The following is a 57,671-nucleotide window of genomic DNA, read 5'->3' as shown; positions in this document are numbered from 1 at the left end:
GTCGAAGCCCTCAACCCCCACCGCACCCTCACCCGCCACCCCCTCTTCCAGACGATGGTGGCCTACGAGGGCGGCGGTCCCGACCACAGCAGGCTGCTCGGGACGGACGCGGCGGAGTTCCCGGTGCGGGCCGGGGCGGCCAAGTTCGACCTGGAGATCCTGTTCCGGCGGGTGCCGGGCGCGGACGGGCCGACGCTGACCTGCGGGGTGCGGTACGCGACGGACCTGTTCGAGCGGGCGGGCGCCGAGCGCCTGATGGACCGTCTGGTGCGGCTGCTGGAGCGGGTGGTGGCGTCTCCGGACGTCCCGCTCGCGGAGTTGGACCTGCTGACCGCCGACGAGCGGGAGCGGGTGCTGCACGGCTGGAACGCCACCACGCACCCGGTCGACGGCCCGGCCACCCTCGCCGCCCTCGTCACCGAAGGCGCCCACGACCTGGACGCGACCGCCCTCGTCTTCGAGGGCGAACACCTCACCCGAGGCGCCTTCGAGGACCGCGTCAACCGCCTCGCCCACCTCCTCATAGGGCGCGGTGTGGGCCCGGAGAGCGTCGTCGCCGTCGCCCTCCCCCGCTCCCTCGACCTGCTGGTGTCGATCCACGCGGTGGTCCGCGCGGGCGCCGCCTACCTCCCGCTGGACACCACCCTCCCGACGGACCGGCTGCGTTACATGACCGGCGTCGCGGCCCCGGTCGTGGTCCTCACGCACGCCGACTCCGCGTCGCTGGCGGGCGAGATCGGCGGCGAGCGCATCGTCCTGGACGAGCCGTCCGTGGCCGGGGAGTTGGCCGCGCTGCCGTCCGCTCCGGTCACCGACGCCGACCGTACGGCGCCGCTGCTGCCGTCGCATCCGGCGTACGTCCTGTTCACCTCGGGCTCCACCGGCCGCCCCAAGGGCGTCCTGATCGAGCACGCGGCGATCGTCAACCGCCTGCGGTGGATGCAGGACACCTACACCCTCACCCCCGACGACCGGGTCCTCCAGAAGACGCCCGTCACGTTCGACGTGTCCGTCTGGGAGCTGTTCTGGCCGCTCGCGACGGGCACACCGCTCGTCGTCGCCCGGCCCGACGGCCACAAGGACCCCCGCTACCTCGCGGACCTGGTCCGCGAACAGGCCGTGAGCGTCTGCCACTTCGTGCCGTCGATGCTGGCCGCGTTCCTCGCGGACACCGACCTCACCACCTGCCCGACCCTGCGGCTGGTCGTGTGCAGCGGCGAGGCGCTCCCCACCGACCTGAGCACCCGCTTCCACACCTCGGCCGGACACGCCCCCGGCGTGGAACGCATCGCGCTGGAGAACCTGTACGGCCCCACCGAGGCCGCCGTCGACGTCACGCGCGCCCCCGCCCGCCAGGACGCGGACGCGGTGTCCGTCCCCATCGGTGCACCCGTGTGGAACACCCAGGTCTACGTCCTCGACGCCCACCTCCGCCCGGCACCCGTCGGCATCCCCGGCGAGCTGTACCTCGCCGGAACCCAGCTCGCCCGCGGCTACCTCACCCAACCCGCCCTCACCGCCGAACGCTTCACCGCCAACCCCCACAGCACCACCCCCGGCGCCCGCATGTACCGCACCGGAGACCTCGCCCGCTGGAACCCCGACGGCACCCTCACCTACCTCGGCCGCACCGACCACCAGATCAAACTCCGCGGCCAACGCATCGAACTCGGCGAAATAGAAGCCGTACTCGCCACCGCACCCGGTATCGCGCAGAACGCGGTCCTGGTGCGGGAGGACACGCCCGGTGCGCAGCGGCTGGTGGCGTACGTCGTGGCCGCGCCGGGGGCCGGGACCGATCCGCGGGTGTGGCGCGCGCACGCCGGGGAGCGGCTGCCCGAGTACATGGTGCCGACGGCGTTCGTCGTGCTCGACGCGCTGCCGCTGAGCGCCAACGGCAAGCTGGACCGGCGCGCCCTGCCCGCGCCGCCGGAGGCGGAGGCGGGTCCGTCGCGGGCGCCGCGCAACGCCCGTGAGGAGGTCGTCGCGGGGGTGTTCGCGGCGGTGCTGGACCGGGTCGCGGTCGGCGTCGAGGACGACTTCTTCGCCCTCGGCGGGCACTCGCTGCTGGCCACCCGCGCGGTGAGCCGGCTGCGGGCCGCGCTGGGCGTGGAGTGCGCGGTCCGGGACCTGTTCGAGGCCCGTACGGTCGCCGCGCTCGCGGCCCGGCTGGCGGAGCGGTCGGCGTCGGGGCGGCCCGCGCTGACACGGGCGGCGGAGCGGCCGGACCCGCTGCCGCTGTCGTACGCCCAGCGGCGGCTGTGGCTGATCGACAGCGTGCGGGAGCCGGGCACCTCGTACAACGTGCCGCTGGCGGTGCGGGTGCGCGGGGCGGTGGACGTCCGCGCGCTGGAGGCGGCGCTGGCCGACCTGGTGGCCCGGCACGAGGTGCTGCGCACCGTGTTCACCGAGGCGGACGGCGAGCCCTACCAGCGGGTGCTCCCGGCGGCGCAGGCCCAAGTGCCGCTCACCGTACGGCGGGTGGCCGCGGACCGGCTGGCGGCGGAGGCCGTCGCCGAGGGCGGGCACGTCTTCGACCTGGCGCGGGAGATCCCGCTGCGGGCGGCGCTGCTCCGCGCCGCGGACGACGACCACGTCCTCGTCGTGCTGCTGCACCACATCGCGACCGACGAGTGGTCGACGGGCCCGCTGCTCGCCGACCTGGACACCGCCTACCGGGCCCGCCTCACGGGCACGGCCCCCGACTACCCCGAACTGCCGCTCCAGTACGCCGACTTCGCCCTCTGGCAGCGGGACGTGCTCGGTGACCCGGCGGACGCGGAGTCGCCCGCGGCGCGGCAGGCCGCGCACTGGCGGGAGGCTCTGGCCGACCTGCCGGAGGAGCTGGCGCTGCCGTTCGACCGGCCGCGTCCGGCGGTCCCGTCGCACGGCGGTGACGTCGTCCTCTTTAACGTCCCGGCCCGCACGGGGCAGGGGCTGGCCCGGATCGCGCGGGAGTCCGGGGCGACGATGTTCATGGTGGTGCACGCGGCGGTCGCCGCCCTGCTGCACCGGCTCGGCGCGGGCGACGACATCCCGGTCGGCACGCCCGTGTCCGGGCGGGAGGACGAGCAGGTCGACCGGCTGGTCGGCTTCTTCCTCAACACGCTGGTGCTGCGCGCCGATCTGTCGGGCGACCCGAGCTTCACGGAACTGGTCGGGCGGGTCAGGGACGTGGGTCTCGCCGCGTTCTCCCACGCCGATCTGCCGTTGGAGGCGGTGGCCGAGGCGGTCGGCGCGGCGCGGGCGCAGTCCCGTAACCCGCTGTTCCAGACGATGGTGACCTACCACTCGGTGACCACCGAGGTGCGGGAGCTGTTCGGGGTGCCCGCCGAGGAACTCCCGGTGGAGATCGGCGGATCGAAGTTCGACCTGGAGTTCGCGTTCGGCGGGTCGGCGGCGGACGGCCGGATCAGCGGCGGCGTGCGGTACGCCACCGACGTGTTCACCCCGGCGGGCGCGGCGCGGCTGGCCGAACGGCTGGTGCGGCTGCTCGACGCGGTCGCGGACGGGCCGGAGTCGGCGCTGTCGGCGCTCCCGGTCATGGCGGCCGACGAGCGGGAGCGGGTGCTGCACGGCTGGAACGCCACCACGCACCCGGTCGACGGCCCGGCCACCCTCGCCGCCCTCGTCACCGAAGGCGCCCACGACCAGGACGCCACCGCCCTCGTCTTCGAGGGCGAACACCTCACCCGAGGCGCCTTCGAGGACCGTGTGAACCGCCTCGCCCGCCTCCTCATAGGCCGGGGCGTGGGCCCGGAGAGCGTCGTCGCCGTCGCCCTCCCCCGCTCCCCCGATCTGCTGGTCGCCCTGCACGCGGTGGTCCGCGCGGGCGCCGCCTACCTCCCGCTCGACCCGGCCCTGCCGACGGACCGGCTCGCCTACATGGCGGACACGGCCGCGCCGCGCTGTGTGCTCGCGGACGGGGGGACGCGGGACGCCCTGCCCGAGCGGCTGCGCGCCGACGCCGTCCTGCTCGACTCGGCCGTCGTCGCGGGCGAGTTGGCGGATCTGCCGCCGACGGCGGTGACCGACGCCGACCGTACGGCGCCGCTGCTGCCGTCGCATCCGGCGTACGTCCTGTTCACCTCGGGCTCCACCGGCCGCCCCAAGGGGGTGCTCGTCGAGCACGCGGCGATCGTCAACCGGCTGCGGTGGATGCAGGACACGTACGCCCTCACCCCTGACGACCGTGTGCTCCAGAAGACGCCCGTCACGTTCGACGTGTCCGTCTGGGAGCTGTTCTGGCCGTTCGCGGTGGGCGCCCCGCTGGTGGTGGCGCGGCCCGAGGGGCACAAGGACCCGGAGTATCTGGCCCGGCTGATCCGCGAACAGGCGGTCACCGTCTGCCACTTCGTGCCGTCGATGCTGGCCGCGTTCCTCGCGGACACGGACCTCACCACCTGCCCGAGCGTGCGGCTGGTCGTGTGCAGCGGCGAGGCCCTGCCGAGCGAACTCGCCACGCGGTTCCACGTGTCGGCGGGTCGTCGCGCGGTCGCGCTGGAGAACCTGTACGGGCCGACGGAGGCCGCGATCGACGTCACCCGTGCCCCGGCCCCGGCCGACCAGGACGCGGAAGCGGTGTCCGTCCCCATCGGGGCGCCCGTGTGGAACACGCAGGTCTACGTCCTCGACGCCCACCTCCGCCCGGCACCCGTCGGCATCCCCGGCGAGCTGTACCTCGCCGGAACCCAACTCGCCCGCGGCTACCTCACCCAACCCGCCCTCACCGCCGAACGCTTCACCGCCAACCCCCACAGCACCACCCCCGGCGCCCGCATGTACCGCACCGGAGACCTCGCCCGCTGGAACCCCGACGGCACCCTCACCTACCTCGGCCGCACCGACCACCAGATCAAACTCCGCGGCCAACGCATCGAACTCGGCGAGATCGAAGCCGTACTGGCGACAGGGCCCGGTGTCGCGCATGCCGTGGCCCATGTCCGGGAGGACCGGCCGGGGGTGCAGCAGCTCGTCGGCTACGCGGTGCCCGTACCGGGTGCCACGGTCGACACCGGCGAGCTGCGCGCCCACGCGGTGGAGCGGCTGCCGGAGTACATGGTGCCGACGCTGTTCGTGGAGCTGGCGGAGCTGCCGCTGACCGCGAACGGCAAGCTCGACCGGCGGGCCCTGCCCGCCCCCGCAGTCCGGGGGACGACCGGGGAGCGGGGTGCCGCGGCCGTGCCCGGGGAGGGGGCGGCGGCGGTGCTGGCCCGGCTGATGGGCGAGGTGCTCGGCGTGGAGTCCGTCGGCGCCGACGACAACTTCTTCGAGCAGGGCGGCGACAGCATCGTCTCCATCCGGCTCGTGAGCCTGGCCCGCAAGGCGGGGCTCACGGTGACGGCCCGTCAGGTGTTCCAGCACCCGACTCCGGCCGCGCTCGCGGACGTCGTCGCGCCCCGCGCGGCGGCACCGGCGGCGCGCCCGGCGGACATCGGCACGGGACCGCTGGTGCTGCCGCCGGTGGCGCACTGGCTGGCGGCGCGCGGCGGACCGTACGAGCGCTTCTGCCAGGCCCGGTTGGTGCGGCTGCCCGCCGGGGTGCGGGCCGGGGACCTGGTCGCGGCGCTCCAGGCGGTCCTGGACCGGCACGACGGTCTGCGGCAGGTGCTCGACGTGACGCGGCCGGGCCTGTGGAGCGCGGAGGTGCGCCCGGTGGGCGCGCTCGCGGCGGCCTCGGTGCTGCGCACGGTCGACGCGGCGGGCCTCGACGGGGCCGCGCTGCGCGCGCTGCTGGCGCGGGAGTCGGACCGGGCGGCCGGTGAACTCGCCCCGGCGGCGGGCGAGACGGTGCGCGCGGTGTTCTTCGACGGCGGTCCGGGCGCGCCCGGCAGGCTCCTGCTGGTCGCCCACCACCTGGTGGTCGACGAGGTGTCCTGGCAGATCCTGCTGCCCGACCTGCGGTCGGCGTGGGAGGCCCGCGCGGCGGGCCGGGAACCGGAACTGGAGCCGGTGCCGACGTCGTTGCGGACGTGGACGGCCGGGCTGCTGGCCGAGGCGCACGGCGGGCGGCGGCTGGCCGAGCTGGACCGCTGGCTGGCGGAGGCCCCGGACGGGCGGCTGCTGACCGGGCGCGCGCTGGACCCGGCGGTGGACACCGTGGCGAGCGCCCGCCAGAAGGTCGTACGGCTGTCGGCGGAGCGGACGGCGCCGCTGCTGGCACAGGTGCCGCAGGCAGTGCACGGCACGGTCAACGACATCCTGCTGACGGCGTTCGCGCTGGCCGTCGGCGGCTGGGCGGCCCGCGAGGGGCGGACGGCGGCCGCGGCCGGGTTCGCCGTCGACCTGGAGGGGCACGGCCGGGAGCAGGACCTCGTACCCGGCGCCGACCTGACCCGGACGGTCGGCTGGCTGACCTCGGTGTACCCGCTGCGGCTGGCGCCGCGCGCCTACGACCCCGCCGCCGTGCTGGCGGGCGGCGAGGACGCGGGCGCCGCCCTCAAGGAGGTCAAGGAGCTGCTGCGGGGCGTCCCCGACGGCGGGATCGGCGCGGGCCTCCTGCGGCATCTCCACGCCGGGACGGCCGCCCTGTTCGGCGGCGGGACGGGTCCCGAGGTGCTGTGGAACTACCTCGGGCGGCAGACGGCGCGGACGGCCTCCGACTGGGGTCCGGCCGCCGAGGCCGACGCGCTCGCGGTGGGTCCGGACCCGGCGATGCCGCTGTCGCACCCGCTGGAGGTCGTCGCCGAGGTGGCGAACGGCCCCGACGGCCCCGAACTGACCGCGGTGTTCCGCTGGGCGGGCGAGGCCCTGCCCGAGCACACCGTCGACGCGCTCACCGACGGCTGGACGGCCGCGCTGGACGCGCTCACCGCGTGGGCGGACGGCGGGACGACCGCCGGGCACACGCCGTCCGACCTCGACCTGCTCGACCTCGACCAGGACCAGATCACCATGCTCGAAGAAATGTGGAGGGCCCAGCAGTGAAGCAGGCTCGTATCGAGGACATGCTCCCGCTGTCCCCCCTTCAGCAGGGCATGCTGTTCCATTCCGTGTACGACGCCGCCCCGGACGCCGCCGACGTGTACACCGTGCAGGTGACGGTGGCGCTGGCGGGCCCGGTGGACGCGGACCGGCTGGAGCGGGCGGCGGCGGCGCTGCTGCGCCGGCACCCGAACCTGCGGGCCGGGTTCTGGCACGAAGGGGTGCCGCAGCCGGTGCAGTTCGTGCCCGCCGAGGTGCGGATCGCGGTGGAGCGGGCCGAGTTGGGGTCGGCGGCGGTGTCCGCGGACCCGGCGAAGGCGCTGGCCGAGCTGGAACGGGCCGAGCTGGCACGGCGGTTCGAGCTGCACCGGCCGCCGCTGCTTCGGCTGGTGCTGGCCCGGATCGCCGACGACGACCACCGGCTCGTGATCACCGTGCACCACATCCTGGTCGACGGCTGGTCGATGCCGCTGCTCGTGGGCGACCTGCTGGCGCTGTACGGCAGTGACGGCGACGCCTCCGGGCTGCCCGCCGTGCGGCCGTACCGGGACTACCTGAAGTGGCTGAAGCGGCAGGACGCCCCGGCCGCGGAGGCGGCGTGGCGGGAGGCGCTGGGCTCGCTGGAGGAGCCGTCGCTGGTGGCGCCCTCGGACGCGGTGCGCCCCGCGGTGCGGCCCGGCGTGCACGCGCTGGAGCTGTCGGCGGCGGCGACGGCCGCGCTGACGGCCGCCGCGCGGCGGCTCGGCACCACCCCGAGCACCCTGATCCAGGCCGCCTGGGGTCTGCTCGTCGGCCAGTTGACGAACCGCCAGGACGTGGTGTTCGGGCTGACGGTGTCGGGCCGCCCGGACGAGATACCCGGGGTCGAGTCGATGCTCGGCCTGTTCATCACGACCGTGCCGGTGCGGATGACGCTGCGGCACGGGGAGAGCGTCGAGGGGCTGCTGCGGCGGTTCCGGGACGAGCAGAACGCGCTGCTCGCCCACCACCACCTCGGCCTGGGCCCGATCCAGAAGCAGGCGGGCGCGCGCGAGCTGTTCGACACCCTCGTGGTGATCGAGAACTACCCGGTGGACCCGGAGGCCCGGCAGCGGGCCGGTGACGGGCTGCGGGTGGCGGGCGTCGAGGCGCGGGACGCCACGCACTACCCGCTCACCCTCGCGGTGGCGCTGGAGGAGCGGGCGCTGCTGCGCCTGGAGTACCGGCCGGACGTGTTCGACGCCCGCCAGGTCGAGCGGATCGCGGCGCGGCTGACGCTCGCCCTGGAGCGCGTGACCGGTGCGCCGCAGCGGGCGGTGGGCGCGCTGGAGCTGCTGCCCGCGGCGGAGGCGGAGCGGGTCCGCGACAGCTGGCGGGGGCCGGCGCGGGACGTTCCGGCGGGCACGGTCGCGGACCGGTTCGCCGAGCGGGCGGCGCGCACGCCGGACGCGGTGGCGGTGGTGTCGGGCGCGGTGGAGCTGACGTTCGCGGAGCTGGACGAGCGGGCGGCGCGGCTGGCCGGGCTGCTCGCGGCGCGCGGGGTGGGTCCGGAGTCGGTGGTGGCGCTGGCGGTGCCGCGCTCGGCCGCGTCGGTGGTGGCGATCCTCGCCGTGCTGAAGGCGGGCGGCGCCTATCTGCCGCTCGACCTGGACTATCCGGCGGACCGGCTGGGCTACATGCTGGCGGACGCCGACCCGGTGTGCGTGCTCACCACCACGCAGGCGGTGGGGCTGCTGCCCGCGTCGGGCGGCCCGCAGCGGCTGCTCCTCGACACCGACGGAACGCTCGCCGAACTGGCCGCCGCCGCACCGGCGTTCACGTCGCCCGAGGTGGCGGCGGAGCACCCGTCGTACGTCATCTACACCTCCGGCTCCACGGGGCGGCCCAAGGGGGTGGTGCTGACCCACGGCGGGCTGTCCAACCTGTACGCGAACCATCTGGACGAGGTGTTCGGGCCGGTGGTCGGCGCGGCGGGCGGGCGGCGGCTGCGGGCGCTGCACACGGCGTCGTTCAGCTTCGACACGTCCTGGGAGCAGCTGTTCTGGCTGATCGCCGGGCACGAGCTGCACGTCCTCGACGAAGTGGGCCGCCGCGACGCCGAGTTCGTCGTCGGCTACGTACGGCAGCGGCGGGTGGACGCGATGGACGTCACCCCGACCTACGCCCGCCAGCTCCTCGACTGGGGGCTGCTGGACGCCGCGCACCACCGTCCGGCGCTGCTGCTCCTCGGCGGCGAGGCGGTGCCGCAGGCGCTGTGGTCGGAGGTGCGGGCCGCGAGCGGCGTGCTGTCGGTGAACCTGTACGGGCCGACCGAGTACACCGTGGACGCCCTCGCCGCCGACCTCACCACAAGCGCCTCCCCGGTGGTGGGCCGCCCGATCGGCAACACCGGCGCCTACGTGCTGGACGCGGCGCTGCGCCCGGTCCCGGCGGGCACCACGGGTGAGCTGTACCTGTCGGGCCACGGCACGGCACGCGGCTACCTGGGCCGGTACGGACTGACGGCGGAACGATTCGTCGCCGACCCGTACGGCACCCCCGGCACCCGTATGTACCGCACCGGGGACCTGGTGCGGCTGCGGGCCGACGGGGAGCTGGAGTACCTGGGCCGGGCCGACGACCAGGTGAAGCTGCGCGGGTTCCGGATCGAGCTGGGCGAGGTGGAGTCGGCGCTCGCCGCGCTGGACGGGGTCGCCGCGGCGGCCGTCGTGGTCCGCGAGGACACACCCGGCGTCAAGCGCCTGGTCGGCTACGTGACCGGCGCCGCCGACCCGGAGGCGGCCCGCGAGGCGCTGTCGGCGGCGCTGCCCGACTACATGGTGCCCGCCGCCGTGGTGGTCCTGCCGGAGCTGCCGACGACCGTCAACGGCAAGCTGGACCGGGCGGCGCTGCCCGCGCCGGTGCTGGGCGGCTCGGCCGGGTCGCGGGCACCGCGCGACGCCCGCGAGGAGACCGTCTGCCGCGTCTTCGCCGACGTGCTGGGCCTGGCCTCGGCCGGCGTCGACGACGACTTCTTCGCCCTCGGCGGCGACAGCATCGTCTCCATCCAGTTCGTGACGCGCTGCCGCAAGGAGGGCCTGGTCCTCACCCCGCGCGACGTGTTCGAGCAGCGCACCCCGGCCGCGCTGGCCGCCGCCGCCCGCACCACCGAGGAGGCGGCGGCCGGAGTCCTGACCGCCGCGTCGGACGCGCCGCTGGTCGCGCTGGACGAGGCGGGCCGCACCGCCGTCGAGGGCGCCTTCCGGGGCGCCGCCGAGGTGCTGCCGCTGGCCCCGCTCCAGGAGGGCCTGTACTTCCACGCGGTGTACGACGACCGGGCGTTGGACGTCTACCTGATGCAGAACTTCGTGGAGCTGCGGCACGCCGTGGACACCACGGCGCTGCGCGCGGCGTTCGACGGGATGCTGCGCCGCCACCCCAACCTGCGCTCCGGGTTCTGGCACGAGGGTCTTCCCCAACCGGTGCAGGTCGTCCCCGCCGAGTGGGACCTGCCCTGGCACGTGGAGGACCTCACCCACCTGGACGAAGAACAACAACGGGCCGCGCAGCGGGAGTTCTCCCTCACCGACGCCGCGACCCGCTTCGACCTGGCCGCGCCGCCGCTGATGCGGGTGACGCTGCTGAAGTTCGCCGAGGACCGCTGGATGCTCTGTGTGACGCAGCATCACATCCTCACCGACGGCTGGTCGGAGTCGCTGTTCTTCGAGGAACTGTTCGCGCTGTACGGCCGCGGCGGCGACCCCGAGGGCCTGCCCCCGGTGACGCCGTACCGCGACTACCTGCGCTGGCTGGCGGGCACCGACTCCGCCGCCGCGCTGGAGGCCTGGCGGCGGCACCTGTCCGGGCTGGACCAGGCGACCCTGGTGGCGCCCGCCGACCCGACGCGCGGCCCGGTCACCGCCGAGGTCGTCGACCTCGCGCTGGGCGAGGAACTCAGCGACGCGCTGCGGCTGTTCGCGCGCGGCTGCGGGGTCACCCTCAACACCGTGCTGTCGGCGGCGTGGGCGCTGTCGCTGGCGACGCTGACCGGCCGGGACGACGTGGTGTTCGGCGCCACGGTCTCCGGCCGCCCGGCCGACGTGCCCGGCGTCGACCAGATGATCGGCATGTTCATGAACACGCTGCCGTTCCGGGTGACGCTCCGCGCCGGTGAACCGCTGCGCGACCTGCTGGTCCGCGTCCAGCGCGAGCACGCCGACCTGCTGCCCCACCACTACCTGGGCCTGGGCCCGATCCAGCAGGCCAGCGGCGTCGGCACCCTCTTCGACACCCTGTACGTGTTCCGCAACACCCCGCTGGACGACGCCGCCCGCGAGGAGGCCGTCGCCCGCCACGGCATCGGCTGGACGCACAGCGTCGACGGCACCCACTACCCGCTCACCCTCGCGGTGACGCCGGGCGCCTCGCTGGAACTGAGCGTCGCCTACCGGCCCGACCTGTACGACGCGGCGACCGCCGGGACGATCGCGGCCCGGCTGCGGGACCTGGTCGGCCAGTTCGCCGCCGGGGGCGCCACCCCGGTGGGCCGGCTGCGCACCCAGTCCGACACCGAGCGGGCCGCGCTGCTGGAGCTGGGCGACGACCTGGGCCACGAGGTCCCGGACGTGCCGCTGACCGACCTGTTCGCCCGGCAGGCGGCGGCCACCCCGGACGCCACCGCGCTGGTCTTCGAGGACGAACGGCTCAGCTACGCCGACCTGGACGAGCGCGCCAACCGGCTGGCCCGCGCCCTCGTCGCGCGCGGCGCCGGACCGGAGCGCACGGTCGCCCTCGGGCTGCCGCGCTCCGCGGACTTCGTGGTGGCGCTGTTCGCGGTGCTGAAGACGGGCGCCGCCTATCTGCCGCTGGACCTGGACCACCCGGTGGACCGGCTGGCGACGATGGTCGAGGACGCCGCACCGCTGTGCCTGGTGACGTCGACGGCGGTCGCCGGGCGGGTCCCGGAGGTGTCCGGGGTGCCGCACCTGGTGCTGGACGCGCCCGGCACCCGCGCCGACCTCGCGGACCGCTCCGGGGCGCCGGTCGCGGACAGCGAGCTGACCGCGCCGCGCGACGGCCGCCACCCGGCGTACCTGATCTACACCTCGGGTTCGACCGGCCGCCCCAAGGGCGTGGTGGTGCCCTACTCCGGTCTGGTCAACATGCTGTACAACCACCGCGAGCGGATCTTCGACCCGGCGGTGAAGCTGGCGGGCGGACGCCGGATGCGGGTCGCGCACACGGTGTCGTTCGCGTTCGACATGTCGTGGGAGGAGTTCTTCTGGCTCGTCGACGGGCACGAGGTGCACGTCATCGGCGAGGAACTCCGCCTGGACCCGGCCGCGTTGACCGCCCACTACGACCGGGTCGGCATCGACGTCGTCAACGTCACCCCGTCGTACGGCCAGCAGCTGGTCGACGCCGGTCTGCTCGCCGCGGACCGGCACCGGCCGACGCTCGTCCTGCTCGGCGGGGAGGCGGTGCCCGACTCGCTGTGGTCGCTGCTGAAGGACACCGACGGCACCATGGGCTACAACCTTTACGGGCCGACGGAGTACACCATCAACGCCCTCGGCGCGGACGCCGACGCGAGCGTCTCCTCGTGCGTCGGCCGCCCCATCTTCAACACCCGCGCCTATGTCCTCGACAGCGCGCTCAGGCCGGTGCCGCACGGCGTGCCCGGCGAGCTGTACCTGGCGGGCGCGGGCCTGGCCCGCGGCTACCACGGGCGCCCCGGACTGACCTCGGAGCGGTTCGTGGCCGACCCGTTCGGGACGCCCGGCACCCTGATGTACCGCACCGGTGACCTGGTGCGCTGGCGGTCCGACGACCAGATCGACTACCTGGGCCGCACCGACCACCAGGTGAAGATCCGCGGATTCCGCATCGAGCTGGGCGAGATCGAGTCGGCACTCACCGCCGACCCGGGCGTGGCCGCCGCCGCGGTCACCGTGCACACCGGGGCCAACGGCGTGAAGCGCCTGGTCGCCTACACCGTCGCCGCCACCTCCGGCCGCCCCACCGGGGAACCGGACATGACGGACCTCAAGGCCCGACTGACCGCCGTACTGCCCGAGTTCATGGTGCCGTCGGTGTTCGTACCGCTGGACGCGCTGCCGTTGACGGTCAACGGCAAGGTGGACCGGGCCGCGCTGCCCGCGCCCGTCCTCGGCGACACCGGCGGCGGACGCCCCCCGAAGGACGCCCGCGAGGAACTGGTCGCCGGACTCTTCGCCGAGGTCCTCGGCCTGGACCGGGTCGGCGTGGAGGACAACTTCTTCGACCTGGGCGGTCACTCGCTGCTGGCGATGCGACTCGTGGGCCGCCTGCGCGCCGAACTCGGCCTGCCCGTACAGGTCGGCACCGTGATGACCGCGCCGACCCCGGCCGGGGTGGCCGCCGCCATCGGCACCGACGCCCGCCGCGACGCTCTGCGCGTCCTGCTCCCGCTGCGCGAACGGGGCTCCAGGGCACCGCTGTTCTGCTTCCACCCGGCGTCCGGGTTCAGCTGGCAGTACACCGGCCTGCTGCGCCACCTCGACCCCGACCGGCCGGTGTACGGCGTGCAGTCGCCGGGCCTCACGGGGCCGCTCCCGGCGGACGCCGAGGTGCCCGACGTGGCCGCCCTGTGCGAGCGGTACCTCGCCGAGATCCGCGCGGTCCAGCCCGAGGGGCCGTACCACTTCGCGGGCTACTCCTTCGGCGGCACCGTGGCGCACACCCTCGCCGCGCTGCTCCAGGAGCGGGGCGAGGAGGTCGCGTTCCTGGCGCTGCTGGACGCCTACCCGCCGGAGCGCGACGACTGGTCGTACGTAGACGCCCCGGACTGGCGGGAGCGGCTGGAGCGCGAGGAGAGCGGCTTCCTGCTGTCGGTGGCCGGGGTCGACGCGGAGGCCGGGCGCACGGTGGACCGGGCGCAGGCGGTGGCCGCGATCCGCGACAGCCAGGGCCTGCTCGCCGGGTTCGACGAGGAACTGCTGCACGCGATCGTCGACACCAACGTGCACTGCGTGCGGCTGCTGTCCCGCAGCCGCACCCGCCACTACACCGGCGACGTGCTGTTCTTCACCGCCGCCCGCACCACGGCGGCCGAGGACGCGCCCGGCCTGGTGTGGCCGCGGCACATCGACGGCACCCTCACCGAGCACGTCCTGGACCGCGGCCACGAGGACCTGATGGCCCCGGACGCCCTGGACGAGATCGGCCCGCTGCTCGACGCCGCCCTGCGCGCGGTCCCGGACCGGGCCCCCGACCGGGCGGCACGCGACCGCTGACGTACGCCCACCGGGTCCGCGCGCTCCGGCGCGCGGACCCCACCCCCGCACCACCGAGCACCCCCGCACCACCGAGCACCCCCACGCCCCGCCGCACCCTCTCCCCCACCCCACCCTCAGATCGACACCCCAAGGAGCCTCCCGTGCCGACGGTCCGTCAGACAGGCGCAGACACGGTCACGCCCGAAGCGCCCCCAGTCCCGCACGTCCCGGCACCGTTCCCCGTCGGTGCGGCGACGGTCCTCCTCGACGCGTTCCGCGCCGGGGACCGCTTCCTCGCCACCCCGACCCGGACCCTGCTCGCCCACGGCGTCCTCGACGAGGTCCCGCACGGCGACGCGCCCGTCGCCGAACGCGTCGCGGACACCCTGCGCGCGGCCCGCTCCCGCAACCGGGCCGCGCCGCTCGTCGTCGGCGCCATCCCCTTCGACCACGCGGCGCCCGCCGCGCTGGTCGTCCCCGAGACCACCCGCGGCGGTCCGGCGCTCGCCGCCGACCCGCTGGTCGCGCTGCCCGCCCCCGCCCTGGGCCGCCCCGCCGCCTGGACGGCCCGGCCCGAGCCGGAGCCGGAGGTGTACGGCAAGAGCGTCGCCGCCGCCGTGGACCGCATGTGGAAGGGCGAGTTCAGCAAGGTGGTGCTGGCCCGCACCCTGGAGCTGACGTCCTCCACCGAGCTGGACCTCCCCGGCATGCTGCAGCGCCTGGCCCGCACCGACCCCACGGGCTACACCTTCGCGGTGCCGACCGCGCCCGGCCGGACCCTGCTGGGCGCGAGCCCCGAGCTGCTGGTGTCCCGGCACGGCGACCGGGTGGTGTCCAACCCGCTCGCCGGGTCCATCCCGCGCAGCGACGACCTCGCCGAGGACGTACGCCGGGCCGCGGCCCTGCTGGAGTCGGTGAAGGACCTCCACGAGCACGCCGTCGTGGTGGACGCCGTGCACCAGGCGCTGGCGCCGTACTGCGCGACGCTCGACGTCCCGGCCCGCCCGTCGCTGATCCGCACGGCCACCATGTGGCACCTCTCCACCACCATCAGCGGCACCCTCGCCCGCCCCGACGTGTCGGCGCTGGAGATCGCCTGCGCGCTGCACCCCACGCCCGCGGTGTGCGGCACCCCGACCGACGTGGCCCGCCGGGTGATCCGCGAGTCCGAGCCCTTCGACCGCGGCTTCTACACCGGCATGGTCGGCTGGGGCGACGCGGAAGGCAACGGCGAGTGGGTGGTCACCCTGCGCTGCGCCGAGGCCGAGGACCGCCGCCTGCGCCTGTACGCGGGCGCCGGGGTCGTCTCCGCGTCCGAGCCGGAGGCCGAGACCGCCGAGACGGGCGCCAAGTTCCGCACGTTCCTGAACGCGGTGGGCGCGCGGATGTGACGGGCGGGGGGCGGGGCGGATCGCCGGACCGTGCGGACCCGGCACCCGCCCCGCCCCGCCGCCGCCCGCGGGGCCGCTCCCGGCGCCGCCGACGGAACTGCGCAGGCCACGGCCCCGTACAGTGCGTATCCGTCACTCCCCCGGACCCCGAGGTGCCCGAGCCGTGAGCCCCGAAGACGCCCTGAGCCCCGACGACTCCGCCGCGCGCGCCGCGACGGCGGACGCCGCGCCGGGCGCACCCCCGGCGGTCACCGTCGTCGGCATCGGGGCGGACGGCTGGCGGGGCGTGCCCGACGCCTCCCGTGACGCGCTGCGCGCCGCCGACGTCGTCATCGGCGGCCCGCGCCAGCTCGACCTGCTGCCGCCCGACTGCGCCGGGGAGCGCGTCCCCTGGCCCACGCCGCTGCGCCCCGCCGTGCCCCGGCTGCTCGCCGCGCACGCGGGACGCCGCGTCGCCGTCCTGGCCAGCGGCGACCCCATGTACTACGGCATCGGCCGCGCCCTCACCGAGGTCCTGGGCGCCGACGCCGTACGCGTCCTGCCGCACCCCTCCTCCGTCGCGCTCGCCTGCGCCCGCCTGGGCTGGCCCCGCGAGGACGTCGACGTCGTCACCCTGGTCGGGCGCCCCGCCGCCCGGCTCGCCGCCGTCCTGCACGAGGGCCGCCGCCTGCTGGTGCTCAGCGCGGGCGCCGGCACCCCGGCCGAGGTCGCGGCGCTGCTGCGCGACCGCGGGTTCGGGCCCAGCCGGATGCGGGTCCTCGAACAGCTCGGCGGGGACCGGGAGCGGACGGGGGCAGCGGTCACGGCCGACGCCTGGTCCGAGGCGCCGGGCGACCCGCTGAACGTCGTGGCCGTCGAGTGCCTGCGTACGCCCGGCGCGGCCCGGCTGGGCGCGGTGCCGGGGCTGCCGGACCCGGCGTACGAGCACGACGGGCAGCTCACCAAGCGGCATGTGCGGGCCGCGACGCTGGCGGTGCTCGCGCCCACGCCCGGCGAGCTGCTGTGGGACGTCGGCGGCGGCTCCGGGTCGATCGCCGTCGAGTGGATGCGGACACATCCGTCGTGCCGCGCGGTGTGCGTGGAACGCGACCCGGAGCGGGCCGCGCGCATCGGCCGCAACGCGGAGCGGCTCGGCGTGCCGGGCCTGCGGGTGGTGGTCGGCGCCGCCCCGGGGGCGCTGGCCGGGCTGCCGACGCCGGACGCGGTGTTCGTCGGCGGCGGCCTCACCGCGCCCGGCCTCCTCGACACCGTCTGGGACGCCCTTCCGGCGGGCGGCCGGCTGGTCGCGAACACGGTGACCCTGGAGTCCGAGGCGCTGCTCACCGACGCCTACCGCCGCCACGGCGGCGACCTCACCCGGCTGGCGGTGGCGCACGCGGTGCCGGTGGGCGGGTTCACCGGATGGCGGCAGGCGATGCCGGTCACCCAGTGGACGGCGGAGAAGCCGCCCGCGGGCACGGCCTGACCGGGCGTCGCCGCAGCGGCGCGGCCTCGGGGGGCGAGGGCGGAACGGGCGCGGCCTGAGCGGGCGGCCGCCTGCCACCGGGGCCGGGCTTTTCCGGCCGGTGGCCGAATCCTGACCGGGGCTTTGCTGCCGCTTTTTCCTACCTGCACACGATGTGCAGCAGGCTCGGAAGAGTGACCTCCGACAGCACGCAGGACGTGACCGACCCGCCCCGCCCCGCCGACACCACGGACGGCGCTCCCGTACGTCGGGGTCTGCGCTCCGCGCTGACCCGGCGGGAGTGGGTGTCCGTCGGCGGGATGGCGGGGTTCGTCCTGGCGCTGCACGTCGTCGGCTGGTTCACGCTGGTGGCGATCGTCGCCCCCGAGCACTACAGCCTCGGCACGAAGACCTTCGGCGTCGGCATCGGCGTCACCGCCTACACCCTCGGCATGCGGCACGCCTTCGACGCCGACCACATCGCCGCGATCGACAACACCACGCGCAAGCTGATGAACGACGGGCAGCGCCCGCTGTCGGTGGGCTTCTGGTTCTCGCTCGGCCACTCGTCGATCGTCTTCGCGCTGGCGCTGCTGCTCTCGTTCGGCGTGAAGGCGCTGGCGGGCCCGGTGGAGAACGACGACTCCGCGCTGCACGGCGTCACCGGCTGGATCGGCACGACGGTCTCGGGGACCTTCCTGTACGTCATCGCCGCCGTCAACCTGGTCATCCTGGCGGGCATCTGGCGGGTCTTCCGGGAGATGCGCTCGGGCCGCTTCGACGAGGCGGCGCTGGAGGAGCGGCTCGACAAGCGGGGCCTGATGAACCGGGTGCTCGGCCGCCTGACGAAGTCGATCACCAGGCCGTGGCAGATGTACCCGCTCGGCCTGCTGTTCGGCCTCGGCTTCGACACCGCGACGGAGATCGCGCTGCTGGTCCTGGCGGGGTCGGGCGCCGCCTCCGGGCTGCCCTGGTACGCGATCCTGTGCCTGCCGGTGCTGTTCGCGGCGGGCATGTCGCTGCTCGACACGATCGACGGCTCGTTCATGAACTTCGCGTACGGGTGGGCGTTCTCGAAGCCGGTCCGCAAGGTGTACTACAACCTCACCGTCACCGGCCTGTCGGTGGCCGTCGCGCTCCTGATCGGCACGGTCGAACTGCTGGGCCTGGTCGCGGAACGGGCCGGACTGCACGGCGCGTTCTGGGACGGCGTGGCGGGTCTGGACCTCAACATCGTGGGCTACGTGGTGGTCGGCCTGTTCGTCGCGACCTGGGCGGTGGCGCTGCTGGTGTGGCGGCTGGGGCGGATCGAGGAGAAGTGGACGGCGGGCCTGGCCGCGCCCGCCGACGGCGGCCCGGAGACGCGCTGACGACCGCACCCCGAACCCCTTGTTGCGAAATCTGTGCAACAACTTCCGCCTTGCAGGAGCCGGGGGGTTCGAGGACACTTGGCGCGGGTGCGGGGCCCGTCTTGCCTGACACGTCCGATCCGCGGATGCCGCCCCGCACCCGCCGCCCACCACGCCGCGCGCCCGCGACCCGGGTCCTAGGACCAAGGCATGATCGGCGCCGGACCTTTATTGCTGTTAGCGTGCAACTGCACATCAGTGGCAATTACGGCGGAGGACGTTGGACATGGCGGTTTACACGCTCCCGGAGCTTCCCTACGACTACGCGGCGCTCGAACCGGTCATCAACCCGCAGATCATCGAGCTGCATCACGACAAGCACCACGCGGCGTACGTGAAGGGTGCCAACGACACCCTGGAGCAGCTCGCCGAGGCGCGGGACAAGGAGCAGTGGGGCGGGATCAACGGGCTGGAGAAGAACCTGGCGTTCCACCTCTCCGGGCACATCCTGCACAGCATCTACTGGCACAACATGAGCGGTGACGGCGGCGGCGAGCCCCTCGCGGCGGACGGTGTCGGCGACCTCGCGGACGCGCTCACCGAGTCCTTCGGCTCGTTCGCGAACTTCAAGGCGCAGCTCACCAAGGCCGCCGCGACGACCCAGGGTTCCGGCTGGGGCGTCCTGGCCTACGAGCCGCTCAGCGGGCACCTGATCGTCGAGCAGGTCTACGACCACCAGGGCAACGTCGGCCAGGGCTCCACCCCCATCCTGGTCTTCGACGCCTGGGAGCACGCCTTCTACCTCCAGTACAAGAACCAGAAGGTCGACTTCATCGAGGCCATGTGGGCCGTCGTCAACTGGCAGGACGTAGCCCGCCGCTACGAGGCCGCCAAGTCCCGCGCCGACGTCCTGCTCCTCGCCCCCTGAGGAAGCGGACACCGGCCCGGGGCACACCCGGACGCCCTGCCCGTGATCGTCTTCTCACCCGTCACGGCAGGCGGCACGCCGAAGGGGCCTTCGCGCGCAGGTACGGCGCGGGGCCCCTTCGGCATGCCGCGCGGCGAAACCGGCCGACACCGGCCCCCGCCCGGCCCGTACCGGTCAGCCCACCCGCCCCCGGTACTCCTCCAGGTCGGCCGCGAGGTGCGGTGCCGACTCCGCGATGCGGGCGCCGTTCTCCCGCAGCCACGCGGCCTCTTCGCCGACCGGCGGGAAGATCACGCCCGCTTCCATGATCTCCCCCGCGTCGCGTTCGGGGAGGGACACGATGATCTCCGCGGTGGGCTGACCGGTCAGCCGGGTCCAGGCGGCGGCGAGGGAGCGCATCATCTCCTGGCGGGCGGCGAGCGGACGGCTCGCGCGGAGGACGCCCTCGATGAGCGTGGTCCGGGCGTCGACCTCGCCCGCGGTGAAGTGCCGGCCGACGGGGGCGTCGAGGAAGAGGACGTGGACGAAGCCCGCCGGGGCGCCGGTGGCCTCGACGTGAATCCGCGTGATCTCCCGCGCGACGGCCTGCCTGACCTCGTCGTCGACCAGCCCGGCGGGCGCGATGCACTGGTACAGGGGCATGGGTGCACTCCTCTGCTCGATGCCTGGATGCTTTGATGCCTTGATTCGTTGCTGCTTCGACTCACTGCTGCCGCGATGAGGGCCGGACCGCAGGTGAACCTGGCTGCTCGCGGCGCCCTCGGCTCACGTTATAGCATCTGCCATAATCCATATACGGGGTGTACGACGGCCGACCCTCTCAGAGGATCACGGCACCCTCGTCGACCAGGAGCGTTGCCCGTCAGGGCAGTTGTCCGAATGCCAGGTCGGCGTCGGCCACGGCTTCGGGGTGGATGGCGCGGGCCGTGCGGCCGTCGGCGATCCTCTGCCAGTTGGTCCGGGCGAGGACCCGTTGGACGGCGAGGACCTGGGCGGCCAGCAGGCGGGCCCGGACGCCTTCACCGAGGGCGTGCGCCAAGGCCTCCTCGTCGTCCAGTTGGTAGCGCGTGAGCCGTCCCGCGAGGCTGGGCGTGGTGAACACCAGGCGGTGGAACGCCACCACCTCGGGGTGGTCGTTGAGGCCGGTGACGGGGTCGTACCGGTCGAGGCCCGCCCGGAAGTGCCGGTGCAGTGCCGCCACCGGCGCGATGCCGGACGCGCGGCCCTCGACGACGCGGGCCGCCTCGCCCTGATGGTCCGCGAAGCGGTGCAGGACCAGGTCCTCCTTGGTGGGGAAGTAGCGGAAGAGGGTCGGCTTGGAGATCTCGGCCGCCTCGGCTACGTCGTTGACCGAGACGCGGTCGAAGCCGTGCTCCAGGAACAGCGCGACGGCCGCGTCCCCGATGGCGTCGCGCGTGCGCTCCTTCTTGCGGGCCCTCAGTCCCGTCGACTCGCTCATGCGGCCACCGTAACAGTTGTTACCGGGTTGCTTTTTTAACCCGGTAACGTTTCCATGGACGGCATGCATCAGATCGACACTCCTCCCGTGCTCGTCACCGGGGCGACGGGCCGGGTCGGCCGCCTCGTCATCGGCCTGCTCCTCGACGCGGGCGTACCCGTCCGCGCCCTCGTACGCCGCCCCGAGACGGTGACGCTGCCCGCGCAGGTCGAGGTCTTCGCCGGTGACCTCACCGCGCCCGAGTCGCTCGACCCGGCACTGACCGGCGCCGGTGCGGTCTTCCTGGTGTGGACGGCCCCGCCCCCGACCGCCGCGGCCGTCGTCGAGCGGCTGGCGGCCCACGTGCGACGCGTCGTGTTCCTGTCCTCGCCGCACCGGACACCGCATCCCCTCTTCCAGCAGCCCAATCCCCTGGCGGCGCTGCACGCCGAGATCGAGCGGCTCATCGCGGGCGCCGGCCTGCCGTCGACGATCCTGCGGCCCGGCATGTTCGCGTCGAACGCGCTGGCCTGGTGGGCGCCCGCGATCCGGTCCGGCGAAGCCGTCCGGTGGCCCTACGGCGCCGCCGCGTCGGCACCGGTCGACGACCGCGACATCGCGGCCGTAGCGGCGTGGACGCTCCGTCAGGACGCCTACGTCGGCGGGGACCACGTCCTCACGGGCCCGGCGTCGCTGACCCAGGCCGCGCAGGTGGACGTCATCGGTGACGTCCTGGGGCGGCGGATCGCGTACGAGGAGCTGACGCCGGACGAGTTCCGGGGCCTGTCGCAGGGCAAGGCGCCCGGCTCGGCCGTCGACATGCTGCTCGACGCGTGGAGCGCGGCGGTCGGACAGCCCGCGTACGTCAGCACCGCGGTCGCCGACATCCTGGGAAGGGCGCCGCGGTCGTTCCGTCAGTGGGCCGCCGACCACGCCGCCGCGTTCACCGGGGGCGCGTGACCGCGGTGGCTGACCGCCCCCGGCTCCCCTCCCCCGCCGGGCCCTCCGTCAGGCGTCCGGTGGCAGGCGGACCACGCGGACGGTGCCCGCCGGGACGGTGAGGTGGCCGGTGAGCGGGGTGTCCGTGAGCAGTTCGGTGCCGGAGGCGTCCAGCGGCACCGTCGCCTCGGACCCGGTGTGGTTGACGGCGAAGAGGTAGGTGCCGCCGTCCCCGGACCGGCGCACCACCTCGACGTCGCGCGGCAGTGCGGCGGGCCCGGGGACTCCGGCGTCCGCGCGGACCGTCCGCAGCAGGGCGCCGAGGTCCGTCGCGCCGAGCCGGGTGGAGACGTACCAGGCGGTGCCCGCGCCGAGCCGGTTGCGGGTGACGGCCGGGTGTCCCGCGGTGAGCCCGTCGGCGTACGTCCACACGGTCCGGGCCGTGTCCGGTACGACGGCCTCGGTCCACACGTCGGCGGTCCAGGTCGCTCCTCCGGGGCCGTCGAGCCGGACCGTGCGGCCGGGCAGCAGCGGGGAGAACTCCTCGACGGTCAGGCCGAGGACGTCCCGCAGGGCGCCCGGGACGGGACCGGGGTGCACGGCGTCGTGCTCGTCGACGATCCCCGAGAAGTACGACACGACGAGGGTGCCGCCGCCCTCGACGTACCGGCGCAGGTTCCGCCCGCCGGCCTCCGTCATCAGGTACGACGCCGGGACGACGGCCAGCGGGTAGCGCGCCAGGTCCGCCTCCGGGTGGGCGAAGTCCACGGTCAGGTGGCTGTCGTACAGGGCCTCGTAGAAGGCGTCCGCGCGTTCGACGGGGTCGTGGTCGACGGTGGGGTGCCCGCCCAGGCCCTGCGCCCAGGCGGACTGCCAGTCCCAGACGACGGCGGCGTCGGCCTCCGTCCGGGTGCCCGCGATCTCCGCCAACGCCGCGATGTCCGAGCCCAGTCGGACGACCTCGCGCCAGATCCGGGTGGCGGTGCCGCCGTGCGGGAGCATCGCGGAGTGGAACTTCTCCGCGCCCCGCCGCGACTGCCGCCACTGGAAGAACATCGCCCCCTCGGAGCCGCGCGCCACGTGCGCCAGGGAGTTGCGGGCCATCTCCCCCGGCGCCTTCGCCGGATTGCGCGGCTGCCAGTTGACGCCGGAGGTGGAGTGCTCCAGCAGCAGCCAGGGCGCGCCGCCCGCCACGGACCGGGTCAGGTCGGCGGCCATCGCGAGGTTGACGTGGGTGCGGCGGCCGTCGGTGATCAGGTAGTGGTCGTTGGTGACGAGGTCCACCTCGCGGCCCCAGGCCCAGTAGTCGACCGTGTCGCACTGGCTCAGCGCCGTCATGAAGTTGGTGGTGACCGGGACACCGGGCGAGAGCCGGTGCAGGATGTCCCGCTCGCTGACGAAGTTCTCGCGCATCGTCGCGTCGGCGAACCGCCGGTGGTCCAGCGCCTGCGCCGGGTTGACCGCTCCGGGGGTCCGGCGGGGCGGGTCGATCTGCTCGAAGGAGGTGTAGCGCTGGCCCCAGAAAGCCGTCCCCCAGGCCTCGTTGAGAGCGTCGACCGTGCCGTGGGCGGCCTCGGTCCAGCGGCGGAAGTGGGCGGCGCAGGAGTCGCAGTAGCAGGCGGAGACGGGGACGCCGTACTCGTTGTGGACGTGCCACAGCGCCAACGCCGGGTGCGTGCCGTACCGTTCGCCCAGGCGGGTCGTGATGTCCGCGGCAGCCGCCCGGTAGGCGGTGCTGCTGTGGCAGATCGCGCCGCGTGAGCCGAACGCGTACCGCACGCCGTCCGCCGTCACCGGCAGCGCCTCCGGGTGGGCGCGGTAGAACCAGGCGGGCGGCGCGACCGTCGGGGTGGCGAGCGCGACCCGGACGCCGTGCGTGTGCAGGAGGTCCAGCAGGCGGTCCAGCCAGCCGAAGTCGTGGACGCCCGGCTCCGGTTCGAGGAGCGCCCAGGAGAAGACGCCGACGCTGACCATGGTCACCCCGGCCTCCCGCATCAGCCGGACGTCCTCCCGCCAGACCTCCTCCGGCCACTGCTCGGGGTTGTAGTCGCCGCCGAAGGCCAGGCGGGGCAGGGGAGTTCGGGGGTGGGACGGCATCGGGGTCTCCTCGGCGGGCGGGGGCGGCGGGGTCACTCGGCGCCGAAGGCGCGCAGGGCGACGACGGACGCCCAGTGCGAGCCGTTGGTGGCGGTCACCGTCAGCCGCAGGGAGTCGGTGACGACGGGGCGCCCGAGGGGGTGCGTGCGGCGGCGGTGGCGGTTGCCGGTGACGGTCACCAGGGTCTCCCAGCCGGTGTCCGTCAGGGCCTCGATCCGGTAGTCCCGGACGAGTTCGGGGACGACGGGGAAGGGCGTGCGGTGGTGGTGGAGGTTCACCAGGTCGAGGTCGACGTCGTCGTTGAGGATGACGTCCACGGTGTGCAGGGTGCGGGGCCCGTCCCAGTCGAGGCGCAGCCACGGCTCCGGGTCCTCCGCGAGCGGGCGGGAGGACCACAGCCGGGGGCCGTGGTACGGCCGCTGGTACGGGCCGGTGACCTGCTCCGCGCGGTGCGCTCCGCTCTCGCCGCGCATCCGGAACGCCGGTGATTTGCGCCGGAGTTCCTCGGCGGACCAGGCGTTGGACTGGGCGCGGCCGCGGTCGGTGCGCGGGGTGCGGCCGACGAGTCCGAGGACGCCGTAGGGGGCGGGACGGTCGACGACGACGAGGGAGACGTGCGGGGTGGGCCGCAGCACGACCACGACGTTCTCCCCGCCGGGCGCCTTGTGGGTGAAGGGCGCGGTGACCCACTGGCGGCCGACGCGCAGCGGCAGCGGGGCGCGGTCGAGGAGGCGGACCGGGATGTGGTTCTCGCCGCCTTCCGTGGACCAGAGTTCGGCCTCGACGACGGTCGCCTCGGCGGCGTCGAGGAGGAGGTCGACGCCCTCCACGGCGGGCTGGACCGGCAGGAGCAGGCCCGCCGGGTGGTCGGCGAGGGAGTGCGGCCGGGTGGGTTCGTCCGGGGCGGGCTCCACGGCGAGGACGGTGAGTTCGCTGGAGGCGGTGACGGTGGCGGTCCGGGCCAGGTCGGCCGGGTCCCGCCAGGGCACGCCGAGGACCGACGCGTCGTGCCGCAGCAGGAGTTGCTGGAGCCGGTCGAAGTGGTCGGCGGCCAGTTCGCGCGGGGTGAGTCCGTCGCGCGCGCAGAGCCCGGCGGCCGTGCCCGAGGCCTCGCCGGTCACGGCGCAGGTGGCCATGACGCGGGTGGTGCCGAACGCGACGTGGCTGGCGGAGATGTCCCGTCCGGCGAGCAGCAGGTTGCGGGTGTTGCGGGAGTACAGGCTGCGGAACGGGATGTGGTAGAGGCCGGGCGAGAAGAGGTGCCGGGAGCCCTCGGTCTCCGCGTACATGCCGCCGGCCGGGTGGAGGTCGATGGACCAGCCGCCGAAGCCGACGCTGTCGGGGAAGCGGGTCTGCTCCAGGATGTCCCGCTGGGTGAGGACGTGGTCGCCGACGAACCGCCGGTACTCGCGCTTGCCGGGGACCGAACCGACCCATTCCAGGGTGAGGTTGTCCGCGTCGAACTTCCCGGAGTTCTTGATGTGGTCCCAGATGCCGTAGACGACCGCCCAGAGTTCGTCGCGGATCGCCTCGGCGTCGGCGAGGGCGTCGAGTTCGCCGCCGTACTCGATCCACCAGTAGTCGCAGCCGTTGGCGGTGGTGCTGATGGGGCGGTTGCGGACGATGGAGGTGGCGGCGACGTCCTTCGTGATGGACGGCGGCACGAAGCGGACGGGGGCGCCGGTGTCCTTGGTGTAGAAGAACATCGTGCTGCCGAGCATGTCGGAGTCGGCCTGGTCCGGGGCCCATTCCTCACCGAACTCGGCGGCGGCCTCGCGGCCGGTGCGGAACCAGGCGCCCGCGAGCGCGCCGACCAGCCCGTCGCCGGTCGCGTCGACGAAGACGGGGGCGGTGAACCGCAGCACGCGTTCGGTGTCCATCTGCCAGGCGGTGACGGCCCGTACGGTGCGGTCGTCGTCGGGGCCGTCGGCCTCGACCTCGCGGACGTCGGCGTTGAGGTGGAGGCGGATGTTCGGCTCGGCCCGCACCGCGTCGAGGACGACCTGGTCCCACAGGTACGGGTTGCCCTCGGGGTTGCGGTACTGGTTCTCCCGGAACAGCTCCCCCATCACGCCGGTCTCCCGCGCGTACTTCTGCGCGCCGTGCGCGGTCGCCCCGCACACCCAGACCCGGATCTCGCTGCTCGCGTTGCCGCCCAGGACGGGCCGGTTGTTGATGAGCGCGACCCGTGCGCCGGTCCGGGCCGCGCCGATCGCGGCGGCGACGCCCGCCAGTCCGCCGCCGACGACGGTGACATCGGTGTCGACCGATATCCGCTGCATACCAGCTCGCCTTCTCGTTCCGCCGCCATCGGACGATGACCGCTTGAAATAGATTATCAGTGATTACTTTGTTTATTGAGTTGAGAGAAAAAGATTTGCACGCTTGAGGTCGGCGTCTCGCCTGTCCTCACTCGTCCGTCGGGCCCAGGTCGGGGGTGGTGCGCAGGGCGGCGGTGGCCGTCGCGGTGCCGTGGAGTTCGAGGACGACGAGGTCGTTGCGGCCGGGGCGCAGGACCGGGCCGGGGACGTAGAGGGAGCGCTGCGGGCCCCGTGACCAGTAGCGGCCGAGGGCGAACCCGTTGATCCAGGCGTTGCCCTTGGTCCAGCCGTCGAGGTGGAGATACGTGTCCGCGGGGTCGCCGACCTCGAACGTCCCCCGGTGGAAGGCGGGTCCGGGCGGGGGCGGGTCCTGCGTGAACGTCAGCGCGTCCAGGGCCCGCGGGGAGTCCAGGGGCAGCGGGGTGCAGCGCCAGCCGGTCAGGACGGTGCCGTCGAAGGTGACGTCACCGAGGAGGCCCTTGCGGTCGTGCAGTCCGGCGCCGTAGTTGACGCGCCCCTGGTTCTCCACCAGGAGGGTGAGCCGGGCGCCCGGCGCGGGTGAACTCAGGCTCAGGGCCTGGTCCTTGTGCTCGCGTTCGAGGACGCCGACCGGCTGTCCGTCGACCAGGACCTGGGCGCGGTCGCGGACGCCGGGCACGACGAGGGTGCCGGGACCGGCCGACGGCAGGGTGGTCTCGTAGCGGACGAAGCCGAAGGCCTGGCCCAACTCCTCCATGGTGAGCGGGTGTTCGGAGGTGACCGGGGTGCCGAGGCGGTCCGCCTGGTCGAGCAGGGACGCGCGGAGCGGAAGGGATATCGCGTCCACGGCCAGCTTCGGGCCCGGGGCCGGGACCGGGTCGGGCGGGAGCGGGGCGTGGGCGCCGATCACCTCGCGGAAGCGGTGGTACTTGGCCGTCGGGTCGCCCGCCTCGTCGAGCGGGGCGTCGTAGTCGTACGAGGTGACCGTGGGGCGGTAACGGCCCTTGTCGTTGGCGCCGTTGGTGAAGCCGAAGTTGGTGCCGCCGTGGAACATGTACAGGTTGACGGAGGCGCCCGCGGCGAGCAGCCCGTCCAGCAGGTCCGCGGTCTCCTCGGTGCCGCGGGTCTGGTGGGCGGCGCCCCAGCGGTCGAACCAGCCCGCCCAGAACTCCCCGCACATCAGGGGGCCTTCGGGGTGCACACGGCGCAGCGCGGCGAGGCTCCGGCCGACGTCACCCCACAGGTTGACGGTCGGCAGGACGCCCGGCACCGTGCCGCGGTCGAGGTCGGCGGCCTGGTCGGAGGTGAAGAGGGGGACGTCGACGCCGTGGCGGCGGAGCAGGTCGGCCAGGTGGGCCGGGTAGGCGGGGTCGTGGGAGGCGGCGGCGCCGTACTCGTTCTCGACCTGGACGGCGATGACGGGGCCGCCCGCCGTGGCGAGGTGGGGACGCAGGACCGGGAGCAGGAGGTCGAAGTAGCGCTCCACCGGGGCGAGATAGCGGGGGTCGGTGGTGCGGAGGCGGATGTCGGGGTCGGTGAGCAGCCAGGACGGGAGGCCGCCCGCCTCCCACTCGGCGCAGATGTAGGGGCCGGGGCGGAGGAGGACGTGCAGGCCCTCCGCGGCGGCGAGGTCGAGGAAGCGGGGGAGGTCGAGGGCGCCGGTGAGGTCGAGGTGGGGGTGGGGGGTGGGCTGGTGGAGGTTCCAGGGGACGTACACGTCGACGGTGTTGAGGCCCATGAGGCGGGCCTTGTGGAGGCGGTCCTGCCAGTGGGCGGGGTGGAGGCGGAAGTAGTGGAGGCTGCCGGAGATGATGCGGAAGGGGTGGTGGTGGAGGCGGAAGCCTGTGGGGGTGAGGGTGAGCATGGGTGTCCCGGGGGTGTGTGGGTGGTGGGTGGGGATTTCGCCCCCGCCGCCCCTTCCCGTCCCGAACCTGGGGGCTGCGCCCCCAGACCCCCTCTGTCGGCCCCGAAAGGGCCTCGTCCTCAGACTCCCCCAGAGGGGGGACCCCCAGACGGGCTGGGTGGGGCGGACCCGCGTCGTCAACTGCGGCCGCACAAAGCAGACTTGTCGGTCAGTCCGTTGCCAGGAAGTCGTTCGGGTTCACTCGGGGGGTGAGGCGGTCGGGGACACGTTGGGCCACGAGGGCCCAGAGGAGGGCGCCGACGAGGGTGTCGCTGGAGCGGCCCGCGAAGTAGTCGGTCCAGGAGTTTCCGAGGCCGGTTCCGGTGTGTATGGCGACGTCGACGGCCTGGGCGAGAGGGGAGTCGGGGCTGCCGGTGATGAGGGCGGTGAGGGCGCCGGTGGTGCGGGCCGTCTCGACGAACTTGGCGCAGATCGGGCTGTCGCCGGAGCGGGAGACCACGAGGGCGAGGTCGCCGGGGCCGAGAAGGCTGGCGCCGATCTGGCCGAAGTAGGCGCCCTCCCCGAACCAGACGGGCACGCCGATGCGGAACAGGCGCAGGTACAGCTCGTGCGCGGGCGGCGCGTCGCCCCACTCGGCGAACATCTGCACGCGGCCGGCGGTGACGAGGCGGTCGGCGACGGTCTCCATGGCCGCGAGGTCCACGGCGGCCATGGCGTTGCGGGCGGCGGCCAGTTGGTTGCCCGCGAGGATGCTGAGCACCTTGTCGGCGGGGTCGTCGGGGGTGATCGCCGAGCCGATGTCCTGCTCCCAGCCCGCCTGCACGTCCCGCCCGTGCTCACGGGCGAGGGCCGCCCGGAACTCGGGGAAGCCGTCGAAGCCGAGCGCGGTCGACAGGCGGGTGACGGTCGCCGGGGAGGTGCCCGCCGACTCGGCGAGGGAGGTGATCGAGGACCGGCCGACCACGGAGGGGGTGGCCAGGATGACCTCGGCGACGCGCCGTTTCGGTCCGGTGAGGCCGGGCAGCGCCGAGCGCAGCAGCTCCAGCGGGCTGACCTCGCCTACCCCGTCCATCGACCGCCTCTCGCTCTTCCGCACCACGACACTCCCGATCCTGATCTTCGGTGAGCCGCGGCTCACAGGCTACCCCCCTCGTCCCCGGGCCGGCGGCCGTCCGGGCCGCCCCGCCCCCGGCCGTGTCCGCGCCGTCCGGCCGGCGGGCTAGCCGACGGTGAAACCCTGGCTCTTCCCGTACTTGACCAGGGCGTCCTGCCAGTTCCGCAGGCCTTCCTGGAGGGTGATCCCGCCGGTGAAGGCCTTGCCGACCTGGTCGTTGAAGATGTTGCCCGCGTAGACGTCGTACGGGAGGAACTGCCAGCCCTCGCGGACGGCGGCGAGGGAGTCGGCGAAGACCCGGTTGATCTCCTGCCCTCCGAAGTAGGCCGACTTCCGGCCGACGAAGTCCGGGTCGGACAGCACCGCGGCGCGGGCCGGGAACGAGCCCGACCTCTGCGCGATGTCGGCGCCCTCCTCGACGCTGATGAAGCGCTGGAGCGCCGCCGCCGCGAGCTGGTGGTCGCTCTGCTTCATCATGGCGAAGCTGCCGCCGCCGTTGGTCGCGGACTCCTTGCCGCCGAAGTCGGGCAGCGGGGCCACCCGCCAGTCGCCCGCGCCGTCGGGGACGCCCGACTCCAGGGTGCCCGCCATCCAGGCGCCGGACAGCAGGGTGGCGATGTTTCCCGAGGCGAGGCCCTTGTACCACTCGGTGCTCCACCCGGCGACCGGCGAGAGAAGCTTCTCGTCGATGAGCGGCTGGTAGGAGGCGGCGAACTTACGGCTCCCGGCGTCCTCGAGGTCGATGCCGACCTTGTCGCCCTCGGCGGAGAAGGGGGTGCCGCCCGCCGCCCGGATGAGGCTCTCGGTGAGGCCCGCGTTGCCGTTGTCGGCGGCGATGTACGTCTTCGGGTCGGCCTTGTGCAGATCCCGGGCCGCGTCGAGGTACTCGTCCCAAGTGGTGGGGACCGCGATGCCGTGCGCGTCGAAGACCTTCTTGTTGTAGAACAGCGCCATCGGGCCCGCGTTGAGCGGGAGTTCGTACAGTTTCCCGTCCGTCTTCACCGCGTTCCAGGTGGCGGGGGTGAAGGTGCTCTCCAGGTCGTCGAAGCCGAACCGGCCGAGGTCGACGAGTTCCCCGGCGAGGGCGAACTGCGGGATGGCGCTGTACTCGACGGTGGCGAGGTCGGGGGCGCCCTTGCCCGCCTTGAGGGCGTTCTGGAGCTTGGTGTAGTGCTCGGGCCCGGTACCGACGTTCTCGACCTTCACCTTGATCTTCGGGTACTTCTTCTCGAAGGCCCTGGCGATGTCGGGCAGGCTGGCGGACCAGGTCCACACCGTCAGTTCGGTGGGCTTCTGGAGCGCTTCCTGGATCTGCTCCTCGGTGACCTTCCCGGTGGAGCCGCCGGTGCCCGAGCCGGACGAACCGCAGGCGGTGGCGGTGACGGCGGTGAGCGCGGCGCAGAGGACGAGGGCGGTCACTCTGCGGCGGGGTCGTCTGCGTGCCATGGGGCGTGGTTCCTGACTCTTGAGGGTGTGTTCGGAACGGGCCGGGGTCAGCCCTTGGTGCTGCCCGCCGCCAGGCCCGCGCGCCAGTAGCGCTGGAGGGCGAGGAAGACGAGGACGAGCGGGACGATCGTGAGGAGGGAGCCGGTGACGACGAGGTTCGTGATGACCTCGCCGTCGGCGGTGGCCGCCTGGTTGTTCCACTGGTTGAGGCCCACGGTGAGGGGGAACCAGGTGGGGTCGTTGAGCATGATCAGCGGCAGGAAGTAGTTGTTCCAGACGCTGACGATCTCCAGCAGGAAGACCGAGACCACGGCCGGGGTGAGCAGGCGCAGCGACACGGAGAAGAAGATCCGGAACTCCCCCGCGCCGTCCACCCGGGCCGCGTCCATCACCTCGTCGGGCACGGCGTCGCGGGCGTAACTGAACAGGATGTAGAGGCCGAACGGTGTGACGAGCAGCGGAACCAGCACCGCCCAGGGGGTGTTCGTGAGGCCCAGTTCGCTGAAGAGGAGGAAGGTCGGTACGGCGAGGGCCGAGCCGGGGACGGCGACCGCGCCCAGCACCACGGCCAGGAAGGCGCGCCGCCCGCGGAAGTCGTACTTGGCGAGCCCGTATCCGGCGAGGGTGGCGAGGAACGTGGAGCCGCCCGCGCCGACGACGACGTAGAGCGCGGTGTTGGCGAACCAGCGCAGGTAGATGCCGTCGTCGTAGGTGAGGACGCCGTGGATGTTGTCCCAGAGGGCGAAGTCGTCGCCGAACCAGAGGCCGAAGCTGCCGAAGAGCTGGTCGAGGGACTTGGTGGAGTTGATGACGAGCCACACGATGGGCAGCAGGCTGTAGGCGAGCAGCAGCGACATCAGGGCGGTGAGGGCCGGCGAGCGGCGCGGCCGGGCGTCGGGGCGCAGCGCCCCGGCGGTCCGTGCCGGTGTGCCGGGCGGGGCGGCGGCGCCGGTCGCGTCCGGTGCGGAGGTTCCGGCGGGGTCCGGGGTGCGGTGGAGCGGCTGGTGCTCGACGGCGGCCATCAGGCGTCCCTTCCCATGCCTCGGCGCTGCACGGTGAAGGCGACGATCGCGGTGACGACGCCCATGATCACCGCGACGGTGGCGGCGGCGTTGTACTGCTGTCCGCCGAACGAGAGGCTGTAGGCGTACATGTTGGGCGTGAAGTCGGTGCTGATCACGTTGGGGACCAGTCCGCGCAGGATGTTGGGCTCGTTGAACAGCTGGAACCCGCCGATCACCGAGAACACCGTGGCCACGACCATCGTGGAGCGGATGGCCGGCAGTTTGATGTGCAGGATCGTGCGCCAGGCGCCCGCGCCGTCCAGGGTGGCCGCCTCGTACAGCTCGGCGGGCACGGCCTGGAGGGCGGAGTAGAAGACGAGCATGTTGTAGCCGATGTAGAGCCAGAGCACGATGTTGCCGATGGACGGCAGGACGAGCGCGCCGGACAGCGGATCGGGGACGGCGACGCCGAAGTACTCCTTGAGGTCGCCGACCAGGCCGAACTGGGCGCCGTAGAGGTAGCCCCACAGCAGTGAGGCCACGACGCCGGGGACCGCGTACGGCAGGAAGACGCCGAGCCGGAAGAGCGCCGGGGCGTGCAGTTTGGCACTGTCGAGGGCGAGGGCGGCGCCGAGAGCGAGCCCGATCATGACCGGCACCTGGATGAGCGCGAACAGGCCGACCCGGGCGACCGTCCCCCAGAAGTGCGGGTCGGTGAGCTGGTCGCGGTAGTTGTCCAGGCCGACGAACGAGACGCCGCCGACCAGCCGCTCCTGGAAGAGGCTGAGCCCGATCGTGTAGGCGATGGGCGCGACGACCGCCAGGGCGAACGGTACGGCGAAGGGAAGGACGAAGGCCCACCCGGTGAGCCCGCGCGTGAGCCGCCGTGGTCGGGCGTCTGACGCGCGGCGGGGCGGGGTGCCCGGCCTTGTGCGCATGGATGCTCCCGTGGTGCTGAGAGGGGTGTAGCCGCAGTGGGCGCCCACGAAGGAGGGGGAAGAGCGACCGCGGGAGAAATTTATTTCACGACGGGGTCGGATGGATAGACGTGGTGATAATTTTTTTCAGCCGGTGGGATCTGGCCATCCGCGCCGTCCCCCGCGCACCCGCCCGACGGGCGCCGCTCACTGCGGCCCCGGACCGGCCACCGCACTCCGGTCCGCCCCTCGGGCACCGCTCACGTTCACGTCGAAGGAGCCGTATGAACAAGCGATCGCAGGCCGCCCGGCGCACCGTCCTCGCGGCGGGCGCCGCCACCGCCCTCGCCCTGGGCGGTCCCGCGCCGTCGGCCGGGGCCGCCGACCCGGTGCCGTCCGTCGCCAACGACACCGTCTGGCGCGACACCGCGGGCGACCCGGTCCTCGCGCAGGGCGGCAACGTGCTGAAGGTCGGCTCGGCGTACTACTGGGTGGGCACCTCCCTGGTCAGCGGGCAGCCCAAGCACGTCAACCTCTACCGCTCGACCGACCTGGAGACCTGGACCTTCGAGGGGCCGATCCTGAGCCAGTCGGGCACCACGGGCGACCTCGCCACCGGCAAGTGGCTCGGCCGCCCCCAGCTGGTCCACAACCCCACCACCGGGATGTATGTGCTCGTCGTCGAGGTGAACGGGCCGACCGCCGGGCTCGGCAACTCGGTCCTCTTCGCCACCAGCCCGACCGTCGACGGGACGTACACACCGGGGACGAGCAGCCTGGTCAACGGCTACACGATGGGCGACCACTCGGTCTTCGTCGACGGCGACGACGCCTACCTCGTGTACGTCGGGGACAACGCCACCACCCGGAACGTGTCGATGAACGTCGCCCCGCTGGACGCGGACTGGACGTCGGTGAAGCCCGCGGTCTCCACCGGATGGGACAACCTGCGCGAGGCGCCCGCGATCCTCAAGAAGGACTCCGCCTACTACATGTTCGCCTCCGGCAAGGACTGGTGGAACGCCACCGCGACCTCCTACCGCACCAGCACCGACCTGAAGACCTGGAGCGCGTGGAAGACCCTGGCGACCGACCCGCCGTCGGGCAACTCCTACGGCACGCAGTTCGAGCAGATCATCCCGGTCGTGGGGAGCGAGTCCACCTCGTACCTCTACAACGGGGACCGCTACTCGCAGTTCCACGGCGGGACCGCGCCCGCGCCCGGCGGCATCGGGCGCAACGCCTGGTATCCGCTGACGTTCACCGACGGGGTGCCGACGCTGCACGGCGCGACCACCGTCGACGTGGACGCGGCGGCGGGCACGCTGCGGGCCGACGAGATCGCCAACGGCCGCTTCGACCAGGACGTGGCGGGCACGGCGATACCGCAGTGGTCGGTGTCGGGCACGGCGGGCGCGACCAAGGTCGAGGACACGACCGATCCCGGCAACCGCAGGCTCGCGATGTGGTCGGCCGGCCCCTACAACGCCTGGGCCGCGCAGGACCTCACCCTGCCGAACGGCACCTACACCCTGTCCTTCGACCACCGTTCCAGCGGCGGCCAGACCAACGCGTACGTCTCCGTCAAGAACTACGGCGGCCCCGAGATCCAGACCTCGCTGAAGACCGCCCAACCCACTTGGGCCACCAGGACGGTGACGTTCACGGTGACCAACGGGTCGGCCCGGGTGGGGATCTGGACCGACGGGCCGGGCGGCAAGTGGCTCAACCTCGACAACGTGTCGGTCTGGAGGAACTAGGCGGAACTGGGTGCAACTAGGTCTGGTCGGGCCGGGGTTCGCGTTTCGGCCGGGGTTTCGGCTCCGGTCGCGGCTCCGGCTCCGGGACTGACTCCGGCACCGACTCCGGCGGGCGGGCCCCGGCGAAGCGGACCGGGGCCCGGAAGCGGGCGCGGCGGGCGGCTCGGCGGAACGTCGTCAGCACCGCCGGGCCCGCCAGCAGGACGCACACGAAGGTGGTGACGGCGCGGCCGGTGTCCCAGCCGAGCGAGGTGGCGATGTCGAACGCGATGTAGCGCTGCCACTGCTCGGTGAAGGGCAGACCCGGCAGATAGGCGATCGAGCTGCCGGGGTCCAGGGAGAACGGCCAGAAGGAGAGGTTGAGGAGGAAGCCGAAGAGATAGCCGGACAGCGAGCCGTAGACGGCGAGCAGGAGCACCTCGCGGCGGCCGGTCGCGCGGGGCAGGAACCCGGCGAGCATCCCGACGAAGGCGCAGCCGAACATCTGGTACGGCATCCACGGGCCGACGCCGCCCGTGATCAGCGCGGACGTGAACAGCGAGGTGCAGCCCAGGGTGAAGCCGAAGCCGGGGCCGTAGACCCGTCCGGCGAGGACCAGCACGAAGAACACGGTCTCGATGCCGGCGGTCCCGGCGCCCAGGGGACGCAGGGCGGCGTTGACGGCCGACAGCACGCCGAGCATGGCGAGGGCCTTGGAGTCGATGCCGCCCTCGGCGATCTCGGAGAGCACCACGCACAGCACCAGCAGGAGCAGCACGCCGAAGATGAGCGGCGGGGCGTAGTGCGAGCCGAAGGTGCCGGGCGCGACGACGAACGGCCAGAAGAACGCGACCAGTCCGAGGAACGCCGCCATCGTCATGACCAGGCCGACGCGGGGAGTGAGGCGGATCGCCGCGACGGGACGGGCGCGGCCGTCCGTCGGGTGGGGGCCGTTCGGTGGCTGGGTGCCGTTCGATGGCGTGGTGCCGTTCGGTGGCTGGGTGCCGCTCACCGGGCCGGTCCCGTCCCGGCGACCAGTTCCCGCGTGACTTGACGGACCGTCAAGTAAGGCAGCGGTGCGAGGATCTTGGCGGTCTGCGGGGCGAAGACCGGTGACGCGACGATGACGTCGGCGGTGGGTCCGTCGGCGACGACGTCCCCCTCGGCCATCACCACCACCCGGTCGGCGGCGCGCGCCGCGAACTCGACGTCGTGGGTGGCGACGACCACCGCCCGGCCCTCCGCCACCAACGCGTCCACGATGCGCACGAGTTCGGCCTTCGCCCGGTAGTCCAGGCCCCGGGTGGGCTCGTCCAGGAGGACGATCCGGGGCGTGGCGGCGAGCTGGACGGCGAGGACCAGCGCCAGCTTCTGCCCCTCGGACAGGTCGCGGGGGTGGACGGTGCCGTCGATGCCGGGCGCGAGCCGGTCGAGGAGGTCACGGGCGCGCGGGGACGCCGTGCCCGGCCCGGTCTCCGACTCGGCGTCCGCCTGGTCGAGTTCCTGCTCGACGCTCTCCAGGTAGAGCAGGTCGGCCGGGGTCTGCGGGACCAGGCCGACCAGGCGCCGGGCGCGGTCCGCGGACACGGTGTGCGGGTCGGCGCCGGCCGAGCCGCCGGGCGCCTCCGGGACGCGGACGGTGCCCGCGGTGCGGGGCCCCGCGCCCTGGAGCGCCCACAGCAGGGACGACTTGCCGGACCCGTTGCGGCCCATCAGCGCGGTCACCTCCCCCGCGTGCAGGTCCAGGTCGACCTCGCGCACGGCGGGCACGCCCCGGTACGAGACCGTCACGCCGCGCGCGGTGAGCAGGCGGGCCGGGTCGGCGGACGGAGCCGGGCGGGCCGCGGCGGGCGTGCGGTCGGCGAGGCGGGCCCGCAACGGGGCGGCGGCGCGGCGGGCGTCGCGGACCGACAGCGGCAGCGGGTCCCACCCGGCCGCGCGGCCCAGTTCCACGATCGGCGGCGCGATCGACGCCGTACGGAGGATGTCGGCGGGCGCGCCGATGCGGGCGCGGCCGTCGCCGGGGAGGTGCAGGACACGGTCGGCGTACTGCACGACGCGCTCCAGGCGGTGTTCGGCCATGAGGACGGTCACGCCGAGGTCGTGGACGAGACGGGTGACCGCGGCAAGGACCTCCTCGGCGGCGGCCGGGTCGAGGGCGGAGGTCGGCTCGTCCAGCACCAGGACGCGGGGGTGCGCGGTGAGGACGGAGCCGATAGCGACGCGCTGCTGCTGGCCGCCGGAGAGTTCGTACAGCGCGCGGTGGCGCAGGTCGGCGAGGCCGAGCAGGTCCAGGGTCTCCTCGACGCGCTTGCGCATCGTCGCCGGAGGGATCGCCAACTGCTCCATGCCGTAGGCGAGTTCTTCCTCGACGGTGTCGGTGACGAAGCCGTCGGCGGGGTCCTGGCCCACCACCCCGACGACGTCGGCGAGTTCGCGCGGCGGATGGTGGGCGGTGTCACGGCCGTCGACGGTGACCCGGCCGTACAGGGTGCCGCCCGTGAAGTGCGGGACCAGCCCGTTGACGGCGCCCAGGAGGGTCGACTTGCCGACGCCCGTGTGGCCGACGACCAGGCAGAGTTCGCCCTCCTCCACGGTGAGGTCGACGTCGCGCAGCGCGGGCGCGGGCGCGTCGTCGTAGTGCACGGTGACCTGGTCGAAGGTGATCACGCGGGGTCGGCTCTCCGGTCGGTGCGGGTGGGGGCGGGCCGCTGGGGCGGGGTGGGCGGCGGGGCGAGGAAACCGGCGGTGCCCGCGAGGAGGATCGCGGCGGTGGGCACCAGCGGGAGGGAGGGCCAGGTGAGCGGATAGAACGTGGGGTTGAGCTGGGCGGGGTCGTAGCCGAGGTCGGTGAGGAGGAGGACGGCGGAGAGCAGGCCGCTGCCCGCCACCGCCCACTCGGGCAGCCGCCACGGGTCGGGGCGGTACGTCGTCCGCGTCACCCGGCGTCCGCCGAGCCGCAGCCCGCCCGCGCAGAGCAGCGCGCCCAGCGTCATCGCGGGCAGGCCTAGGAAGGCGGGCGCGGTGGCGTCGAGCAGCCCGTACGCCCCGGCGCACAGCCCGCACATGCCGAGCAGCATCAGCGCGCCCGTGATCCGGCGGGAGCGGCGGGTGGCGGTGCCCGCCCGGCCGTAGCCGCGCGCGTCCATGGCGGCGGCGAGCCGCAGCGAGCGTTCGAGGGCGTCCTCCAGGACGGGGACGACGATCCCGCGCAGCGCCTTCACCCCCCGGGTGCGTCCGGCGCGCAACTTCTTGGCGCGGGCGACGCGTTGGACGCTCTGCACCAGTTGGGGCGCGACGCTGAGGGCGACGGTGACGGCGACGCCGAGTTCGTAGAGCGCGCCGGGCAGGACACGCAGGGCGCGTTTGGGGTTGGCGAGGGTGTTGGCGGCGCCGATGCAGCACAGCATGCAGGCGAGCCGCAGCCCGTCGGTGGCCGCCGACAACAGCGCCTCCAGGGAGACCGGCCCGCCGATGCGGATGCCCGCGTACCAGTCGGGGGTGGGGAGATGCGGGAGGGAGAACAGGAAGTGGTCGCGCGGGGTGATGCCGGTGGCGAACACGGCGCGGAAGACGACACGGATCGCGACGACGGTGAGGGCGAGGTACAGGTAGTACTTGAAGCCGCGCGCCCAGGGGGCCTCGGTGCGGCGGGCCGTGACGACGTAGCCGAGGACGGCCAGCACCAGGAAGAGCAGCAGCGGGTTGTCGGTGCGGCTGACGGCGGTCGCCAGCGCGAGCGCCCACACCCACCAGGCCACCGGGTGCAGCCCACGCGGCAGCCGCCGCCCCCTGTGGTCGGGCGCGGGCGCGGGGGCGGGGGCGGGTGCGTTCGTGCCCGGTCCTGTGCCCGGTCCGGCGGTAGGCGGGTCCGTCGCGGTGGCCGGGGTTCCCTTACGGGTCGTACGGGTTGTAGGGGTTGTAGGGGTCGTGTGGCCGGTATTACGGGTCGTACGGGCCATCGGGGTCACTCGGTACGGCGGCGGCGGCGCGCCACGTAGGCCGCCGCGCCGCCGATCAGGACGACGAGGGCCGCCCCCGTGGCCACGGGGGCGATCGAGCCGGGGTCGTGCGGGGCGTCGGCGGCGGGGGCGGCGTCGACCACCTGGCCGCCCGGCGTCGCCCCCGTACCCGTACCGCTTGCGGCGGGGGTCGGGGAGGACGCGTCCGACGGTGTCGGCGGGGGCGTGGTGGAGGCGCTGGGGGTGGACGTCGGGGTGGGGGTGGGTTTCGGGTCCGGGGTGGCGGCCGGAGTGCGGGGGCTGACGGGCGGGGGCTTCGGCAGCGGGGTCGCGGGGCGTTCCGGCGCGGGGCCCGTGTCGACGTCCGGCGGGAGTTCGGGGGCCTGTTCGCCGGAGGGAGGTCGGCCGGTGCCGCCCTGGGGGCGGGTGTTGTGGGCGCGGAGCTGGTCCGGGGTGACGGAGGGGCGGCCCTGGGTGCCCTCGATGTTCGTCCCGCCGAAGGTCCACAGGTCGACGCTGCCGGGCTTCGGCTTGTAGAGCATCGCGCCCAACTGGCTGTACTCCCAGTCGTTCTCGCCGGGATCGGCGTGCCAGTACGACCAGTAGGCGGAGGCGGGCGGGGTCAGGACGCAGTCGTCCTGGGAGGGCGGCGGGAACTGTTTGCCGTTCTTGAAGCCGCTGTAGCCGATGCGGCAGACGAACGCCGGGCCGTCGTGCCCGGTGCCCGTCGTGCGCCAGCCGCCCTGGTTGAGGAGGGTGTAGCCGGTGGTGGGCGTGGTGCCGCAGGAGCGCAGGATGGGGCCGCCCCAGTCGCTGAAGTCGACGGCCAGGACCGCGCCGGAACCGGTGGTGCAGCGGCCCATCGGCTGGGGCTTCGCCGCCGCCGGGGCGGCGGTGGCGGCGAGGACGGCGGCCGTGAGACCGAGCGCGGCGACGGCGGCGGAGAGGCGGGCGCGGATCGTCACCGGGCGTCTCCCTCGGGGGCGGTGCCGGTGCCGTCGTCCTCGTTGCGGGCATTGCGGGAGCCGGTCCCGGCGTCCGGGGCGGTCCAGGTGGCCGTGCCGGTGGCACCGGTTCCGGTCCCGGCGGCTGTCGCCAGGGCGGTGGCCACGCGGTGGCGGGCGGCGACGGTCGTCCGCCATCCGGCGAGGACCAGCAGCGCGGCGACCGCGGCGAGCAGGCCGACCGCGGTGCCGGTGGACGCCAGGGCGCCGCCTCCGCCGCCCGCCGCCGCGGTCCCGCCGTCCGCCGCACCGCCCGCCCCGGCGCTGTCGCCCGGAGTGACGATGTCGGGGGTGCCGCCGGTCGGGCCGGGGGTGGGCTGCGGGGAGGTGCCGGTGAGGCTGCGGGTCAGGGTGCCGAAGGAGACGCCCGTCGTGCCGCCGACGGCCTGGGTGGAGGCGCGCAGGTCGGAGCCGCGCTGCCCTTCCTTCGCGACGTTGAAGCCGCCGTCGGCGTTCTGCTGCCCGGCGAGGAAGGCGCGCGCGTCGGCGATCTCGTCGGCGTAGGCGTCCGCGTCGAGGGAGAGGCCCTGGACGGCGAGGGCGGCGGAGTTGACGGAGGTGCCGGCCGCGCCGGGGAACCCGCCGTCGGGCCGCTGCTGGGCGGCGATCCACTTCAGGGCCTTGGCCACGGCGGGGTCCGCGCCGGAATCCGCGGCCGTGCCGGTGGCGGTCCCGGTGGCCGGGCCGTCGGCCGGGGCGAGGGCGAGGGCCATGGCGGCGATCGCGGTGGAGTCGACGTCGGCGTCCCCGGTGGCCGGGATGAGGCTCGGCCACGCCCCGTCGGCCCGCTGGAGACCCCGGAGGTAGGCGAGGGGCTTGCGGGCCGACTCCTTTTCGCCCGCGCGGAGTTGGGCCATGACCGCGAGGGACTGCGCGAACACGGAGGGGGCGTAGGTGTAGGCGCCCTCGGCGGCGCAGGAGCGGTCGGGGGCGGTGCTCGGCTTCGCGCACACCGCGTCGGCGAGCGCGGCGATCAGGTCGTGGCCGCCGAAGGAGCGCGGGTCACGGCCGACGGCCTCGGCGAGGAGGGCCGTCTTGCCGAGGGCGCCGCCGACCGGGTGGGCGCCGCCGACGCCGGTCCAGTCGTTGACCGTACGGCCCTCGCCGTCCTTGCCGCCCCGGTCGAGGAAGTCGACGATCCCGCGCAGGGCGGCGTTGTCTAGGCCGGTGGCGGCGAGGGCGTAGGCCCCGTCGATGGTGAGGCCGAAGTCGGCGCGCGCGGTGCCGGGTCCGGCGGCGTGGTAGCGGCCCTGGACGAGCTGGGCGGGCGCGGTGAGGTAGGCGACGCCCTTGCGGAGGTCGGGGGCCTTGCCCGGGGCCGGGGTCGTGGACGGCCGGCCGGTCGGGGAGGCGGAGGTGGGGGGTGCGGTGGTCGGGGGCGGGGTGGTGCGCGCGGTGAGGGTGACCAGGCTGGTGTGCGCGCCCGCGAGGACGGCGGCCGTGGTGGCGTAGGGCGCCGGGTCGGTGCCGCCCTCCTCGAACGCGAAGCCGCCGCCGTCGAGTTGCTGCCGGGACAGCCAGGCCTCGGCGGCGTCGGCGCGGCCGGTGTCGCCGAGGGCGCGCAGGGCCTGGGCGGCGTGGGCGGTCGCGTGGACGCTCGCGCCGGTGGCGCCGGTGTAGCCGAGGTAGGCGCCGTCCTCGCGCTGGGTGCGCGTCAGGTAGGCGCGCGCCTTGGACACGGTGTCGGCGTGGCCGCCCGCCTTCTCCAGGACCAGCGCGGTGAGCGCGGTGACGGCGGGGTCGGCGTCGCAGTTCTCCTCGGCCCGGATGAGGGGGCCGGAGATGCCTCCGTCCCGGCACTGGAGCCGCGCCAGCCGGTCCACGGTGGCGGCGGGGGGCGTGACCCCGGCGCGCAGCAGGGCGAGGACGGCGAGGGCCTGCCCGTCGGCGTAGTCGGCGTTGCGGAAGTCGCCGGGGGCGGTGCAGCCGGGGGTGGGTTCGCCGGACTCGGGGCCCGCCGCGCAGACGTGCGCGGTCAGGTCGCCGACGAGGTCGTGGCCGCCGACGGCGCGCGGGTCGCCGCCGGTGATCTCGGCGAGCAGGGCGAGGCGGGCGGCGGCCGTCGCGTTCGGCGCCTGATCGGTGCCGAACGGGTAGGCGTAGGAGCCGACTTGGGTCGTGAGGTACGCGGTGACCTTGTCCAGGGCCGGGCCGCGGCCGTCGGTGGCGGCGAGCGCGTAGGCGGTCTCGGTGGTCAGCAGGAGGTCGGCGGTGCCGGAGTCGTCGGTGACGCGTTCGTCGTCGGTGAGACGGCTCTTGAGCCAGCGTACGGCGGCGGCCGTGTCGACCTCGCCGGGGGCGGCGGTCGGACCGCCGCTGGGGCCGGGGGTGCCGGTGCCGCCGCCGTCGGGCCGGACGTCGTCGGGGCTGAAGTCGGGGCGGCCGGTGGTGCCGCCGACGTCCGTGCCGCCGTACACCCAGGCGTCGACGTCGCCGTCCTGGAGCCTGCGGTCCATGGCGCCGTAGCGGCTGTACGTCCACTCGTCCTCGCCGGGCGCGGCGGTCCAGTACGACCAGTAGGCGGTGGCGGGCGGGGTGAGCGCGCAGTCGTCCGCGTCCGGGGTCGGGTACTGCGTGCCGGAGCGGAACGCGTCGTGGCCGATGCGGCAGACGAAGGCGTCGCCGTCGTGGCCGGTGCCCTTCGTGGTGAACCCTGCCGCGTGCAGCAGCTCGTAGCCGGTGGTGGGGGTGGTGTCGCAGCCGCGGACCACGTCCCCGTCGAACGCGCCGAAGTCGACGGCGACGACGGCGCCCCGCGTCGCGGTGCAGGCGCCGACCGGGTCGGCGGCGGCGGTGGTCGTGGTGAGAAAGGTCATGCAGACCGCGAGGACGGTGAGCAGCGCCGCCGCGAACGCCGTCAGCCGCAGCGGGCGGGCCGCCGTACGCGGCACTCCGCCTGGTCCGCCCGCTTCACCTGGTCCGCCTGAACCGCTCGGTCCGCGTGGCACGCCGTGTGCGCGCCGAGCGCCCTGCGCGTCCTCGGCACCCGGTGCGCCCTGTGCGCCTGGTGCGCCCTGTGCTGTCCCCACCCCGGTCCCTTCGCCGACCGGCCGACGCGGGCAGGGACGTGGCTGAGGGCTCCCGGCACGCGCGGGGACACCGGCGTACGGAAGCTGGTCGCACCACGCCGTAGTCCGCGACGGCGTCTGTAGCTGTCGATCACGCGCTGTCGATCACGTCCCAGGCATTCCGGCTCGCCCGGCTGGACCGGGCCCACGGTTGCGGGTCAGCGCCGGCGTTCGACCGGCTTCCCCTGGAACTCGTTGCGTATCAGGCGGATTTGAGCACGCTTCACCGGAAGCGTCAAGGGTGCCTCGGGCGGGCCCGGCGGCTGTCCGGGGCGCCTCTGGTGACGGGGGTCCGGGTCGGGTACCGTCGCGCTCTGCCGAGTGGGGGAACCCGGTGGGAGTCCGGGGCTGACGCGCAGCGGTGTGGGACGGCGGTGTGCCGTTCCGAGCCCGAATGCCCAAGCGGTGAGGTTGAGTTGGTAGCCGGTCCACGCGTTCCGGACGGCGGCCAGGCCCGCCGCGCTCCCGGTCCGCCGAGGGGCCCGCCGCAGGTTCGGCCGGTGTCCCTCACCCCAGGAGCAGGCCATGTCCCGTACCGCTTCCCGCACTTCCGGTGCTCCCCGCGCTTTCCGCGCTTTCCGCGCATCCCGGGATTCCCGTGTCTCCCCCGCCGCTGCCCGATCGGGCGGCGCCGCGGTGTCGTCCTGGCGGCGTGCCGCGTTCACCGCGACCGCCGCGGCGGGGGCGTTCGCGCTCACCGCGCTGCCCGCCGCCGCGACCTCCACACCCGCGCAGATCGCCACGTCGAAGACGAACGGCGTGACCTACCTCAAGTCGCTCCAGGCGGCGGACGGTTCGTACGCCGGGTCGGGGCTGTCCAACGAGTGGGCGTTCAGCGCGTTCGCCGCCGCCGGCACCGCCGCGGTGGACGTCACGCCGGGCGGCGACGCCACGAAGAACGCCAGAACCGTGTACCGCACCCTGCTGTCCTCGGCGAGCTGGCCGTCCGCCTCCCCCGTCGTCACCGACTACGAGCGCGCCACGCTCAACGCGTACGCCGCCGGGATCGACCCGGCGCGGGTCTCCGCCTCACGCAACCTGATCGCCGACATCTACGGCTACTGGCAGACGGCGGAGGCCGGTTACTTCGGCCCGTCCGCCAACTTCAACGGGACCGTGTTCGCCGCGCTCGCCCTCAACGGCGCGAAGACCCAGGCCGGTCAGGTACGGGTCCCGCAGGCGCTGCGGGACAAGGTCGTCACCCGGCTGCGCGCCAACCAGCACAACGACGGCGGCTGGAACTACGGGAAGGCGGAGGGGAATCCGAGCCAGCTGGCCGCCGCGAGCGACATCGACATGACCGGCGCCGCGATGGCCGCGCTGTGCGTGTCGGGCGTGCCGAACACGGACACGGACATCGTGCAGGCGAAAGCGTTCCTCAAGAGCAAGCTGGTCAACAACAGCGGTGCGTTCAACGCCATGTTCGGGGTGAACACCGACTCCAACGGCTGGGCGGTGTCCGGCCTCAACGCCTGCGGCATCAACCCGCAGACCGGTGACTTCCTCACCGCGCTCGGCAAGACGCCGGTGGACTTCCTGATCGCCCAGCAGTTCAACCCGGGCGGCGGCTTCAAGTACCTGCCCTCCGACACCGGCCCGTCGGCGTACGCCTCGATCGACGGCCTGCGCGCGGTGGCGGGCGGCGGCTTCACCTCCGCCCCGCCCGCCCCCGTCACCCCGGGAGCCCCGCAGTGGGTCGCCCAGGGCACCTTCACCTCCGGTACGGCGACGAAGCTGGCGCTCACCGTCGACGACGGGGCAGGCGGCCTCAAGGTGTGCGCGGTCGCCCTCACCCCGACCGGGACGACGACCACGCTGGGCGCCGTCCTCGACGCGGCCGTCGGCGCGGCCACCCCGTCCGGCTGTGTGACCACGGTGACCCCGCCCTCCGGCACCGGCACGATCACCTCCCTCAACGGCAAGGCGAACAGCGGCTCCAGCACCTGGAAGGCGAGCGTCGACGGCGCCGCCTTCGGCACGGCGACCCGGCAGCAGGTGGTGAACGTGGGGGACACGATCGCGTTGCGGTGGGGGGTGTGACGCCCTCGCCCGGCCTCAGCGCTCGTTGACCATCCGCGTCGGCCCGTCACCGCCGGGCAGCTCGGTGAACACGCAGTCCCAGCGGGCCCCGAGTTCCCTGAGCGCCCCGGCGGGCGGGTTGCCGTCCGTGGCCGCGTTCAGGTCGGCCATCTCGGCGAAGAAGCCGTCCAGCGCCGGGGACGTGATGAAGAGGAACCGTACGTCCACCGGTCCCGCGTTGTAGGGCCGGTGGACCGCGCCCCGCGGCACCACCGCGTACTCCCCGGCGCGCAGGGTGATCGTGCGCCCGTCGACGTCGAGGCTGAGTTCGCCCTCCAGGACCCGGAAGGCCTCCTCGTGGTGCTCGTGCACGTGCGGGGGCGGGCCCGGCGCGCCCGCGGCGTGGGCGTACTCGATCACCGAGTACGCCCCGCCCGTCGTCCCGCCGTCGATCTTCACCGTCATCGGGGCGCCGGTCGGCCCCCGGAAGAGGCGGCCCTGTCCCGCCTCGACGACTGTCGGATCACTCATACGGCCACCACCCGTGCGGACCGCACGGATACCGCGTCCCGGCTCCGTGCTCCCGCGTCGCTCCTGTGTCCCATGGTGGCGCGGCGGCGGGCGGACCGCACGTCCGGGTGACCGTGGGCCGCGTCCGGCGACCCGGCTCCGGCGTCCGCCCCGCGCCCCCTCACCTCGACATGATGAAGTCCAGCGCGCCCCCCGAGGCCGTGGTCCAGTACGTCACGAGTTGGCCGTCGTCCGCGTACAGCACCTCGGCGGGCATGGGGACGTCGAGGGGGCGGCTGGGGGTGCTGGCGCGGCGGGGGCCCTGGAGGGCGACGGTGATGCTGCGGGCCTCGTACTCGTCCCGGTGGCCGCCGCTGACGAGGAGCGCGGCGTGCGCCTCGTCGCCGGGCGCGAGCGTCACGGGGCGGCCCGGGTCGGGGTCGCTGTCCGGGATGACCGGCACCGTGGCCTGCGCGTCGGCGCCGAGCAGGACGCGCGGGTAGCGGTAGAGGAGGCAGGTGTCGTCCCCGGCGTTCTGGACGGTGAGGAGGAGGTGGCGGGGGATCTTGGTGTGCGGGGGCTCCGTCGTGGCGGAGACGGACAGGTCGTCGGGGGTGCAGGCGGTGGGGGCGTCCTTGCCGGTGCCGCCGATGTCCTTGCCGCTTCCGGCGCCCTTGCCCCCGCCCGTGCCGCCGCTGCCGTCCGTCGTGGTGTCCGGCTTCGCCGGGGTCGGAGGCGTGGGTGACGTGGTGGAGCTCGGTGCGGCCGTCGCGTCCCCCGCCTTCGACGGGCTCCCTGCGGTCGGCCGTCCCGGTGCGGCCTTGGAGCCGTCGGCGGCTGCCTGGCAGGCCGTGGTGGCGAGCAGGGCGGCGACGGCCACCGCCCCGAAAGCGCGGGAGCGCGGGGCCCGTCCGGGCCTCGTCCGCTTCCCGCGCGCTGTTGTCGACTTCATCGTGATCCCCCGTGGTCGTACGCGAACTCCTGCGCGTAGCAGGAGCGTCCCCGGGGTGACCACCCCCTCACGCCTGTCCGGTACGTCTGTTACCGACCGATGACCGGGAGGTGGTGGTTCCGCCGCATGGGCGGGAGTTGGGGGGCCGTCCGTTCAAGTGGGCCACGACGTCGGCGCGTTCACGCACATAGCTCCTCGCACGCCGCCGCCCCGAAGCCCCGCCCCGAACAGCCCTCCCCTCGCCGCCCGTTCAGGACAGTGCCGTCGGTTTGCGCGGTAGTGGTACCGCGTGGAGGAGTTCCCAGAGGGGGCGGGAGCCCGCGGCCCAGGCCGCGAGGGTGTGACGGTCCACCACGTGCAGCCGCTGGCGTTCGGCGAAGGCCACCGCCGGGGCGGTCACCCGGCCGTTGGTGACGAGGACCGCGACGTCGGCGCCGTGCTCCTGGCGGGCGGTGCCGTTGAGGACCTGGAGGGCCGGGGTGCCCACGGCGGACCCGGCGAGCCCGTCGCGCCGGTGCTTGCACTGGATCACCCAGCGCCGCCCGAAGGGATCGGTGGCCTTCACGTCGGCCCCCAGGTCGCCGCCGCCCCCGACCCGGACCGCGTCCCGGCAGCCGTCCCGCGCCATCAACTCCCGTACGGCGTCCTCGAACCGGGTGTGGTGCAGGGCGTCCAGCTCGGCGACCGCGTACCGCAGGCCCCGCACCCGCACCGATTCCCACCGCGCGCGCTGCCGGGCCCGGTGGACGCGGACGGCGAGGACGCCGACGGCGAGCGCCGCGCCGAGGGCCAGGAGCCACGGGCGGGCGAGCAGCCAGTCCACGACCGTCACCACGAGGGCGAGGCCCAGGGCGGCGGCCACGACGAGGCCGATCAGCCGGTCGTCCGCCCGGCTCCGCCGCCCGCGCCCCGTCCCGCGGGGCCGCCGTCGCGGCGCGGGCCGCCGCCCGCCCCTGCGCGCGCTCATCGGACCGCCCCCGCCCGCGGCCTCGCCCCAGGCCGTGTCCCGTCGCCGGTCAGCACCCGTCCCGCCCTCCCCCGCGCACCGTCCGTCCCGGTGCCGGGACGGGCCGGACGCGGCGTCCACCGGCCCGGCGGGTCCTGTCTAGCCGCAGGTGAGCGGCGGCGGGGGCAGGTTGCCGACATAGGGCGCAAAGGCATCGCGGGTGGCCGAATCGCGCCCGCCGGGCAGGACGTCCGGCGGCGCGCGGTGCGCCGGGTGCCCCTGGGCACCCCAGAGCCCCACGGGCACCCCGGGCACCCCCGGGCACCGCTGGACGTCCTGCCCGGCGTCCTAGAGTCGTCGTATGCGCATCGTCTCCCTGCTGCCCGCCGCCACCGACCTCGTCGCCGAACTGGGCCTGGCCGGGCGGCTGGTCGGGCGGACGCACGAGTGCGACTGGCCGCCGGAGGAGGTGGCGGGCGTGCCCGTGGTGACCGGTGCCGACCTCGACCAGGACGCGCTCAGCAGCCGGGAGATCTCCGACGCGGTCGGCGGGTCCGCGCACTCCGGGTCCTCCCTCTACCGGCTGGACACCGAGGCGCTGGCGGCCCTGCGGCCCGACGTCGTGCTGACGCAGGACCTGTGCGCGGTGTGCGCGGTGTCGTACGAGCGGGTCGGCGCGGCCGTACGGCTCCTCGACGCCGGCACGCGCGTGCTGAGCCTGGAGCCGCGCACCCTCGACGACGTACTGGACTGCCTGGTCACCGTCGGCGAGGTGCTCGGCGTGCGGGAGCGGGCGGTACGGCGGCGGGCCGCGCTGCGGGAGCGGCTGGCGGAGGTGCGGGCGGCGGTCGCGGGGCGGGAACGGCCCCGGGTGGTGGCGGTGGAGTGGCTGGACCCGCTGTGGCCCGCCGGGCACTGGGTGCCCGAGCAGATCACGGCGGCCGGGGGCACCCCGCTGCTCGCGGCGCCGGGCGAGCACACCGCTCCGATGACCTGGGAGGCCGTACGGGCGGCGCGGCCGGACGTGCTGCTCGTCCTGCCGTGCGGGTTCCCGCCGGAGCGCACCCTGCGCGAGGCGCGGCTGCTGACCGGGCTGCCGGGCTGGGCGGAGCTGCCCGCCGTCCGCGCGGGCCGCGTCCATGTCCTCGACGGGCCCGCGTACTTCAACCGGCCCGGCCCGCGCGTGGTGCGCGGCGCCGAGGTGCTGGCGCACGTCCTGCACGGCGTGCGGGCGGGGGCGCCGGTCACGGCGGCGGAGGCGCGGCCCTTCCCGGCCGGGCCCGCGCGGTGAGGCGCGGGGCACGGCCGGGCGGGCGCGGCGGACCAACGGGACCACGTGGCCGATCGTGGCGGACCGGCGAGTCGGCGTGACCGTGGGGGTCAGAAGGCCGTCCAGGTGAAGGCGACCTTGTCCCCGGCCTCCAGCTCGAACTGGCAGCCGCCGACCGGGGTGGAGACGCCGTTGACGGCGATGTTCCAGTAGGCGACGCCGCCGCCGTTCACGTTCTTGATGGTGTCCACGGAGAAGTCGTCGAAGGACGCGTACCAGGTGCCGTCCCAGGTGAAGTGGTGCTTGCGGGCGGCGTCGTCGAGGGCGGCGGTCGGGGTGGGGACGGCGGTGGCGTGGGCGCCGCCGTTGGTGCCGTCGCAGCGGTGGGTGCCGCCGGTCGCGGTGGTCACGTCGTGGCCGCGCGTGCGGACCTTGCCCTTGAAGAGGAGTCCGTCGGGGCCCTTGACGGTGACGGTGACCTTGACGCGGGCGTTGGTCGACGCGACGGCGTGAGAGGTCCCGGCGACCTCGGTGACGGCGGTGGCGGCGGTGGCGGCCGGGGCGGAGGCGAGGACGAGACCGAGGGCCGTCGCGGCGACGAGGTGACGGGCGGCGGATGCGCGCTTCATGCGGAACCTTCCGGGTGCGGGGCCGCGGCGGGCCTCCGAGCGCACCCGGACCGGACGGCGGCGGACGGTGCGCACGACCCCGGCGGGCGGGGTGGCGTGCCGGACCGGGCCGACCCGGACGGACTCTCGGCTCCACGCTGCGGACCATGACAGTGAGAAGCGGTACTCGGCGCGCAGCGGGCGATCCGACTCACGGCCCGGCGGGCCGCTCACGGTTGCAGGTCAGTGCCGGACTTCCACCGGCTTCCCCCGGATTGCGCACCTGGCGGTGCGGATGGTGCCGTACGGGTCGTACGGATGGTGCCTTGCAGGTCGTACGGGTCGTGCCGTGCTGGCCGTACGGGTGCGCCACGCCGGTCGTACGGGTGGCGCATGGGCCCGTGGCGTGTGCGGCAGGCCACATCGGGCGCCGGCGCATCGCATCGGGCACTGAAGTATGACCCAAGTGAGCCGGACACAGGGGCCGTTGAGAACGATTTGATCGCGGAACCGGGCGATCCGGCGGTCGGGCCTGGCCCCCGTGCCCCGGAGAAGTTAGCCTAAGTTAGCCTTACCTAAGTTTTGCACGGGCTTGTCAAGTACCAGGAACCATCCGTCCGGAGGGACACGTGAGCAAGGCGGACCCGCCGGGACGTAGGGTCCTGCGGCAGGCCGTGCGGGAGCAGCGCCGCGATCTGACGGTCGGCGCGGTCCTCGGCATGGGCCATCAGACGGGCGAGGCCCTGGTGCCGGTCCTCATCGGTCTGGCCATCGACGAGGGGGTGGTGGACGGCGACGTTCCCGGCCTCCTGCTCTGGCTGGGCGTCCTCGCCCTGGTCTACGTCGGGCTGTCGTTCAGCTTCCGGTGGAGCGCGCGCGCCGGTGAGCGCGCCGCGCTGACCACCGCGCACCGGCTGCGGACCGCGGTGGTCTCGCGGGTGCTCGCCCCGGAGGGCGAGGCCGACGGCAACCGGCTGCCCGGCGAACTGGCCAACGTGGCCACGGAGGACGCCAAGCGGGTGGGCGCCGTGATGATGGCGCTCATCGTCGGGATCGCGTCCGCGACCGGCCTGGTCGTCGGGGCGGTCGTGCTGCTGCGGGTCTCCCTGGTCCTCGGTCTGCTGGTGCTGCTGGGCACACCGCTGCTGCTGTGGCTGACGCATCTGGTGAGCAAGCCGCTGGAGCGGCGCAGCGAGACCGAGCAGGAACGGGCCGCGCGCGCCTCGGGTGTGGCGGCGGACCTGGTGGCCGGGCTGCGGGTGCTGAAGGGCATCGGCGCCGAACCGGCCGCGGTCGCCCGCTACCGCCGGATCAGCGGCCGCTCCCTGGACGCGACGCTGCGGGCGGCCCGCGCCGAGGCCTGGCAGAACGGTGTGGTGACGCTGCTGACCGGCGTGTTCCTGGCCGTGATCGCCCTGGTCGGCGGACGGCTCGCGGCGCGCGGCGACATCGGCGTCGGCGAACTGGTGTCGTCGGTGGCGCTGGCCCTCTTCCTCATCGGCCCGCTCTCCGAGTTCTCCTGGGTCAACGCCGAACTGGCGCAGGGCCGCGCCTCGGCCGGGCGGATCGCGTCCGTCCTCGACGCGCCGCGCGCCGTGTCCCCGGCGGCCGGCGAGGGGCGTACGGGCCTCGCGGCGACGCCGGGCGGGCTGCCGCTGCGGCTGCGCGAGGTGGCGTACGGCTCCCTGCGCGGCCTCGAACTCGACGTCGCCGCCGGGGAGACGGTCGGCGTCGTCACCACCGACCCGGCCGACGCCTCGGCGCTCCTGCACTGTCTCGGCCGCCGCGCCGACCCGGACGCGGGCCGTGTCGAACTGGACGGTACGGAACTGTCCGCGCTGGACCTGACGGAGCTGCGCGCGTCCCTGCTGGTCGCCGAGCACGACGCCGACCTCTTCGAGGGCACCCTGCTGGAGAACGTCACGGCCGCCGCCCCCGACGCGACCGCCCCCGGGGCCCCCTCGGCGCCTCCTCCCGCCACCGCTCCCCTCTCCGCCCGCCTCACCGCCGTCCTCACCGCCTCCGCGACCGACGAGGTGGTCCGGACCCTGCCCGAGGGCGGGGACACGGCGGTGACCGCGCGCGGCCACTCCCTGTCGGGCGGGCAGCGGCAGCGGGTGGCCCTGGCGCGGGCGCTCGCCGCCGACGCGCCCGTCCTCGTCCTGCACGAACCGACCACGGCCGTGGACGCCGTCACGGAGGTCCGTATCGCCACCGGCATCAAGGAGATCCGCGCGGGCCGCACCACGGTGCTGGTCACCAACAGCGCGGCCCTGCTCACCGTCACGGACCGGGTGGTCCTCCTCGACGGCGGCCGGGTCGCCGCGAGCGGGGACCACGAGGACCTCGTCCACGCGTGCGCGCCCTACCGGACGGCGGTCCTCGCATGACCGGCGCACCGGACCCCATCACCCCCACGGCGGACGCGAGTTCGGCGCTGCTGCCCGTCGCCACCCCGGCCCGCACCCGCGCCGCCGTCCTCGAACTGGTGCGCCCGCAACGGCGGCTGGCGCTGACCGCGTTCGCCGTGACGGTCGCCTCGACCGCCGTCGGCCTGCTGGTGCAGCCGCTGCTGGGCCGGATCGTCGACCTCGTCGCCGACGGCGGCTCCACGGACGCCATCACCGTCACCGCGCTGCTGCTGGCGGCCGTCGCCGTCGCGCAGGGCGTCACGACCGGCCTCGGTCTGTCGCTGATCTCCCGGCTGGGCGAGACGACCCTCGCCCGGCTGCGGGAGAAGTTCGTGGAGCGGGCGCTCGGCCTGCCGCTGGAGCGGGTGGAGAAGGCGGGCGCCGGTGACCTCACCGCGCGCGTCACCGCCGACGTGTCCCTCATCGCGGACGCGGTGCGCAGCGCGCTGCCCGAACTGGCCCGCTCCCTGCTGACGATCGTCCTCACCCTGGGCGCGCTCGCCGTCCTCGACTGGCGGTTCCTGCTGGCGGCGCTCCTCGCGGTGCCGATCCAGGTGGCGACCGCCCGCTGGTACGTGGCGCGCGCGGTGCCGCTCTACGCCGAGCAGCGCGTCGCGGGCAGCGCCCAGCAGCAGCAGTTGCTCGACACCGTCGGCGGCCGGGCCACCGTACGGGCGTTCCGCCTGGAGGGGGAGCACACGGCGCGGGTCGGGGAGCGGTCGTCGTCGCTGGTGGCGCTGATGATGCGCGGCGTCCACCTGGTGCTGGGCTTCTACAGCCGGCTGCACGTCGCCGAGTACCTCGGGCTCGCCGCCGTCCTGGCCACCGGCTGCTGGCTGGTCGGGGAGGGGTCGGCGTCCATCGGTACGGCGACCGCGGCGGCCCTGTACTTCCACAGTCTCTTCACCCCGGTCAACGCGGCCCTCGTCCTCCTCGACGACGCGCAGTCCGCGACCGCGGGCCTGGCCCGGCTGGTCGGCGTCACCGACCTGCCGCTGCCCACGCCCCCGGAGCGGCCCGCGGCGGCCACCGGGGACACCGAGGTCCTGGTGCGCGGCGTGCGCCACGGCTACCGGCCCGGTCACCCGGTGCTGCACGACGTGGACCTGACGATCCGGCCGGGTGAGCGGGTCGCGCTCGTCGGCGCCAGCGGCGCGGGCAAGACGACGCTGGCCCGGCTGGTCGCGGGCATCCAGCGGCCCGCCGAGGGCACCGTCCTGGTCGGCGGGGTGCCCCCGGCCGAGCTGGAGCGCTCCGGCGAGGGGCGGACCATCGCCCTGCTCACCCAGGAGACGCACGTCTTCGCGGGCCCGCTCGCCGACGATCTGCGGCTGGCCCGGCCCGGCGCCGACGACGCCGAACTGCGGGCCGCGCTCCAGCTGGTGGACGCCCTGGACTGGGTGGAGGCGCTGCCCGAGGGGCTGGACACCGTGGTCGGTGACGGCGGGGTCCGCCTCAGCGGCGCGCAGACGCAGTCCCTGGCGCTGGCCCGGCTGGTGCTCGCCGATCCGCCGCTGGTCATCCTCGACGAGGCGACCGCCGAGGCGGGCAGCGCGGGCGCGCGCGAGCTGGAGAAGGCCGTGGCCCGTGCGGTGGACGGCCGCAGCGCCCTGATCGTCGCGCACCGGCTCAGCCAGGCCGCGACCGCCGACCGGGTCGTCGTCATGGACGGCGGCCGGATCGTCGAGACCGGCACCCACGACGCGCTGCGCGCCGCCGGGGGGCCGTACGCGGCGCTGTGGGCGGCCTGGTCGGACACCCGCGCCGCGCCCGCCCCTTGACCCCCGGCCCCCGTCGGCCTCTTGACATTCCCGACTCCCCCACATCGTCCCGCGTCACAGGAAACCGAACCGAAGGACCGTCCATGCCCCGCTTCCGCAGAGTGACCAGGACGGCGGCCGCGCTGGCCTCCGCCACCGTCCTCCTCGCCACCGCCGCCGCGTGCGGCGGCTCCGACTCCGACTCCGCGGACTCCGGTGCGTCCGGTTCCGGCTCGAAGGAGACCTCGGCCGCGTCGTCCGCGTTCCCGGTCACCATCGACCACAAGTTCGGCAGTACGACGATCAAGTCGGAGCCGAAGCGGATCGTCACCGTCGGCCTCACCGACCAGGACGCGGTGCTCGCCCTCGGCAAGGTGCCGGTGGGCACCACGGAGTGGCTGGGCGGCTACAAGGGCGCGATCGGCCCGTGGGCGGCGGACAAGCTGAACGGCGCCGACGCGCCGACCGTCCTCAAGGACACCGGCACCGGCCCGCAGGTGGAGAAGATCGCCGCGCTCAAGCCGGACCTGATCCTCAGCGTGTACGGCGGCATCACCAAGGAGCAGTACACGTCGCTGTCGAAGTTCGCCCCGGTGGTGGCGCAGCCGAAGGAGTACAACGACTACGGCGTGCCGTGGCAGAAGCAGACCGAGCTGATCGGCAAGGCGCTCGGCAAGTCCGACGAGGCGGCCGCGGCCGTCAAGGACACCGAGGGCAAGATCGCCGCGGCGGTGGCCGAGCACCCCGAGTTCAAGGGCAAGAACGCGCTGATGGCGACGCCGTACGAGGGCATGTTCGTGTTCGGCAGCCAGGACCCGCGCTCGCGCCTGCTGACCGACCTGGGCTTCTCGCTGCCGGCCGACCTCGACAAGGTGATCGGTGACCAGTTCGGCGCGAACATCAGCAAGGAGCGCACCGACCTGCTCGACCAGGACGCGATCGTGTGGATCGTGAGCGACGTCGCCAAGGACAGCGCGAAGCTGCACAAGGACGCCTCGTACAAGGGCCTGAAGGTGGTCTCCGAGGGCCGTGAGGTCTTCGTGAACGAGACCAGCGACTACGGCAGCGCCGTCTCCTTCGGCACCGTCCTCAGCCTGCCCTACGAGATCGAGCGGCTGGTGCCGCAGCTCGTGGCGGCCGTGGACGGCAAGCCCGACACCAAGGTGGAGCAGCCCGCCGCCTGACCCACGCGCACTGCGCGAAAAAAAGAGGGGGGCCGGTCCCGTCGGGACCGGCCCCCCTCTTCCGTTTCTCTCAGGCCTCCATGGCCTCCGCGAGGCTCCGGGGCCGCATGTCCGTCCAGTGGGTCTCGACGTACTCCAGGCAGGCGGGGCGGCTGTCGGGGCCGTGGACGGCGCGCCAGCCGGGCGGCACCGCCACGAAGTCGGGCCACAGGCTGTGCTGGTTCTCGTCGTTGACCAGGACGAGGTAGACGCCCTCGGGGTCCTCGAACGGGTTCGTCATCTAACGGTTCCTTCCTTCTCGCTCGTTCTGCGCGCCGCCGGGATTCTCCGCGCCGGACCTCTCCGCGCCCGCCACGAGGCCTTCGAGGGCCCGGTACCAGCTGTCGGCGAGGTCCTCGACGGTCTCCCGCGGCAGCAGGCCCTCCAGATAGGACCAGTGGGCGGACAGCACGGGCCCGTCGGCGCGGTCCTCGGTCACCACGTTGATGCTGAGGGCGTGGCCCTCGCGCATGGCCGCCTCGGAGCCGATGTCGGCCGCGTCCTCCTCGGGGGCGTACGACCAGTCGGTCTCCTCCGGGATGCCGAACCGGCCGAGGTAGTTGAACTCGATCCGCGCCTGCTCGTGCCCGGCGAGGACCTGGCGGGTGCGCGGGTTGAGGTGGCGCAGCAGGCCGTAGCCGACGCCGTTCGCGGGCAGCGACGCGAGGTGCTCGCGGACCCGGCGGACGGTGTCGGCGGCGGCCGGTCCGCCCGCGAACGCGTCGGCGGGGTCGGCGCCCCCGGTGTCCAGGCGGACCGGGTAGACGCTGGTGAACCAGCCGACCGTACGGGACAGGTCGACGCCGTCGCCGCCCAAGTCCTCCTCGCGGCCGTGCCCTTCGAGGTCGACGAGGATCGAGGTGTCCGAACCCCCGGTACGGCGGCGCCAGTCGGCGAAGGCGAGGGCGAGTCCGGCGAGCAGGACGTCGTTGACGGCGGCGCCGTAGGCGGCGGGGACGGCCGACAGCAGCGGTCCGGTGTGCTCGGCGGGCAGCCGCCGGACCACCTCGCGCTGGGTGGCGGCGGTGTCGCGGTCCGGGTCGGGCGCGCGCAGCAGGGGCAGCGGCTCGGTGCCGCCGTCCAGGACCGCGGTCCACAGCGGGAGTTCGGCCTCGCGCGCGGGGGTGCCGGCCTGCTCGGTGAGGAGCCGGGACCAGCGGGCGAACGAGGTCTCCACCGGGACGAGGTCGATCGGGCATCCGGCGGATCGGGCCTGCCAGGCCGCCGCGAGGTCGGGCAGCAGCACGCGCCAGGACACGCCGTCCACGACGAGGTGGTGGGCCATCAGCAGCAGGCGGCCCGGCGCGTCCCCGGCGTCGAACCAGACGGCCCGGACCATGTGGCCCGCGTCGGGGTCGAGCAGGGCCCGCGCGGCGTGCGCGTGTTCCCGTACGGTCTCGGCGAGTTCGGCGGGGGCGAGTCCGGTGACGTCGACCCGGTCCAGCCAGTCCGCCGCGTCGACGGTGCCGACGGGCGGCACGTGCAGCGACCAGTCCTCAGTGCTCTCGCGGGTGGGCCGTACGAGGGTGGCGCGGAGCAGGTCGTGGCGGTCGGCGAGCGCCTGGAGGACGGCGGTGAGGCCGTCGCGGGCCAGGGCGGCGGGGGTGCGCACCAGGGCGGCCTGGTGGTAGCCCGCGAAGGGGCCGCCGAGTTCGCGCAGCCAGTGCATGACCGGGGTGAGCGGGACGGAGCCGGTGCCGTCGTCGGCGGGGCGCGGGGTGCCGGTGCCGGCGGTCTCCGCGACGGCGGCCAGCGCGGCGACCGTGCGGTGGCGGAACACCAGGCGCGGGGTGACGCGCAGTCCGGCGGCGCGGGCCCGGCCGACGAGTTGCATGGCGACGATGCTGTCCCCGCCGAGGGTGAAGAAGTCGTCGTCCACGCCGACCCGTTCGAGGCCGAGGACCTCCGCGAAGACGGCGCACAGGAGTTCCTCGACGGGGCCGGACGGGGCCCGGCCGGTGGAGAGGGCGGCGAAGTCGGGCGCGGGCAGCGCGGCCCGGTCGAGCTTGCCGTTGGCGAGGTGCGGGAACCGGTCGAGGGCGACGACGGCCGCCGGGACCATGTGGTCGGGGAGGCGGGCGGCGACGTGGGCGCGCAGGCCCGCGGGGTCGGTGTCGGCGCCGGGCGCGGGCACGACGTACGCCACCAGCCTCTTGCGCGCACTTTCCTGATGAACCGTCACCAACGCCTGTCCGACGGTCGGGTGGGTGGTGAGGGCGGCCTCGATCTCGGCGGGTTCGATGCGGAAGCCGCGGATCTTGACCTGGTCGTCGGCGCGGCCGAGGTAGTCGAGGCGGCCGTCGGCGGTCCAGCGGGCCAGGTCGCCGGTGCGGTAGAGGCGGGAGCCGGGCGGGCCGAAGGGGTCGGCGACGAAGCGTTCGGCGGTGAGGCCGGGGCTGCCGAGGTAGCCGCGGGCGAGGCCGCCGCCCGCGAGGTGGAGTTCGCCGGGGACGCCGGGCGGGACGGGGGTGAGGCGGTCGTCGAGGACGTACGCGCGGGTGCCCGCCACCGGGCGGCCCACCAGCGGGCGGGCGCTGTCGCGGACCCGGCCGACGAGGGCGTCGACGGTGGACTCGGTCGGCCCGTACAGGTTGAACGCCTCGGTGCCCTCCAGGGCGGCCAGCCGCTCCCAGAGCGCGACCGGGACGGCCTCGCCGCCGACGCCGACCACGGCGAGCGGGCAGGTGCCGTCGCGCAGCAGGCCGCTGTCGGCCATCTGCGCGAAGAACGACGGGGTGACCTCCAGGAAGTCCAGCCCGTCGCGGTGGACGGCCGCGGTGACGAGGTCGGGGTCGCGGCGGGTCTCCTCGGAGAGCACGTGCACGCAGTGCCCGTCGAGGAGCCACAACTGCGGCTGCCAGGACGCGTCGAAGAAGAACGACCAGGCGTGCCCGACGCGCAGGTGCCGGCGCCCGGCGGCCTCCCGCGCCGGGAGGTACAGCGTCTCGCGGTGGCTGTGGAAGAGGTTGCCGAGCGTTTCATGGGTGACGACGACGCCCTTGGGGCGGCCCGTGGAGCCGGACGTGTAGATGACGTACGCGGGGTGACGGGGCGTCAGCGGCGCGGTGCGGTCGGTGTCGGTGAGGTCGGCCGGGTCGAGGGCGGCGACGCGGGCCTCGGTGGCGGGGTCGTCGAGGAGCAGGGCGTCGGTGCCGGGCGGCAGCGCGGCGGCCAGGTCGCGGGTGGTGAGGGTGAGGACGGGCCGGGCGTCGGCGAGGACGTCGGCGGTGCGCTCCACCGGGGCGTCCGGGTCGAGCGGCAGGTAGGCGGCGCCCGCCTTGTGGACGGCGAGGAGCGCGACCAGGAAGCGGGTGGTGCGGGGCAGGGCGAGCGCCACGAACCGTTCGGGTCCGGCGCCGGACGCGACGAGCAGCCGGGCGAGGCGGTTGGCGGCGGCGTCGAGGGCGGCGAAGGTCAGCTCGGTGCCGTCGCCTTCGGAGGCGACGGCGGGGCGGTCGGGGTGGCGGCGCGCCTGCTCCGCGAACAGGGCGGGCACGGTGGTGGGTTCCCCGGCGGGCGCGGTGCTGTGCCAGCCCGCTTCGAGCCGGGCGCGTTCGTCCGCGCCGAGGACGTCGACGGCGCCGACGGTGAGGTCCGGGTCGGCGGTGACGGCGCGCAGGATGCGGCGCAGCCGGTCCGCGAAGGACTGGGCGGTGGCGTGGTCGAAGAGGTCGGCGCTGTACTCCAGGGTGCCGTCCACGCCGCCGCCGTCGCCGCGCTCGACGAAGTCGAAGGAGAGGTCGAACTTGGCGGTGGTGCCGGTCACTTCGTCGCGGTGGCCGGTCAGACCGGTCAGCCCCGGATCGTCACCGCTGTCGTCCCCGGCGGCG

Annotated in this window: 33 protein-coding genes and 3 riboswitches (2 of these 36 cut by a window edge); of the genes, 13 read left to right on the top strand and 20 right to left on the bottom strand. The window is 74.5% G+C overall.

Annotated features, from left to right (window positions below; all coding sequences use genetic code 11):
• The 6 genes from ACIQPQ_RS23525 to ACIQPQ_RS23500 all read left to right on the top strand — a co-directional run.
• On the top strand, positions 1-6,927 hold the end of the coding sequence (locus ACIQPQ_RS23525; protein ID WP_401306654.1) for an amino acid adenylation domain-containing protein. 7,392 nt of this gene lie to the left of the window's left edge; 6,927 of the gene's 14,319 nt are visible here — the last part of the coding sequence; its start codon lies off the left edge, out of view; its stop codon occupies positions 6,925-6,927.
• A 20-nt stretch (positions 6,928-6,947) separates the two neighbouring features.
• Positions 6,948-14,156: an amino acid adenylation domain-containing protein gene (locus ACIQPQ_RS23520; protein ID WP_401307169.1), complete on the top strand. Its 7,209-nt coding sequence runs from the start codon at positions 6,948-6,950 to the stop codon at positions 14,154-14,156.
• A 143-nt stretch (positions 14,157-14,299) separates the two neighbouring features.
• Positions 14,300-15,529, top strand: a complete 1,230-nt coding sequence (gene dhbC / locus ACIQPQ_RS23515; protein ID WP_401306651.1) for an isochorismate synthase DhbC — start codon at positions 14,300-14,302, stop codon at positions 15,527-15,529.
• 181 nt (positions 15,530-15,710) lie between these two features.
• Positions 15,711-16,994, top strand: coding sequence for a precorrin-6y C5,15-methyltransferase (decarboxylating) subunit CbiE (gene cbiE, locus ACIQPQ_RS23510; protein ID WP_401307166.1), 1,284 nt, complete (start codon positions 15,711-15,713; stop codon positions 16,992-16,994).
• A gap of 266 nt (positions 16,995-17,260) precedes the next feature.
• Positions 17,261-18,343 carry a HoxN/HupN/NixA family nickel/cobalt transporter gene (locus ACIQPQ_RS23505; RefSeq protein ID WP_401307163.1) on the top strand — a complete coding sequence of 361 codons (1,083 nt, stop codon included), beginning with the start codon at positions 17,261-17,263 and terminating at the stop codon, positions 18,341-18,343.
• 265 nt (positions 18,344-18,608) lie between these two features.
• Entirely contained in the window at positions 18,609-19,250 is a 642-nt protein-coding gene (locus ACIQPQ_RS23500; protein WP_401306648.1) for a superoxide dismutase, read from the top strand.
• A 174-nt stretch (positions 19,251-19,424) separates the two neighbouring features.
• On the opposite strand, the gene ACIQPQ_RS23495 is transcribed toward ACIQPQ_RS23500, so the two are convergent.
• Both ACIQPQ_RS23495 and ACIQPQ_RS23490 read right to left on the bottom strand, forming a co-directional pair.
• A complete protein-coding gene (locus ACIQPQ_RS23495) occupies positions 19,425-19,892 on the bottom strand; it encodes a tautomerase family protein (protein WP_401306646.1) in 468 nt (155 codons plus the stop codon).
• Between the two features lie 220 nt (positions 19,893-20,112).
• Positions 20,113-20,709, bottom strand: coding sequence for a TetR/AcrR family transcriptional regulator (locus ACIQPQ_RS23490; RefSeq protein WP_401306643.1), 597 nt, complete (start codon positions 20,707-20,709; stop codon positions 20,113-20,115).
• A 63-nt stretch (positions 20,710-20,772) separates the two neighbouring features.
• Here ACIQPQ_RS23490 and ACIQPQ_RS23485 point away from each other — a divergent pair, with 63 nt between their 5' ends.
• Positions 20,773-21,648: an NAD(P)H-binding protein gene (locus tag ACIQPQ_RS23485; RefSeq protein ID WP_401306640.1), complete on the top strand. Its 876-nt coding sequence runs from the start codon at positions 20,773-20,775 to the stop codon at positions 21,646-21,648.
• Between the two features lie 48 nt (positions 21,649-21,696).
• Here ACIQPQ_RS23485 and ACIQPQ_RS23480 read toward each other — a convergent pair whose 3' ends face one another.
• The 7 genes from ACIQPQ_RS23480 to ACIQPQ_RS23450 all read right to left on the bottom strand — a co-directional run bounded on the left by ACIQPQ_RS23480 (position 21,697) and on the right by ACIQPQ_RS23450 (position 32,390).
• Positions 21,697-23,724, bottom strand: a complete 2,028-nt coding sequence (locus ACIQPQ_RS23480) for a beta-galactosidase (protein WP_401306637.1) — start codon at positions 23,722-23,724, stop codon at positions 21,697-21,699.
• Positions 23,725-23,756: 32 nt separating this feature from the next.
• Positions 23,757-26,006, bottom strand: a complete 2,250-nt coding sequence (locus tag ACIQPQ_RS23475; protein WP_401306635.1) for an FAD-dependent oxidoreductase — start codon at positions 26,004-26,006, stop codon at positions 23,757-23,759.
• A 127-nt stretch (positions 26,007-26,133) separates the two neighbouring features.
• Positions 26,134-27,888, bottom strand: a complete 1,755-nt coding sequence (locus ACIQPQ_RS23470) for a beta-galactosidase family protein (RefSeq protein WP_401306632.1) — start codon at positions 27,886-27,888, stop codon at positions 26,134-26,136.
• 208 nt (positions 27,889-28,096) lie between these two features.
• On the bottom strand, positions 28,097-28,960 hold the full coding sequence (locus ACIQPQ_RS23465; protein WP_383773957.1) for a MurR/RpiR family transcriptional regulator: 864 nt from the start codon (positions 28,958-28,960) through the stop codon (positions 28,097-28,099).
• Positions 28,961-29,107: 147 nt separating this feature from the next.
• Positions 29,108-30,448 (bottom strand): ABC transporter substrate-binding protein, encoded by a 1,341-nt coding sequence (locus ACIQPQ_RS23460; RefSeq protein WP_401306629.1) that lies wholly within the window; start codon positions 30,446-30,448, stop codon positions 29,108-29,110.
• Positions 30,449-30,495: 47 nt separating this feature from the next.
• A complete protein-coding gene (locus ACIQPQ_RS23455; RefSeq protein WP_401306626.1) occupies positions 30,496-31,470 on the bottom strand; it encodes a carbohydrate ABC transporter permease in 975 nt (324 codons plus the stop codon).
• Positions 31,470-32,390 (bottom strand): carbohydrate ABC transporter permease, encoded by a 921-nt coding sequence (locus ACIQPQ_RS23450; RefSeq protein ID WP_401306623.1) that lies wholly within the window; start codon positions 32,388-32,390, stop codon positions 31,470-31,472. Before ACIQPQ_RS23450 ends, ACIQPQ_RS23455 begins: the two co-directional genes overlap by 1 nt.
• 263 nt (positions 32,391-32,653) lie before the next feature.
• Here ACIQPQ_RS23450 and ACIQPQ_RS23445 point away from each other — a divergent pair, with 263 nt between their 5' ends.
• Positions 32,654-34,129 carry a family 43 glycosylhydrolase gene (locus ACIQPQ_RS23445; protein WP_401306620.1) on the top strand — a complete coding sequence of 492 codons (1,476 nt, stop codon included), beginning with the start codon at positions 32,654-32,656 and terminating at the stop codon, positions 34,127-34,129.
• Positions 34,130-34,145: 16 nt separating this feature from the next.
• Here the strand turns inward: ACIQPQ_RS23445 and ACIQPQ_RS23440 are convergent, their stop codons facing one another.
• The 5 genes from ACIQPQ_RS23440 to ACIQPQ_RS23420 all read right to left on the bottom strand — a co-directional run bounded on the left by ACIQPQ_RS23440 (position 34,146) and on the right by ACIQPQ_RS23420 (position 41,890).
• Positions 34,146-34,988, bottom strand: a complete 843-nt coding sequence (locus ACIQPQ_RS23440) for an ECF transporter S component (RefSeq protein ID WP_401307161.1) — start codon at positions 34,986-34,988, stop codon at positions 34,146-34,148.
• 128 nt (positions 34,989-35,116) lie between these two features.
• Positions 35,117-36,778, bottom strand: coding sequence for an ABC transporter ATP-binding protein (locus tag ACIQPQ_RS23435; RefSeq protein ID WP_401306619.1), 1,662 nt, complete (start codon positions 36,776-36,778; stop codon positions 35,117-35,119).
• Positions 36,775-38,070 carry an energy-coupling factor transporter transmembrane component T gene (locus tag ACIQPQ_RS23430; protein WP_401306617.1) on the bottom strand — a complete coding sequence of 432 codons (1,296 nt, stop codon included), beginning with the start codon at positions 38,068-38,070 and terminating at the stop codon, positions 36,775-36,777. The genes ACIQPQ_RS23435 and ACIQPQ_RS23430 overlap by 4 nt, the downstream gene beginning before the upstream one ends.
• Before the next feature lie 5 nt (positions 38,071-38,075).
• Positions 38,076-39,035, bottom strand: coding sequence for a hypothetical protein (locus ACIQPQ_RS23425; protein ID WP_401306615.1), 960 nt, complete (start codon positions 39,033-39,035; stop codon positions 38,076-38,078).
• Positions 39,032-41,890, bottom strand: coding sequence for a prenyltransferase/squalene oxidase repeat-containing protein (locus ACIQPQ_RS23420; RefSeq protein ID WP_401307158.1), 2,859 nt, complete (start codon positions 41,888-41,890; stop codon positions 39,032-39,034). The genes ACIQPQ_RS23425 and ACIQPQ_RS23420 overlap by 4 nt, the downstream gene beginning before the upstream one ends.
• A gap of 348 nt (positions 41,891-42,238) precedes the next feature.
• Positions 42,239-42,374, bottom strand: a riboswitch (cobalamin riboswitch).
• 92 nt (positions 42,375-42,466) lie between these two features.
• Positions 42,467-42,542: riboswitch (cobalamin riboswitch) on the top strand.
• Between the two features lie 236 nt (positions 42,543-42,778).
• Between ACIQPQ_RS23420 and ACIQPQ_RS23415 the strand changes: the two genes are divergently transcribed.
• Positions 42,779-44,182: a hypothetical protein gene (locus ACIQPQ_RS23415; RefSeq protein WP_401306613.1), complete on the top strand. Its 1,404-nt coding sequence runs from the start codon at positions 42,779-42,781 to the stop codon at positions 44,180-44,182.
• A 15-nt stretch (positions 44,183-44,197) separates the two neighbouring features.
• On the opposite strand, the gene ACIQPQ_RS23410 is transcribed toward ACIQPQ_RS23415, so the two are convergent.
• From ACIQPQ_RS23410 to ACIQPQ_RS23400, 3 genes are all read right to left on the bottom strand, one after another.
• Positions 44,198-44,692 carry a cupin domain-containing protein gene (locus tag ACIQPQ_RS23410; protein ID WP_401306610.1) on the bottom strand — a complete coding sequence of 165 codons (495 nt, stop codon included), beginning with the start codon at positions 44,690-44,692 and terminating at the stop codon, positions 44,198-44,200.
• Between the two features lie 160 nt (positions 44,693-44,852).
• Complete coding sequence (locus ACIQPQ_RS23405; RefSeq protein ID WP_401306607.1) at positions 44,853-45,623, bottom strand: DUF4232 domain-containing protein; 771 nt, start codon at positions 45,621-45,623, stop codon at positions 44,853-44,855.
• Between the two features lie 250 nt (positions 45,624-45,873).
• Entirely contained in the window at positions 45,874-46,590 is a 717-nt protein-coding gene (locus ACIQPQ_RS23400) for a restriction endonuclease (protein ID WP_401306605.1), read from the bottom strand.
• A gap of 340 nt (positions 46,591-46,930) precedes the next feature.
• On the opposite strand from ACIQPQ_RS23400, the gene ACIQPQ_RS23395 reads away from it, so the two are divergent.
• The gene (locus ACIQPQ_RS23395) at positions 46,931-47,860 is read left to right on the top strand and encodes a cobalamin-binding protein (RefSeq protein WP_401306603.1); all 930 of its coding nucleotides are present in this window, start codon (positions 46,931-46,933) and stop codon (positions 47,858-47,860) included.
• Between the two features lie 89 nt (positions 47,861-47,949).
• On the opposite strand, the gene ACIQPQ_RS23390 is transcribed toward ACIQPQ_RS23395, so the two are convergent.
• The gene (locus ACIQPQ_RS23390; RefSeq protein ID WP_401306600.1) at positions 47,950-48,468 is read right to left on the bottom strand and encodes a DUF4430 domain-containing protein; all 519 of its coding nucleotides are present in this window, start codon (positions 48,466-48,468) and stop codon (positions 47,950-47,952) included.
• Between the two features lie 178 nt (positions 48,469-48,646).
• Positions 48,647-48,718: riboswitch (cobalamin riboswitch) on the bottom strand.
• A gap of 358 nt (positions 48,719-49,076) precedes the next feature.
• Here ACIQPQ_RS23390 and ACIQPQ_RS23385 point away from each other — a divergent pair.
• From ACIQPQ_RS23385 to ACIQPQ_RS23375, 3 genes are all read left to right on the top strand, one after another.
• Positions 49,077-50,837 carry an ABC transporter ATP-binding protein gene (locus tag ACIQPQ_RS23385; RefSeq protein ID WP_401306597.1) on the top strand — a complete coding sequence of 587 codons (1,761 nt, stop codon included), beginning with the start codon at positions 49,077-49,079 and terminating at the stop codon, positions 50,835-50,837.
• Positions 50,834-52,639, top strand: coding sequence for an ABC transporter ATP-binding protein (locus ACIQPQ_RS23380; RefSeq protein WP_401306596.1), 1,806 nt, complete (start codon positions 50,834-50,836; stop codon positions 52,637-52,639). Before ACIQPQ_RS23385 ends, ACIQPQ_RS23380 begins: the two co-directional genes overlap by 4 nt.
• An 83-nt stretch (positions 52,640-52,722) precedes the next feature.
• Entirely contained in the window at positions 52,723-53,802 is a 1,080-nt protein-coding gene (locus ACIQPQ_RS23375; protein ID WP_401306593.1) for an iron-siderophore ABC transporter substrate-binding protein, read from the top strand.
• Between the two features lie 70 nt (positions 53,803-53,872).
• Here the strand turns inward: ACIQPQ_RS23375 and ACIQPQ_RS23370 are convergent, their stop codons facing one another.
• On the bottom strand, positions 53,873-54,082 hold the full coding sequence (locus ACIQPQ_RS23370) for an MbtH family protein (protein ID WP_401306590.1): 210 nt from the start codon (positions 54,080-54,082) through the stop codon (positions 53,873-53,875).
• Positions 54,083-57,671, bottom strand: partial view of an amino acid adenylation domain-containing protein gene (locus tag ACIQPQ_RS23365; protein ID WP_401306587.1) — the 3' portion only. The gene runs 15,953 nt beyond the window's last position; the window shows 3,589 of its 19,542 coding nt (coding positions 15,954-19,542); its start codon lies beyond the right edge, outside the window; its stop codon occupies positions 54,083-54,085.

Origin of the sequence: Streptomyces sp. NPDC091281 (assembly GCF_044757425.1) — a bacterium.
Classification (GTDB): Bacteria; Actinomycetota; Actinomycetes; order Streptomycetales; family Streptomycetaceae; genus Streptomyces.
Note: the sequence above shows the minus strand (reverse complement) of the source record. Positions and strands in the feature narration are given on the sequence as shown.

What these genes read in the sequence shown, in the direction of transcription:
- ACIQPQ_RS23520 (WP_401307169.1), top strand. Translation starts at nt 6,948, where the DNA reads ATGCTCCCGCTGTCCCCCCTTCAGCAGGGCATGCTGTTCCATTCCGTG.
- ACIQPQ_RS23500 (WP_401306648.1), top strand. Translation starts at nt 18,609, where the DNA reads ATGGCGGTTTACACGCTCCCGGAGCTTCCCTACGACTACGCGGCGCTC.
- ACIQPQ_RS23495 (WP_401306646.1), bottom strand. Translation starts at nt 19,892, where the DNA reads ATGCCCCTGTACCAGTGCATCGCGCCCGCCGGGCTGGTCGACGACGAG.
- ACIQPQ_RS23490 (WP_401306643.1), bottom strand. Translation starts at nt 20,709, where the DNA reads ATGAGCGAGTCGACGGGACTGAGGGCCCGCAAGAAGGAGCGCACGCGC.
- ACIQPQ_RS23485 (WP_401306640.1), top strand. Translation starts at nt 20,773, where the DNA reads ATGCATCAGATCGACACTCCTCCCGTGCTCGTCACCGGGGCGACGGGC.
- ACIQPQ_RS23480 (WP_401306637.1), bottom strand. Translation starts at nt 23,724, where the DNA reads ATGCCGTCCCACCCCCGAACTCCCCTGCCCCGCCTGGCCTTCGGCGGC.
- ACIQPQ_RS23475 (WP_401306635.1), bottom strand. Translation starts at nt 26,006, where the DNA reads ATGCAGCGGATATCGGTCGACACCGATGTCACCGTCGTCGGCGGCGGA.
- ACIQPQ_RS23470 (WP_401306632.1), bottom strand. Translation starts at nt 27,888, where the DNA reads ATGCTCACCCTCACCCCCACAGGCTTCCGCCTCCACCACCACCCCTTC.
- ACIQPQ_RS23465 (WP_383773957.1), bottom strand. Translation starts at nt 28,960, where the DNA reads ATGGACGGGGTAGGCGAGGTCAGCCCGCTGGAGCTGCTGCGCTCGGCG.
- ACIQPQ_RS23460 (WP_401306629.1), bottom strand. Translation starts at nt 30,448, where the DNA reads ATGGCACGCAGACGACCCCGCCGCAGAGTGACCGCCCTCGTCCTCTGC.
- ACIQPQ_RS23455 (WP_401306626.1), bottom strand. Translation starts at nt 31,470, where the DNA reads ATGGCCGCCGTCGAGCACCAGCCGCTCCACCGCACCCCGGACCCCGCC.
- ACIQPQ_RS23450 (WP_401306623.1), bottom strand. Translation starts at nt 32,390, where the DNA reads ATGCGCACAAGGCCGGGCACCCCGCCCCGCCGCGCGTCAGACGCCCGA.
- ACIQPQ_RS23445 (WP_401306620.1), top strand. Translation starts at nt 32,654, where the DNA reads ATGAACAAGCGATCGCAGGCCGCCCGGCGCACCGTCCTCGCGGCGGGC.
- ACIQPQ_RS23440 (WP_401307161.1), bottom strand. Translation starts at nt 34,988, where the DNA reads ATGACGATGGCGGCGTTCCTCGGACTGGTCGCGTTCTTCTGGCCGTTC.
- ACIQPQ_RS23430 (WP_401306617.1), bottom strand. Translation starts at nt 38,070, where the DNA reads ATGGCCCGTACGACCCGTAATACCGGCCACACGACCCCTACAACCCCT.
- ACIQPQ_RS23420 (WP_401307158.1), bottom strand. Translation starts at nt 41,890, where the DNA reads ATGACCTTTCTCACCACGACCACCGCCGCCGCCGACCCGGTCGGCGCC.
- ACIQPQ_RS23410 (WP_401306610.1), bottom strand. Translation starts at nt 44,692, where the DNA reads ATGAGTGATCCGACAGTCGTCGAGGCGGGACAGGGCCGCCTCTTCCGG.
- ACIQPQ_RS23405 (WP_401306607.1), bottom strand. Translation starts at nt 45,623, where the DNA reads ATGAAGTCGACAACAGCGCGCGGGAAGCGGACGAGGCCCGGACGGGCC.
- ACIQPQ_RS23400 (WP_401306605.1), bottom strand. Translation starts at nt 46,590, where the DNA reads ATGAGCGCGCGCAGGGGCGGGCGGCGGCCCGCGCCGCGACGGCGGCCC.
- ACIQPQ_RS23395 (WP_401306603.1), top strand. Translation starts at nt 46,931, where the DNA reads ATGCGCATCGTCTCCCTGCTGCCCGCCGCCACCGACCTCGTCGCCGAA.
- ACIQPQ_RS23390 (WP_401306600.1), bottom strand. Translation starts at nt 48,468, where the DNA reads ATGAAGCGCGCATCCGCCGCCCGTCACCTCGTCGCCGCGACGGCCCTC.
- ACIQPQ_RS23380 (WP_401306596.1), top strand. Translation starts at nt 50,834, where the DNA reads ATGACCGGCGCACCGGACCCCATCACCCCCACGGCGGACGCGAGTTCG.
- ACIQPQ_RS23375 (WP_401306593.1), top strand. Translation starts at nt 52,723, where the DNA reads ATGCCCCGCTTCCGCAGAGTGACCAGGACGGCGGCCGCGCTGGCCTCC.
- ACIQPQ_RS23370 (WP_401306590.1), bottom strand. Translation starts at nt 54,082, where the DNA reads ATGACGAACCCGTTCGAGGACCCCGAGGGCGTCTACCTCGTCCTGGTC.